The sequence below is a fragment of the Martinezella sp. CNPSo 3732 genome, assembly GCF_057784515.1.
Genome location: NZ_JBXSOO010000024.1, coordinates 1 through 56,633, shown reverse-complemented (window position 1 = coordinate 56,633; position 56,633 = coordinate 1). Strand labels below are relative to the sequence as shown.

The 56,633-nt window shown below is 61.2% G+C and carries 55 protein-coding genes and 1 tRNA gene (1 of these 56 running past the window's edge); 36 read left to right on the top strand and 20 right to left on the bottom strand.

The window, feature by feature from the left end:
* A protein-coding gene (locus AC13RM_RS27980) for an MOSC domain-containing protein (protein ID WP_374822498.1) crosses the window boundary here: on the bottom strand, positions 1-598 show its 5' portion. 26 nt of this gene lie to the left of the window's left edge; 598 of the gene's 624 nt are visible here — the first part of the coding sequence; it begins with the start codon at positions 596-598; its stop codon lies beyond the left edge, outside the window.
* 57 nt (positions 599-655) lie between these two features.
* On the opposite strand from AC13RM_RS27980, the gene recR reads away from it, so the two are divergent.
* The 12 genes from recR to AC13RM_RS27920 all read left to right on the top strand — a co-directional run bounded on the left by recR (position 656) and on the right by AC13RM_RS27920 (position 15,406).
* Positions 656-1,261, top strand: coding sequence for a recombination mediator RecR (gene recR, locus AC13RM_RS27975; RefSeq protein WP_285176141.1), 606 nt, complete (start codon positions 656-658; stop codon positions 1,259-1,261).
* A gap of 83 nt (positions 1,262-1,344) precedes the next feature.
* Positions 1,345-2,727, top strand: a complete 1,383-nt coding sequence (locus AC13RM_RS27970; protein ID WP_488555928.1) for a lytic murein transglycosylase — start codon at positions 1,345-1,347, stop codon at positions 2,725-2,727.
* Positions 2,728-2,885: 158 nt separating this feature from the next.
* Positions 2,886-3,491, top strand: coding sequence for a ribosome maturation factor RimP (rimP, locus tag AC13RM_RS27965; protein WP_374822491.1), 606 nt, complete (start codon positions 2,886-2,888; stop codon positions 3,489-3,491).
* A 63-nt stretch (positions 3,492-3,554) separates the two neighbouring features.
* Complete coding sequence (nusA, locus tag AC13RM_RS27960) at positions 3,555-5,165, top strand: transcription termination factor NusA (RefSeq protein WP_113232693.1); 1,611 nt, start codon at positions 3,555-3,557, stop codon at positions 5,163-5,165.
* Positions 5,162-5,854, top strand: coding sequence for an RNA-binding protein (locus tag AC13RM_RS27955; RefSeq protein WP_113232692.1), 693 nt, complete (start codon positions 5,162-5,164; stop codon positions 5,852-5,854). Before nusA ends, AC13RM_RS27955 begins: the two co-directional genes overlap by 4 nt.
* 101 nt (positions 5,855-5,955) lie before the next feature.
* Positions 5,956-8,697, top strand: coding sequence for a translation initiation factor IF-2 (gene infB, locus AC13RM_RS27950; protein WP_113232691.1), 2,742 nt, complete (start codon positions 5,956-5,958; stop codon positions 8,695-8,697).
* Positions 8,698-8,897: 200 nt separating this feature from the next.
* The gene (gene rbfA / locus AC13RM_RS27945; protein WP_069613592.1) at positions 8,898-9,305 is read left to right on the top strand and encodes a 30S ribosome-binding factor RbfA; all 408 of its coding nucleotides are present in this window, start codon (positions 8,898-8,900) and stop codon (positions 9,303-9,305) included.
* 12 nt (positions 9,306-9,317) lie between these two features.
* On the top strand, positions 9,318-10,250 hold the full coding sequence (gene truB, locus AC13RM_RS27940) for a tRNA pseudouridine(55) synthase TruB (RefSeq protein WP_374822486.1): 933 nt from the start codon (positions 9,318-9,320) through the stop codon (positions 10,248-10,250).
* Positions 10,251-10,343: 93 nt separating this feature from the next.
* Entirely contained in the window at positions 10,344-11,195 is an 852-nt protein-coding gene (locus AC13RM_RS27935) for an alpha/beta fold hydrolase (RefSeq protein ID WP_374822483.1), read from the top strand.
* A 152-nt stretch (positions 11,196-11,347) separates the two neighbouring features.
* Positions 11,348-11,617, top strand: a complete 270-nt coding sequence (gene rpsO / locus AC13RM_RS27930; RefSeq protein ID WP_069613589.1) for a 30S ribosomal protein S15 — start codon at positions 11,348-11,350, stop codon at positions 11,615-11,617.
* Positions 11,618-11,942: 325 nt separating this feature from the next.
* The gene (gene pnp, locus AC13RM_RS27925; protein ID WP_112398691.1) at positions 11,943-14,081 is read left to right on the top strand and encodes a polyribonucleotide nucleotidyltransferase; all 2,139 of its coding nucleotides are present in this window, start codon (positions 11,943-11,945) and stop codon (positions 14,079-14,081) included.
* Positions 14,082-14,389: 308 nt separating this feature from the next.
* Positions 14,390-15,406, top strand: coding sequence for a class I SAM-dependent methyltransferase (locus tag AC13RM_RS27920; RefSeq protein WP_488555927.1), 1,017 nt, complete (start codon positions 14,390-14,392; stop codon positions 15,404-15,406).
* A gap of 160 nt (positions 15,407-15,566) precedes the next feature.
* Here the strand turns inward: AC13RM_RS27920 and AC13RM_RS27915 are convergent, their stop codons facing one another.
* The 4 genes from AC13RM_RS27915 to fabA form a co-directional block, all read right to left on the bottom strand.
* Positions 15,567-16,142, bottom strand: a complete 576-nt coding sequence (locus AC13RM_RS27915) for a GNAT family N-acetyltransferase (RefSeq protein ID WP_440478928.1) — start codon at positions 16,140-16,142, stop codon at positions 15,567-15,569.
* Positions 16,143-16,217: 75 nt separating this feature from the next.
* On the bottom strand, positions 16,218-17,024 hold the full coding sequence (fabI, locus tag AC13RM_RS27910; protein WP_374822472.1) for an enoyl-ACP reductase FabI: 807 nt from the start codon (positions 17,022-17,024) through the stop codon (positions 16,218-16,220).
* A 4-nt stretch (positions 17,025-17,028) separates the two neighbouring features.
* Positions 17,029-18,252 carry a beta-ketoacyl-ACP synthase I gene (gene fabB / locus AC13RM_RS27905; RefSeq protein WP_374822469.1) on the bottom strand — a complete coding sequence of 408 codons (1,224 nt, stop codon included), beginning with the start codon at positions 18,250-18,252 and terminating at the stop codon, positions 17,029-17,031.
* Positions 18,253-18,305: 53 nt separating this feature from the next.
* Positions 18,306-18,821, bottom strand: coding sequence for a 3-hydroxyacyl-[acyl-carrier-protein] dehydratase FabA (gene fabA, locus AC13RM_RS27900; RefSeq protein WP_015338264.1), 516 nt, complete (start codon positions 18,819-18,821; stop codon positions 18,306-18,308).
* A 297-nt stretch (positions 18,822-19,118) separates the two neighbouring features.
* On the opposite strand from fabA, the gene irrA reads away from it, so the two are divergent.
* Positions 19,119-19,541 carry an iron response transcriptional regulator IrrA gene (gene irrA, locus AC13RM_RS27895; protein WP_113232685.1) on the top strand — a complete coding sequence of 141 codons (423 nt, stop codon included), beginning with the start codon at positions 19,119-19,121 and terminating at the stop codon, positions 19,539-19,541.
* A 90-nt stretch (positions 19,542-19,631) separates the two neighbouring features.
* Here the strand turns inward: irrA and AC13RM_RS27890 are convergent, their stop codons facing one another.
* Positions 19,632-20,267 carry a trimeric intracellular cation channel family protein gene (locus AC13RM_RS27890; protein WP_112338929.1) on the bottom strand — a complete coding sequence of 212 codons (636 nt, stop codon included), beginning with the start codon at positions 20,265-20,267 and terminating at the stop codon, positions 19,632-19,634.
* A gap of 140 nt (positions 20,268-20,407) precedes the next feature.
* Here AC13RM_RS27890 and AC13RM_RS27885 point away from each other — a divergent pair, with 140 nt between their 5' ends.
* Complete coding sequence (locus AC13RM_RS27885; RefSeq protein ID WP_113232684.1) at positions 20,408-20,887, top strand: hypothetical protein; 480 nt, start codon at positions 20,408-20,410, stop codon at positions 20,885-20,887.
* Positions 20,888-20,947: 60 nt separating this feature from the next.
* On the opposite strand, the gene AC13RM_RS27880 is transcribed toward AC13RM_RS27885, so the two are convergent.
* From AC13RM_RS27880 to AC13RM_RS27860, 5 genes are all read right to left on the bottom strand, one after another.
* The gene (locus tag AC13RM_RS27880; protein WP_488555926.1) at positions 20,948-21,739 is read right to left on the bottom strand and encodes a YdcF family protein; all 792 of its coding nucleotides are present in this window, start codon (positions 21,737-21,739) and stop codon (positions 20,948-20,950) included.
* Positions 21,740-21,810: 71 nt separating this feature from the next.
* Positions 21,811-22,533, bottom strand: coding sequence for a YoaK family protein (locus AC13RM_RS27875; RefSeq protein WP_488555925.1), 723 nt, complete (start codon positions 22,531-22,533; stop codon positions 21,811-21,813).
* 103 nt (positions 22,534-22,636) lie between these two features.
* Positions 22,637-22,879 carry a GIY-YIG nuclease family protein gene (locus tag AC13RM_RS27870; protein ID WP_488555924.1) on the bottom strand — a complete coding sequence of 81 codons (243 nt, stop codon included), beginning with the start codon at positions 22,877-22,879 and terminating at the stop codon, positions 22,637-22,639.
* Between the two features lie 188 nt (positions 22,880-23,067).
* Positions 23,068-23,143 (bottom strand) — tRNA-Ala (locus AC13RM_RS27865).
* A 150-nt stretch (positions 23,144-23,293) separates the two neighbouring features.
* Positions 23,294-23,674 carry a TIGR02300 family protein gene (locus AC13RM_RS27860; protein WP_113232731.1) on the bottom strand — a complete coding sequence of 127 codons (381 nt, stop codon included), beginning with the start codon at positions 23,672-23,674 and terminating at the stop codon, positions 23,294-23,296.
* A 273-nt stretch (positions 23,675-23,947) separates the two neighbouring features.
* Between AC13RM_RS27860 and aroA the strand changes: the two genes are divergently transcribed.
* The 4 genes from aroA to rpsA all read left to right on the top strand — a co-directional run bounded on the left by aroA (position 23,948) and on the right by rpsA (position 28,574).
* Complete coding sequence (aroA, locus tag AC13RM_RS27855) at positions 23,948-25,297, top strand: 3-phosphoshikimate 1-carboxyvinyltransferase (protein WP_488555923.1); 1,350 nt, start codon at positions 23,948-23,950, stop codon at positions 25,295-25,297.
* A 95-nt stretch (positions 25,298-25,392) separates the two neighbouring features.
* Positions 25,393-26,028, top strand: coding sequence for an FMN-binding negative transcriptional regulator (locus tag AC13RM_RS27850; RefSeq protein WP_113232680.1), 636 nt, complete (start codon positions 25,393-25,395; stop codon positions 26,026-26,028).
* 29 nt (positions 26,029-26,057) lie between these two features.
* Entirely contained in the window at positions 26,058-26,690 is a 633-nt protein-coding gene (cmk, locus tag AC13RM_RS27845; RefSeq protein WP_488555922.1) for a (d)CMP kinase, read from the top strand.
* A 180-nt stretch (positions 26,691-26,870) separates the two neighbouring features.
* Positions 26,871-28,574, top strand: a complete 1,704-nt coding sequence (gene rpsA, locus AC13RM_RS27840; RefSeq protein ID WP_092720370.1) for a 30S ribosomal protein S1 — start codon at positions 26,871-26,873, stop codon at positions 28,572-28,574.
* 101 nt (positions 28,575-28,675) lie between these two features.
* On the opposite strand, the gene AC13RM_RS27835 is transcribed toward rpsA, so the two are convergent.
* The 3 genes from AC13RM_RS27835 to AC13RM_RS27825 form a co-directional block, all read right to left on the bottom strand.
* On the bottom strand, positions 28,676-30,364 hold the full coding sequence (locus AC13RM_RS27835; RefSeq protein ID WP_488555921.1) for a hypothetical protein: 1,689 nt from the start codon (positions 30,362-30,364) through the stop codon (positions 28,676-28,678).
* Positions 30,365-30,601: 237 nt separating this feature from the next.
* Positions 30,602-31,228, bottom strand: a complete 627-nt coding sequence (locus tag AC13RM_RS27830) for a ribonuclease D (RefSeq protein WP_374822447.1) — start codon at positions 31,226-31,228, stop codon at positions 30,602-30,604.
* An 82-nt stretch (positions 31,229-31,310) separates the two neighbouring features.
* On the bottom strand, positions 31,311-32,141 hold the full coding sequence (locus AC13RM_RS27825) for a MerR family transcriptional regulator (RefSeq protein ID WP_113232676.1): 831 nt from the start codon (positions 32,139-32,141) through the stop codon (positions 31,311-31,313).
* A gap of 221 nt (positions 32,142-32,362) precedes the next feature.
* On the opposite strand from AC13RM_RS27825, the gene AC13RM_RS27820 reads away from it, so the two are divergent.
* Positions 32,363-33,634, top strand: coding sequence for a 4-aminobutyrate--2-oxoglutarate transaminase (locus AC13RM_RS27820; RefSeq protein ID WP_374822444.1), 1,272 nt, complete (start codon positions 32,363-32,365; stop codon positions 33,632-33,634).
* Positions 33,635-33,844: 210 nt separating this feature from the next.
* Positions 33,845-35,326 (top strand): NAD-dependent succinate-semialdehyde dehydrogenase, encoded by a 1,482-nt coding sequence (locus tag AC13RM_RS27815; RefSeq protein WP_374822442.1) that lies wholly within the window; start codon positions 33,845-33,847, stop codon positions 35,324-35,326.
* Between the two features lie 7 nt (positions 35,327-35,333).
* Here the strand turns inward: AC13RM_RS27815 and AC13RM_RS27810 are convergent, their stop codons facing one another.
* The gene (locus tag AC13RM_RS27810) at positions 35,334-36,107 is read right to left on the bottom strand and encodes a metallophosphoesterase (protein WP_113232673.1); all 774 of its coding nucleotides are present in this window, start codon (positions 36,105-36,107) and stop codon (positions 35,334-35,336) included.
* Between AC13RM_RS27810 and AC13RM_RS27805 the strand changes: the two genes are divergently transcribed.
* Together AC13RM_RS27805 and copD are read left to right on the top strand one after the other, a co-directional pair.
* On the top strand, positions 36,106-36,468 hold the full coding sequence (locus AC13RM_RS27805) for a hypothetical protein (RefSeq protein WP_374822439.1): 363 nt from the start codon (positions 36,106-36,108) through the stop codon (positions 36,466-36,468). The genes AC13RM_RS27810 and AC13RM_RS27805 overlap by 2 nt on opposite strands.
* Positions 36,469-36,486: 18 nt before the next feature.
* A complete protein-coding gene (gene copD, locus AC13RM_RS27800) occupies positions 36,487-37,371 on the top strand; it encodes a copper homeostasis membrane protein CopD (RefSeq protein ID WP_374822436.1) in 885 nt (294 codons plus the stop codon).
* Positions 37,372-37,469: 98 nt separating this feature from the next.
* On the opposite strand, the gene AC13RM_RS27795 is transcribed toward copD, so the two are convergent.
* Positions 37,470-38,240, bottom strand: a complete 771-nt coding sequence (locus AC13RM_RS27795; RefSeq protein ID WP_374822433.1) for a TIM barrel protein — start codon at positions 38,238-38,240, stop codon at positions 37,470-37,472.
* A gap of 62 nt (positions 38,241-38,302) precedes the next feature.
* Entirely contained in the window at positions 38,303-39,253 is a 951-nt protein-coding gene (locus AC13RM_RS27790) for a helix-turn-helix domain-containing protein (protein WP_374822553.1), read from the bottom strand.
* An 86-nt stretch (positions 39,254-39,339) separates the two neighbouring features.
* Here AC13RM_RS27790 and AC13RM_RS27785 point away from each other — a divergent pair, with 86 nt between their 5' ends.
* The 5 genes from AC13RM_RS27785 (at position 39,340) to AC13RM_RS27765 (ending at position 45,650) form a co-directional block, all read left to right on the top strand.
* On the top strand, positions 39,340-40,614 hold the full coding sequence (locus tag AC13RM_RS27785) for an ABC transporter substrate-binding protein (RefSeq protein WP_113232669.1): 1,275 nt from the start codon (positions 39,340-39,342) through the stop codon (positions 40,612-40,614).
* Between the two features lie 183 nt (positions 40,615-40,797).
* Positions 40,798-41,658 carry a carbohydrate ABC transporter permease gene (locus AC13RM_RS27780; RefSeq protein WP_112338865.1) on the top strand — a complete coding sequence of 287 codons (861 nt, stop codon included), beginning with the start codon at positions 40,798-40,800 and terminating at the stop codon, positions 41,656-41,658.
* Positions 41,655-42,491 (top strand): carbohydrate ABC transporter permease, encoded by an 837-nt coding sequence (locus AC13RM_RS27775; protein ID WP_374822429.1) that lies wholly within the window; start codon positions 41,655-41,657, stop codon positions 42,489-42,491. Before AC13RM_RS27780 ends, AC13RM_RS27775 begins: the two co-directional genes overlap by 4 nt.
* Before the next feature lie 15 nt (positions 42,492-42,506).
* Entirely contained in the window at positions 42,507-43,595 is a 1,089-nt protein-coding gene (locus tag AC13RM_RS27770; RefSeq protein ID WP_374822426.1) for an ABC transporter ATP-binding protein, read from the top strand.
* A 51-nt stretch (positions 43,596-43,646) separates the two neighbouring features.
* Positions 43,647-45,650 carry an aldo/keto reductase gene (locus AC13RM_RS27765; protein WP_374822423.1) on the top strand — a complete coding sequence of 668 codons (2,004 nt, stop codon included), beginning with the start codon at positions 43,647-43,649 and terminating at the stop codon, positions 45,648-45,650.
* Positions 45,651-45,902: 252 nt separating this feature from the next.
* Here AC13RM_RS27765 and AC13RM_RS27760 read toward each other — a convergent pair whose 3' ends face one another.
* Positions 45,903-46,436: a methylated-DNA--[protein]-cysteine S-methyltransferase gene (locus tag AC13RM_RS27760; RefSeq protein ID WP_440479986.1), complete on the bottom strand. Its 534-nt coding sequence runs from the start codon at positions 46,434-46,436 to the stop codon at positions 45,903-45,905.
* 254 nt (positions 46,437-46,690) lie between these two features.
* On the opposite strand from AC13RM_RS27760, the gene AC13RM_RS27755 reads away from it, so the two are divergent.
* A complete protein-coding gene (locus tag AC13RM_RS27755; RefSeq protein WP_374822416.1) occupies positions 46,691-47,026 on the top strand; it encodes a DUF6665 family protein in 336 nt (111 codons plus the stop codon).
* Positions 47,027-47,029: 3 nt separating this feature from the next.
* On the opposite strand, the gene AC13RM_RS27750 is transcribed toward AC13RM_RS27755, so the two are convergent.
* The gene (locus AC13RM_RS27750) at positions 47,030-48,232 is read right to left on the bottom strand and encodes an ROK family transcriptional regulator (protein ID WP_374822413.1); all 1,203 of its coding nucleotides are present in this window, start codon (positions 48,230-48,232) and stop codon (positions 47,030-47,032) included.
* A gap of 227 nt (positions 48,233-48,459) precedes the next feature.
* On the opposite strand from AC13RM_RS27750, the gene AC13RM_RS27745 reads away from it, so the two are divergent.
* The 8 genes from AC13RM_RS27745 (at position 48,460) to AC13RM_RS27710 (ending at position 55,790) form a co-directional block, all read left to right on the top strand.
* The gene (locus tag AC13RM_RS27745) at positions 48,460-49,698 is read left to right on the top strand and encodes an extracellular solute-binding protein (RefSeq protein WP_440479987.1); all 1,239 of its coding nucleotides are present in this window, start codon (positions 48,460-48,462) and stop codon (positions 49,696-49,698) included.
* Positions 49,699-49,769: 71 nt separating this feature from the next.
* Positions 49,770-50,654, top strand: a complete 885-nt coding sequence (locus AC13RM_RS27740; RefSeq protein ID WP_440479988.1) for a carbohydrate ABC transporter permease — start codon at positions 49,770-49,772, stop codon at positions 50,652-50,654.
* Complete coding sequence (locus tag AC13RM_RS27735) at positions 50,654-51,499, top strand: carbohydrate ABC transporter permease (RefSeq protein WP_440479989.1); 846 nt, start codon at positions 50,654-50,656, stop codon at positions 51,497-51,499. The genes AC13RM_RS27740 and AC13RM_RS27735 overlap by 1 nt, the downstream gene beginning before the upstream one ends.
* The gene (locus AC13RM_RS27730) at positions 51,496-52,518 is read left to right on the top strand and encodes an SIS domain-containing protein (protein ID WP_440479990.1); all 1,023 of its coding nucleotides are present in this window, start codon (positions 51,496-51,498) and stop codon (positions 52,516-52,518) included. The genes AC13RM_RS27735 and AC13RM_RS27730 overlap by 4 nt, the downstream gene beginning before the upstream one ends.
* The gene (locus AC13RM_RS27725) at positions 52,519-53,448 is read left to right on the top strand and encodes a PfkB family carbohydrate kinase (RefSeq protein WP_374822398.1); all 930 of its coding nucleotides are present in this window, start codon (positions 52,519-52,521) and stop codon (positions 53,446-53,448) included.
* Positions 53,445-54,509, top strand: a complete 1,065-nt coding sequence (locus AC13RM_RS27720; RefSeq protein ID WP_374822395.1) for an ABC transporter ATP-binding protein — start codon at positions 53,445-53,447, stop codon at positions 54,507-54,509. The genes AC13RM_RS27725 and AC13RM_RS27720 overlap by 4 nt, the downstream gene beginning before the upstream one ends.
* Before the next feature lie 157 nt (positions 54,510-54,666).
* Positions 54,667-54,801: a hypothetical protein gene (locus AC13RM_RS27715; RefSeq protein ID WP_374822392.1), complete on the top strand. Its 135-nt coding sequence runs from the start codon at positions 54,667-54,669 to the stop codon at positions 54,799-54,801.
* A gap of 359 nt (positions 54,802-55,160) precedes the next feature.
* The gene (locus AC13RM_RS27710) at positions 55,161-55,790 is read left to right on the top strand and encodes an outer membrane protein (protein ID WP_374822388.1); all 630 of its coding nucleotides are present in this window, start codon (positions 55,161-55,163) and stop codon (positions 55,788-55,790) included.
* A gap of 547 nt (positions 55,791-56,337) precedes the next feature.
* On the opposite strand, the gene AC13RM_RS27705 is transcribed toward AC13RM_RS27710, so the two are convergent.
* The gene (locus AC13RM_RS27705) at positions 56,338-56,568 is read right to left on the bottom strand and encodes a hypothetical protein (RefSeq protein WP_374822566.1); all 231 of its coding nucleotides are present in this window, start codon (positions 56,566-56,568) and stop codon (positions 56,338-56,340) included.
* Between the last annotated feature and the right edge of the window lie 65 nt (positions 56,569-56,633).

Below are 56,633 nucleotides of genomic sequence, written 5' to 3'. Positions count from 1 at the left end.
ACGCACGCAGCTTATAATGGATGGGCGCCGCCAGATAACGCGCCCGATCCTGCGGTGACAATCGCCTGCCGAAGGTCGTCATCATTTCCAGCATAGTGACCCTCGCGCCGGCATAAGGTAGATAGGTGACCGGCATGTCAGCGCTCACCGTGCCGCCCGCAAGAACGCGGCAATAGATGCCGGGCCGTCCGGCCCGGATATAGCGCTTGACGAATTGTGGATCCCCCATCTTCGCTGCGAAGGTGGAACAGGGGATACGCGCCGAGGTCACCTCCAGAACAAGATCGCCGGCTATGAATTGATCGCCGACAGCGATCTTGCAATTGTCCAGGCCTTCGATGATGAGATTTTCACCGAAGGTGCCCGGCTCCAGCGATCGTCCAAGCTCGTTTGCCCACCAGTCCAGCGTCAGCGAACCCTCGACATAAACGGCCTGATCGCGGCCGCCATGATGCTTGCGATTGCAGATGGCATCGCCGAGCAGCCCCAGCTCGTCAATCATGACGGCACCGTAAACGGCATGCTTGTTGATACCGGTCTTCGCTTTTTTGCCCGGCAGCGTTTCAGGAACACCACGGCACACGGCGAGAATTTTCATCGGTCAACCATCCCTTCCGCGATTCCGTTCCTTGAGCATATGAGCTAAAAGCCTCCCATGGCAAAGCGAGTCACCGGCCCCGAAATCGAAAAACTCATCCAGCTCCTGGCGAAAGTGCCGGGCCTAGGGCCGCGCTCGGCGCGCCGCGCGGCACTGCATCTCATCAAGAAGAAGGACCAGCTGCTCGGGCCACTGTCGCACGCCATGGGCGATGCCTATGACAAGGTGAAGATCTGCTCGCGCTGCGGCAATGTCGATACCGTCGACCCCTGCACCGTCTGCACCGACGATCGTCGCGATCAGTCCGTCATCATCGTCGTCGAAGATGTGTCCGACCTCTGGGCGCTGGAACGATCAGGCGCGATGAACGCCGCCTACCATGTTCTCGGCGGCGTGCTGTCGCCGCTCGATGGTATCGGACCTGACGATCTCAACATTCGCGGACTGATCGCTCGCGTCAGCGAAGGCGGCATCCGCGAGATCATCATCGCCGTCAACGCGACGGTCGAGGGACAAACCACAGCACACTATATAACAGATCAGCTCGATGGCCTCGAGGTCAAGATCACCCGCCTTGCCCATGGCGTGCCTGTCGGCGGCGAGCTCGATTATCTCGACGAGGGCACGCTTGCGGCGGCGCTGAGGGCGCGGACGGTGATTTGAGAGCTGCAATAAGGGACAGGTTCATGAGGAGAGTGCGCACCCCCCTCTGTCACTTCGTGACATCTCCCCCACACGGGGGGAGATTGGCCGCTTGCGGCACCGTCTTCGCCAAACCATCTGCCACCGTAATCGCAGAGACTTCGAACCTTCGATATGCCGCGAAGCCCGCCGCCCACAATCTCCCCCCTTGTGGGGGAGATGTCCCGAAAGGGACAGAGGGGGGTATCTTCCGGCGCATTCTACCGCTGCTCATCCTCCTCCTCGCCCTCCTTCCCCTCCCCGCTCTCGCCGCCTCGAAAGCCGATGTCGAAGCGCAGTTTCAAACCTGGATTCAAAAGGATCTCTGGCCGGAAGCGCGAAAGGCAGGGATTTCGGAAAAGACCTTCCAGGCCGCTTTTGCCGGCGTGACGCTGAACTGGGATCTGCCCGATCTCGAGCCGCCGGGCTTCCCGAAGCCGAAACAACAGGCGCAGAGCCAGGCCGAATTCTCCTCTCCCGCCCCCTATTTCAATGAGGGACGGTTACAGAAACTGGCTGTAACCGGGCGGAGCCTCGCCTCGCAATATGGGCCGGTGCTGCGGCGGATCGAGAAGACCTACGGCGTACCCGGACCGATCCTGCTGGCGATCTGGGGCCGAGAGACCGGCTTCGGCATCGCCAAACTGCCGAATTCGGCGATGCAGGTTCTGGCGACCAAAGCTTTCATGTCGACGCGCAAGGATATGTTCCGTAACGAGCTGATCGCCGGGCTGCGCATCCTCGAACATGGCGATGTCACGCCGGATCAGTTCAAGGGCTCCTGGGCCGGAGCGCTCGGCCAGCCGCAATTCATGCCGACCAACTACCTGAAATATGCCGTCGATTTCGATGGCGACGGCCATCGCAACATCTGGACTTCCGTGCCGGATACGCTGGCATCCATCGCCAACTATATGGTTCAGAAGGGCTGGCAGCGCGGCCGGAGTTGGGGATACGAAGTGACCATCCCGCAGAACGTGTCCTGCGCGCAGGAAGGGCCTGATCTTGCCAAGCCGATTTCGCAATGGGCTTCGCTCGGGATCAAGCCGGTTTCTGGCAAGGACCTTCCGGCGGACGAAATGCGCGCCAGCGGCATGATGCTGGTGCCGGCCGGCCGCGATGGGCCGGAATTCATCGTCACGCCGAATTTCTACGTTATCAAGGAATACAACAATTCCGACCTCTACGGCCTCTATATCGGCAATCTCGCCGATCGCATTGCCAATGGCAGCGGCGCTTTCCAGGAAAAATGGGGCGATGTCGGCAAGATGCTGCGCTCCGACGTCGCCAACATGCAGAAGGCCCTCGAGCGCAAGGGCTATGACGTGGGCGGCACGGACGGCCTGCCGGGCTACAAGACTAGGCGCTCGATCGGCCAGTGGCAGGAAAAGAGCGGCATGAAGCCCACCTGCTATCCGGACAGTTCGATGCTGGGCGTGCTGAAATAGCTGCGAAAAGGCTTTCGGCGCGAATGCCTTGCAATTTGCCTGAAAGAGGCTTATATCCGCATCAAATTCTTGATCGTGTGATGAAGAGTGGGCCGCAAGGACCCGCTCTTTTTTATTAGCGCGATCTCCCAATGCATGAACAATGCAGGAGTGAATGCTTGTCGGACGTGACAAACGCAGACAATACCAATGAACCCCGGCTGATCGTCGAAACCGGCCTTGACCAGCGCGTCGCCGCCATCATCGAGCCCGTCCTTGTGGGCATGGGCTTCCGCCTGGTGCGCGTGCGCCTCCTCAATCTGAACGGCCTGACGCTGCAGGTCATGACCGAGCGCAACGACGGCACCATGACCGTCGAGGACTGCGAAGAGGTCTCCACGGCCATTTCTCCGGTCCTGGATGTGGAAGATCCGATCGATAAGGCGTATCATCTCGAAGTGTCGTCGCCCGGCATCGACCGCCCGATGGTGCGAAAGTCGGATTTTCAGCGCTGGATCGGCCATATCGTCAAGTGCGAAACGTCGATCCTCGTCGATAACCGCAAGCGTTTCCGCGGCAAGATCGCCGCCGTCGACAATGACGGTTTCACGATCGAACGCGACCAGGTCGCCTATGGCGAGGAGCCCAAGGTGACCATTCCGTTCAGCACGCTGGCCGAAGCCAAGCTGATCCTGACGGACGATCTCATCCGCGACGCGCTGCGCGCCGACAAGCTGGCGAAAGCCGAGGCAGCGAACCAGAACGAAGCGGACGACCAGGAATAACCGATCAACGAACCGCCTGACGGAACGGGAAACCAGAAGGCAGGAAGACGGAGACTAAAGACAATGGCAGTCAGTGCGAACCGGCTAGAACTTCTGCAGATCGCAGATGCAGTGGCGCGCGAAAAGGTCATCGACCGCGAGATCGTGCTTGCCGCAATGGCGGATGCGATCCAGAAGGCCGCGCGCTCGCGTTACGGCACGGAATCGAACATCCGCGCCGATATCAACCCGAAGACGGGTGAAATCCGCCTGCAGCGTCTGCTCGAAGTGGTCGAAAAGGCAGAGGACTATTCCACGCAGATCCCGCTGGAACTGGCCCGCGACCGCAATCCGGACGCAGCCCTCGGCGATTTCATCGCCGATCCGCTGCCGCCGATGGATTTCGGCCGCATCGCCGCCCAGTCGGCAAAGCAGGTCATCGTGCAGAAGGTGCGCGAAGCCGAGCGTGACCGCCAGTTCGACGAATTCAAGGATCGTGTCGGCGAAATCGTCAACGGCACCGTCAAGCGCGTCGAATACGGCAACGTCATCGTCGACCTCGGCCGTGGCGAAGGCATTATCCGCCGCGACGAAATGATCCCCCGCGAAAACTTCCGCTACGGCGACCGCGTCCGCGCCTATGTCTACGACGTCCGTCGCGAACAGCGCGGCCCGCAGATCTTCCTGTCGCGCACGCATCCGCAATTCATGGTCAAGCTCTTCACCATGGAAGTGCCCGAAATCTACGACGGCATCATCCAGGTGAAGTCGGTTGCCCGCGATCCGGGTTCCCGCGCCAAGATCGCCGTCATTTCGAACGACTCGTCGATCGATCCGGTCGGCGCCTGCGTCGGTATGCGCGGTTCGCGCGTCCAGGCCGTCGTCGGCGAGCTGCAGGGCGAAAAGATCGACATCATTCCCTGGTCCAGCGAGCCGGCGAACTTCGTCGTCAACGCGTTGCAGCCGGCCGAAGTCGCCAAGGTCGTTCTCGATGAGGACGCCGAGCGCATCGAAGTCGTGGTTCCGGACGAGCAGCTTTCGCTCGCCATCGGCCGCCGCGGCCAGAACGTCCGCCTCGCTTCGCAGCTGACCGGCTGGGATATCGACATCATGACGGAAGCCGAGGAATCGGAACGCCGTCAGAAGGAATTCAACGAACGTACGAACCTGTTCATGGACGCGCTCGACGTCGATGAAATGGTCGGCCAGGTTCTGGCCTCCGAAGGCTTTGCCGCCGTCGAGGAACTGGCTTACGTCGATCTCGACGAAATCTCCTCGATCGACGGTTTCGACGAAGATACCGCCCAGGAAATCCAGACCCGTGCCCGCGAATATCTCGAGAAGCTCGAGGCGGAGATGGACGAGAAGCGCAAGGCTCTCGGCGTTTCCGACGAGCTGCGTGAGATCAACGGCATGACGGCGCAGATGATGGTTGCCCTCGGCGAGGACGGCATCAAGACGATCGAGGACTTCGCCGGCTGCGCCGCCGACGATCTCGTTGGCTGGTCCGAGCGCAAGAACGGCGAAACGAAGAAGTTCGAAGGCCTGTTTTCGAAGCTCGAAGTCTCGCGCGTAGAAGCTGAGCAGATGGTCGTGCAGGCCCGCCTGCTGGCCGGCTGGATCACCGAAGCCGATCTCGCTACCGAAGCCGAAGAGGTATCGGAAGGTGAAGGCGAGGCCGAGCAGGAAGCATGATGAGCGCAGAGGGGCCGAAGGCCGTACCCGAGGACGACGATCTTGCGGGTGACGGCGCAAATGGCCGTATGTGCATCGTAACACGCGAAAGCGGATCGCCGGATGAGCTGATCCGCTTCGTCGCCGCTCCGGACGGAACCGTCGTTCCGGATCTGAAGCGGCAGCTGCCGGGACGCGGATGCTGGGTCAAGGTCGACCGGGCGCTCGTAGACAAGGCAGTGGCAAAGAAGTTGTTCTCCCGCGCCCTGAAGGCGGAGGTGACCGCGCCGAGCGATCTCGGCGCTATCGTCGACCGCCTTCTTGCGGCGCAACTGGCCGGGATGATGAACATGGCACGCAAGGCGGGCCAGTTCGTATCCGGCTCGTCGAAAGTGGATGGCGCCGTTCGCAACGGCTCGGCACGTGCCGTGTTCCATGCGATAAACGCCGCTGCCGATGGCGTGCGCAAGATCGATCAGGCAAGGAAGGCCTGGCATCTCGGCATGGAGACAGAAGCGGAAATACCGTCCTTCCGTGTCTTTACGGAGGCGGAAATGGACGAACTGATGGGCCAGAATGCTTTTATCCATGCCGCAGCGCTTGCAGGGCAGGCGGGTGAGGGTGTAGTGAAGCGCGCAAACCTGCTCGAACGGTACCGCAACGGCGGTCAGTCCCGGGCAACGGGCGGCGCTGGCCGGCGAAAACAATGACGCGGTCACCGGCCTTTGCCGGACGCCTCATTAAGGTACATGCATTGAACGACAGGGTCTAACGGACGTTTCCGAGCCCTGTCCGAAGGAACAGGAACGGAATGACCGACAATCAAGACGACAAGACGCTGAGTGTTTCGGGTAAGAAGACCCTCACCTTGAAGCCTTCAGGCGTAAACCAGGGCACCGTGCGCCAGGACATGGGCCGCGGTCGCACCAAGGCGGTCGTGGTTGAGACCCGTAAGCGCCGCCCGCTACGTCCTGAAGACGAAAAGCCAATCACGCCGACGACAGCGCCATCAGTGACGCGCGTCGCAGAACCGACGCCGCAGCCGCCGCGCCCCCCGCAGCCGGCTCCGCGCATTCATCAGCCGGGCGGCCAGCAGCAACGGCCGCAGCAGTCCAGCCAGAACAACCAGCAGCGCCCGCAGCAGGAGCGTTCGTCGCGACCGGTGGTCTTGAATCATCTGTCGGCCGGCGAAATGGATGCTCGACGCCGTGCGCTCGCCGAAGCCCAGGTTCGCGACGCCGCCGATGCCGTGCGTCGTGCCGAGGAAGAAGCGCGACGCCGCCAAGAAGAAGAAGCTCGCCGCGTTGCCGAACAGGCCGAAGCCGCTCGCCGTGCCGCCGAAGAGGTTGCTCAGGCCGCGGAAGCAGCCAAGGTCGCCGACCAGGCTCCGGCCGCTCCCGTCGAGGCGAAGGTTGAAGCTCCGAAGCCGGCTGCACAGCCAGCTCCGTCGCCGGCCGTTGCGCGCCGCCCGGATGCTTCTGCTCCTCAGTCCGCCCGCCCCGGCGCAGCCGCCGCGGAAGCGCCGGCCAATCGCCGTCGCCCGGGCAATGAGGAAGAGGAAAGCCGTGGCCCGTCGCGCGGTGCTCCGATCCGTGGCAAGGTTACCCGGCCCGAACCGGCAAAGCCTGTCACCACGCGTCCGAAGACAGACGAAGAGCGCCGCCGCGGCAAGCTGACGGTCACCACCGCCGATGTCGACGAAGATGGCAACGCACGCGGCCGTTCGCTTTCGGCCATGCGCCGCCGTCAGGAAAAGTTCCGCCGCAGCCAGATGCAAGAAACGCGCGAGAAGATCTCGCGTGAAGTCGTGCTGCCCGAGACCATCACCATTCAGGAACTGTCGCAGCGCATGTCCGAACGCGCCGTCGACGTCATCAAGTACCTGATGAAGGAAGGTCAGATGATGAAGCCCGGCGACGTCATCGACGCCGATCTGGCCGAACTCATCGCCGGCGAATTCGGCCACACGGTCAAGCGCGTTTCGGAATCCGACGTCGAACAGGGCATCTTCAACGTTGCCGACGAGGAAGGCGAACTGGTTTCGCGTCCGCCCGTCGTCACCATCATGGGCCACGTCGACCACGGCAAGACCTCGCTGCTCGACGCCATCCGCCATGCGAATGTGGTCGCCGGCGAAGCCGGTGGCATCACCCAGCATATCGGTGCCTATCAGGTCGAGCAGAACGGTCAGAAGATCACCTTCATCGACACCCCCGGCCACGCCGCCTTCACGGCGATGCGTGCTCGCGGTGCCCAGGCGACCGATATCGCGATCCTGGTCGTTGCGGCCGACGACAGCGTGATGCCGCAAACGATCGAATCGATCAACCACGCCAAGGCGGCGGGTGTTCCGATCATCGTGGCGATCAACAAGATCGACAAGCACGAAGCCAACCCGCAGAAGGTCCGCACGGAACTGCTGCAGCACGAAGTCTTCGTCGAATCGATGGGCGGTGAAGTGCTCGACGTGGAAGTCTCCGCGAAGAACCGCACCAACCTCGACAAGCTGCTCGAAGCCATCCTGCTGCAGGCGGAAATCCTTGACCTCAAGGCCAATCCGAACCGCACGGCCGAAGGCACCGTCATCGAAGCCCAGCTCGACCGCGGCCGCGGCTCCGTCGCCACCGTGCTCGTGCAGAAGGGTACGCTGCGTCCCGGCCAGATCGTCGTTGCCGGCGATCAGTGGGGCCGTGTCCGCGCGCTCGTCAACGACAAGGGTGAGCATGTGAAGGAAGCAGGCCCGGCCATGCCGGTCGAACTGCTCGGCCTTTCCGGCGCACCGCAGGCCGGCGACAAGTTCGCCGTCGTCGAAAGCGAGAGCCGCGCCCGCGAGATCTCGGAATATCGCCAGCGCCTCACCCGCGACAAGGCGGCTGCCCGCCTGTCCGGCCAGCGCGGTTCGCTCGAGCAGATGATGACCCAGCTTCAGACTGTCGGCGTGAAGGAATTCCCGCTGGTCATCAAGGGCGACGTGCAGGGCTCGATCGAAGCCATTGCCGGCGCTCTCGACAAGCTCGGCACCGACGAAGTTCGTGCCCGCATCGTCCATTCGGGCGCAGGCGGCATCACCGAGTCGGACGTCTCGCTGGCGGAAGCCTCCAATGCAGCGATCATCGGCTTCAACGTCCGCGCCAACGCGCAGGCACGTCAGTTCGCCGAGCGTCAAGGCATCGAGATCCGCTACTACAACATCATCTACGACCTGGTGGATGACGTGAAGGCGGCGATGTCGGGCCTGCTCTCTCCGGAGCGCCGCGAAACCTTCCTCGGCAATGCCGAGATCCTCGAGGTGTTCAACATCACGAAGGTCGGCAAGGTTGCGGGTTGCCGCGTCACCGAAGGCAAGGTCGAGCGTGGCGTCGGCGTCCGCCTGGTGCGCGACAACGTCGTCATCCACGAAGGCAAGCTCAAGACCCTCAAGCGCTTCAAGGACGAAGTGTCGGAAGTCAATGTCGGCCAGGAATGCGGCATGGCCTTCGAGAACTACGAAGACATCCGCGCCGGCGACACGATCGAGTGCTTCCGCGTCGAGCATATCACCCGTACGCTGTAAGCAATCTTCGATTTGCTAGATATCAAAACCGCCGGCCAAAACCGGCGGTTTTTTCTTGCGCATTATGAGCAGGACACGGCTTTCGCAAGGATTCTGGGCTTCTGGCGGGCCGCAAACCCTGTCCAGCCTTGACCTTTGAGCCGGATCGAGTCATTTGACCCGCTTTATCGCGTCCAAAGGACGCTGCTAACGGAACAACCATGACCAGACCAACTTCTTCCGCGCCTTCGCAGCGCATGCTTCGCGTCGGCGAGCAGGTGCGCTCAGCGATCACGCAGGTTCTGCAGCGCGGCGAAGTGCGCGACGACCTGATCGAGCGCACCGTGATCTCCATTTCCGAAGTGCGCATGTCACCCGATCTGAAGATCGCCACCGCCTTCGTGACGCCGCTCGGCGTTTCCGACCACGGCGCCGTCATCGAAGCGCTGAACCGCCATGCGAAATACATCCGCGGCCGCCTCGGCCCGCAGCTTCGCCAGATGAAGTACATGCCGGAAGTGCGCTTCCGCGACGATACGAGCTTCGACAATTACAAGAAGATCGACGCGCTTCTGCGCTCGCCCGAGGTCAGCCGCGACCTCGACGACGACAACGACCAAGATCAATAACAGAGACAGAGAATGTCCAAGCCACGCAAGCCCAAGGGCCGTCCGATTTCGGGCTGGCTCATCCTCGACAAGCCGATCGACTTCGGCTCGACCGAAGCCGTTTCCAAGATCAAGTGGCTGTTCAAGGCCCAGAAGGCCGGCCATGCCGGCACGCTCGATCCGCTCGCCTCCGGCATGCTGCCGATCGCGCTCGGCGACGCCACAAAGACGGTTCCCTACGTCATGGACGGCCGCAAGATCTATGAATTCACCGTGACCTGGGGCGAAGAACGCGCTTCCGACGACCTCGAGGGCGCGGTAACCGCCACCTCCGACAAGCGTCCGAGCGAAGAGGATATTCGCGCACTGCTGCCGAACTATACCGGCGTCATCAACCAGATCCCGCCGCAGTTCTCGGCCATCAAGATCGCTGGCGAGCGCGCCTATGACCTTGCCCGCGAAGGCGAGACGGTCGAGATCCCCTCGCGCGAAGTCGAGATTTTCCGCCTGACGCTGCTCGCCTGCCCTGATGCCAACACGGCACATTTCGAAGTGGAATGCGGCAAGGGTACCTATGTGCGTGCGCTTGCCCGCGATTTCGGCCGCGATCTCGGCTGCTACGGCCATATTTCCGGTCTGCGCCGCAGCTTCGTTGCCCCCTTCGCCGAAGAAGCGATGGTGCCGCTTGCCGATCTCGTGGCGCTGGAAGAGATCGAGGATACGGACGAGCGGCTTGCAGCCCTCGACGCACTGCTGATCGACACGGCGGAAGCGCTGTCTTCGTTGCCGCATCTCGTCATCAGCGACGACCAGGCACACCGCCTGAAGATGGGCAACCCGATCCTGGTGCGCGGCCGCGATGCGCCGGTTGCCGAGACGGAGGCCTATGCCACGGCCCGCGGCAAGCTGATCGCGATCGGCGAGATCGGTCAGGGCGAATTTCGTCCGAAGCGTGTCTTCGTCTGACCTTCAACCAGCCGGAAAGCCGGCTATTGCCGAGCAACGGCAACGCGATATGTTTCCCGACGGGCCATCATGGCCCGTTCAAAGGGGGCAAACATGCGCAGAGTTGCATTCGGAATAGTTGCATTCCTTTCCCTGTTCCTGACAGTTACGAATACCCAATCCGCCGAGCGGTGGGCCGGGCTACCGCCATTTCCGCCAATGCCGCAGCCGAAAACAAGCGGCATGGCCGATGTCAACGACATCAAGATGTATTATGCCGAATATGGCGCGGGTGACCCGATCCTCTTCATTCATGGCGGTCTCGGGAATGCCGACGTCTGGGGCGCTCAGGTCGCCGATTTCGCGAGAGATCATCTCGTCATCGTCGCCGACAGCCGCGGGCACGGCCGCTCGACGCGCAGCGAGAAACCCTTCGGCTACGATCTGATGACTTCGGACTACGTTGCGCTGCTCGACTATCTGAAGGTCGGCAAGGTGACGCTGGTCGGATGGTCTGACGGCGGCATCATCGGCATCGACATGGCGATGAAACATCCCGAAAAGCTGACCCGCGTGATCGCGCAAGCCGCCAATGTCACGACAGACGGCGTGAAGCCCGACGTCATGAGCAACAAGACTTTCAACGACTACATCAACGTCGCCGGCGAGTATTACAAGAAACTGTCGCCGACCCCGAACGAATATGAGGCCTTCGTCAACCAGATCTCGCAGATGTGGGCGACGCAGCCGGCATGGACGGCAGCCGACCTCGGCAAGATCACGGTGCCGGTGACGCTCGCCATCGGCGACCATGATGAGGCGGTGAAGCTTGATCATACCGAGATGATGGCGAAGGAGATCCCGGGCGCCAAGCTCGTCATCCTGAAGGACGCCAGCCATTTCGCCATGCTGCAGGATCCGGAAGGCTACGATGCCATGATCCGGGACGCCATGGCGGGGCGCTGAAAGGCGCCCAGGGAGAACCCTCTTTCAATTGGCGCTCATTTGGTTTATAGGCAGCGCCAGCATCAGGCATGCCTGATTGCATTCGCGGCCAATGCTGGACGACATCCCGGCGTTTGGCGACTTCAATCTCCTCTCATAGAAAGGACCATCCGATGTCGATCACTGCTGAGCGCAAGGCTGCGCTGATCAAGGAATACGCTACCGCCGAAGGCGACACCGGTTCTCCGGAAGTCCAGGTTGCGATCCTGACCGAGCGCATCAACAACCTCACGGAACACTTCAAGGACCACAAGAAGGACAACCACTCCCGTCGTGGCCTCCTGACGATGGTTTCCAGCCGGCGCTCGCTTCTTGACTACCTCAAGAAGAAGGACGAAGGCCGTTATACCAAGCTGATCACCAGCCTCGGTATCCGCCGCTAACGGAATCTCCGGCGGGCGTTCACCTGAACGTCCGCCGGATGCTTATGAAGGGTATGAACCCTTGAGACCAGTTTCCCTCGCGCCTTATGCCGGTGCGATGCGAGACCGACGGCAGGCCGGATGGGCCGGTGCTGCCAACAACAACCGTTGACCTGTCATGGGGCAGGATTGCCGGATGCTTTCAGCCGAAGCCTAGCGCTTCGGCCGATCTTCGAAAGCCTCTCGTTGTCTTGCCCGTGATGCGTCACACTTCGTGCGGTCGAAGATGTGCCCTGCCGAATTCGTCGGCGACGGCGCCTTTTCCCGCATCATGCAAGGACAAGATATGTTCGATATCCATACCGTCGAAATCGAGTGGGCAGGCCGCCCGCTAAAGCTCGAAACCGGCAAGATCGCCCGTCAGGCTGACGGCGCCGTTGTCGCCACCTACGGCGAGACCGTGGTGCTTGCGACCGTCGTTTCCGCCAAGGCGCCGAAGCCGGGCCAGGACTTCTTCCCGCTCACCGTCAACTACCAGGAAAAGACCTACGCAGCCGGCAAGATCCCCGGCGGCTACTTCAAGCGTGAGGGTCGTCCGAGCGAAAACGAAACCCTCGTTTCGCGCCTGATCGACCGCCCGATCCGCCCGCTCTTCCCGGAAGGCTACAAGAACGACACCCAGGTTGTCGTCACGGTCATCCAGCATGACCTCGAAAACAATCCCGACATCCTGTCGATGGTCGCAACCTCGGCTGCCCTGACGCTCTCGGGCGTTCCCTTCATGGGCCCGGTCGGCGGCGCTCGCGTCGGCTACATCAACGGCGAATACGTGCTCAACCCGCATCTCGACGAGATGGACGAATCGAGCCTCGACCTGGTCGTTGCCGGGACGCAGGACGCCGTTCTGATGGTTGAATCCGAAGCCAAGGAACTGCCTGAAGACGTCATGCTCGGCGCCGTCATGTTCGGTCATCGCGGCTTCCAGCCTGTCATCGATGCGATCATCAAGCTCGCCGAAGTCGCTGCCAAGGAACCGCGCGACTTCCAACCGGAAGATTATTCCGAGCTCGAGAAGGAAATGCTCGGCCTCGCCGAAGCCGAACTGCGCGACGCCTACAAGATCACGCAGAAGGCCGATCGCTACGCTGCCGTCGACGCCGTCAAGGCGAAGGTGAAGGCACACTTCCTGCCGGAAGAAGGCGAAGCCAAGTACACGGCCGAAGAAGTCGGCGCCATCTTCAAGCACCTGCAGGCGAAGATCGTTCGCTGGAACATCCTCGACACGTCCAGCCGCATCGACGGCCGCGACCTGTCGACCGTTCGCCCGATCGTTTCAGAAGTCGGCCTGCTGCCGCGCACGCACGGTTCGGCGCTGTTTACCCGCGGTGAAACGCAGGCAATCGTCGTCGCCACACTCGGCACCGGCGAAGACGAACAGTATGTCGACAGCCTGACCGGCATGTACAAGGAGCGTTTCCTGCTCCATTACAACTTCCCTCCCTACTCGGTTGGCGAAACCGGCCGCATGGGTTCTCCGGGTCGTCGCGAAATCGGTCACGGCAAGCTCGCATGGCGCGCTATCCGCCCGATGCTGCCGTCGGCGGAACAGTTCCCCTATACGCTGCGCGTCGTTTCCGAGATCACCGAGTCCAACGGCTCATCCTCGATGGCAACGGTTTGCGGCACCTCGCTCGCCCTGATGGACGCCGGCGTGCCGCTGGCAAAGCCGGTTGCCGGCATTGCCATGGGTCTGATCCTGGAGGGCGATCGCTTCGCGGTTCTCTCCGACATTCTCGGTGACGAAGACCACCTCGGCGACATGGACTTCAAGGTCGCCGGCACTGCCGACGGCATCACCTCGCTGCAGATGGACATCAAGATCGCCGGCATCACCGAAGAGATCATGAAGGTCGCTCTTGGCCAGGCACAGGGCGGTCGTGCCCACATCCTCGGCGAAATGTCCAAGGCTATCACCGAGAGCCGCGGTCAGCTCGGCGAATTCGCTCCGCGCATCGAAGTCATGAACATCCCGGTCGACAAGATCCGCGAAGTCATCGGCTCCGGCGGCAAGGTCATCCGCGAAATCGTCGAAAAGACCGGCGCGAAGATCAACATCGAGGACGACGGCACCGTCAAGATCGCCTCCTCTTCCGGCAAGGAAATCGAAGCGGCCCGCAAGTGGATCCACTCGATCGTTGCCGAGCCGGAAGTTGGCCAGATCTACGAAGGTACTGTTGTCAAGACCGCCGACTTCGGCGCCTTCGTCAACTTCTTCGGCGCTCGCGACGGCCTCGTCCACATCTCTCAGCTCGCTTCCGAGCGCGTTGCCAAGACGCAGGACGTCGTCAAGGAAGGCGACAAGGTCTGGGTCAAGCTGCTCGGCTTCGACGAGCGCGGCAAGGTTCGCCTGTCCATGAAGGTTGTCGATCAGGCGACCGGCCAGGAAATCGCGGCCGACAAGAAGAAGGACGACGCGGCCGAGTAAGCTGCGCCTTCATCCAAGTTCCGGGGCGCGGGGTCTTTTCCGCGCCCTTTTTATATGATGGCTGTCGGCTGCTTTCGCTGAAACTGCATGCCCGGCCCCTCACCCTATCCCTCTCCCCGCCGTGCGGGGAGAGGGGATGCGACTGTGCTCGATTATCGCCTTCCTCCAAACTGAGGCACGCTGTCTTGCTCTGTCGTCCCCTCTCCCGTTTCAACGGGGAGAGGGCTAGGGTGAGGGGCAAGCACAGCATACGACTGCGGCACGCACATACGACAATCGAAACTCATTCCCACGACGAGACCACGCCCATGAGCCGCGATGCCCTGAAGACCCTGTTCCACCCCTTTGCCTCCGGCACAGTCGAAGCGCCCGGCGAGGGTCAGCGTATCCTGTTTCTCGGCGCCGAGGCCGGTTTTGCGCTGCCGGAGGGATTTGCTGCCGAGCTTTCGGCGGTCCAGGGCTTCCGCCCCTTCTATCGCCAGCTGCAGGCGCAGCGGATCAACGTGACGCCGGAAATCGAAGGCGAAGGCTATGACGGAGCGCTGGTGCTCTGCGGCAAGCACAAGGGCGAGAATGAGGATCATATCGCCGAAGCGCTGGCGCGCGTCAGGGAAGGCGGCCTTATCGTCGTTGCCGGCGGCAAGGAAGACGGCATCCAGCCGCTGCGCAAGCGCGTCGAGGCCTTCGGGCTCGAAATCGAGCACATGCCGAAATATCACGGCGTCGCCTTCTGGTTTGCGCGGCCTGCCGATATCAAGCTTTTGACGGCGCAGCTCGCGAAGCCGGCGACGCTGGTCGACGACACCTTCACCACGGCGCCCGGCATGTTCTCCCATGACCGTGTCGATGCTGGCTCCGAACTTCTCGCCTCGCGCCTGCCAACCGATTTTGCCGGCGATGCCGCCGATTTCGGCGCCGGCTGGGGCTATCTCTCCGTCGAGCTGGCAATGAAGTCGCCGAGGATCGAACGTATCGACCTCTACGAGGCCCATTACGGCTCCCTGGAGGCCGCACGCGCCAATCTGCTGTCGCACTGCCCGAAGGTCGCCCAGCGCTTCTTCTGGCACGATCTGGCAAGCGAGCCGGTCAAGGACAAGTACGACCTGATCATCATGAACCCGCCCTTCCATGAGGGTCATGCCGCCGAACCTTCGCTCGGCCAGGCGATGATCAAGACCGCCGCTTCGGCACTGCGCGGCGGCGGACGGCTGATGCTGGTCGCCAATCGCGGCCTGCCCTATGAGCCGGTGCTGGCGGAGAATTTCAAAGAATTCGGCGAGACCTGCCGCAATGCCCGCTACAAGGTGCTCTGGGCCAAGAAGTAAGCGACAAAGGCGGCCAATCGCCCGCCTTTCTTATACGAGAGTCAGCCCGCGCTGCCTGGCGCCACAGAGTCCCCGAGGCTCTTCCTCCGCTATCTCTACCGTCATCCTCGGGCTTGACCCGAGGATGACGAAGTATGGGTACGCTGGGGTGGCAAACAGATCACGCCTCACGCGGTGCTCCTGCGGCCCATTCGCGGTTCAGCACGGCGTAGACGCATTCGTCGCCCCATATACCGTTGAAGCGATCGTTCTCGATCAAAAGCGCCTCACGGCGCAGGCCGAGCCGTTCGACGACGCCGACCGAGCCGGCATTTTTCGCGTCCAGCCGTGCAAAAATCCGGTGAAAGCCGAACCTTTCGAAGCCGAGGGTAATCATGGCTTGCGCCGCCTCGGTGGCATAGCCCTTCCTGGCATAGGCTGGGTTGGAGGTATAGCCGAGCTCGGCTTGAAGTGCCGCCTTGTTTGCGAATGTCAGGCTGACATCACCGACCAAAGCGCCATCCTCCCGCCGAATGACGGCGCATAGCAGCGTATCCCCATCTTCGGAGAAAGGGGAATTCAGGCGGATATCGAAACGCTCCCTCATCACTTCGGGCGAGGGAGGATCGCGGTAGAGAAAACGATAGATCTCCGGCAGGGAGCGATAGGCGCTGTAGGCGACAAAATCCTCCGGCACAAAGCGGCGGAGGATAAGACGGTCGGTCGATGCCAAAGGTTCTGCGTCGTTGGACGTCATCGGGAATCCTCTGGAAGGATATCCGGAAATTCGATCCTCCCGGCCAAAACCGGGAGGACGACTGAGATCGGGAGCTTACTCCGTATCTGCGCTCGACAGCGTTTCCAGCGTCGGCATCGAGGTGATGTTATAGCCGGCATCGACGAAGTGGATTTCGCCGGTCACGCCAGCCGAGAGATCCGACAGGAGATAGAGCGACGACGAGCCGACCTGGTCGATGGTGACGGACTTGCGCAGCGGCGCGTTGCGCTGGTTCCACGACAGGATGGCGCGGGCATCGGAAATGCCGGCACCGGCGAGTGTGCGGATCGGACCGGCGGAGACGGCGTTGACGCGAATGCCGCGCGGGCCGTAATCCGCAGCGAGATAGCGAACGGAGGCCTCGAGGGCCGCCTTGGCGACGCCCATGACGTTGTAGTTCGGGATCACGCGCGTCGAACCGTTATAGGTCAGCGTCAACATGCTGCCACCCTCGGTCATCAGATCGGCGGCGCGCTTGGCGATCTCGGTGAAGGAAAAGCAGGAAATCACCATGGTGCGGGTGAAATTTTCCCGCGTGGTGTTGGCATAGAGCCCCTTCAGCTCGTTCTTGTCGGAAAAGCCGATGGCGTGAACGATGAAGTCCAGCTTGCCCCAGCGCTCCTTGATCGCCGCGAAAACGGCATCGACCGAAGCGAGATCCTCGACATCGCAAGGCAGAAGGAAATCCGAGCTGACTTCGGCTGCCAGCGGCTTGACGCGCTTGCCGAGCGCTTCGCCCTGAAAGGTGAAAGCCAGTTCCGCGCCTTCGGCTGCCAGCGCCTTTGAAATACCCCAGGCAATCGAGTGATTGTTTGCGACGCCCATGATGAGGCCGCGCTTACCCTGCATAATTCCCGTCATTGCCTTATCCGTTGTAGCGCTGGAATACGAGCGTGGCGTTGGTGCCGCCGAAGCCGAAGGAGTTCGAAAGGGCGATATCGAACTTGGCATTGTCGATACGCTTGCGCACGATCGGCACGCCTTCGAATTCCGGGTCGAGTTCGGTGATATGAGCGCTTTCGCCGATGAAACGCTCCTGCATCATCAAGATCGAGTAGATCGATTCCTGAACGCCCGCTGCGCCGAGCGAATGGCCCGTCAGCGACTTGGTCGACTGGATCGGCGGGATCTTGGCGCCGAAGACTTCGCGGATCGCGCCGATTTCCTTGCTGTCGCCCACCGGCGTCGAGGTGCCGTGGGTGTTGATGTAGTCGATATCGCCCTTCACCGTGGCAAGCGCCTGGCGCATGCAGCGCACGGCACCCTCGCCCGATGGCGCCACCATGTCGTAACCATCCGAGGTGGCGCCGTAGCCGATGATCTCAGCATAGATCTTGGCGCCGCGGGCCTTGGCATGCTCAAGCTCTTCCAGAACCAGCACGCCGGCGCCACCGGCGATGACGAAGCCGTCACGCTTGGCGTCATAAGCGCGCGAGGCGGTTTCCGGATGGTTCTCGTTGAAGTCTGACGACATGGCGCCCATGGCGTCGAAGAGGTTCGACATGGTCCAGTCGAGATCCTCGTGGCCGCCGGCGAACATGACGTCCTGCTTGCCCCACTGGATCATTTCGGCGGCATTGCCGATGCAGTGCGCCGAGGTCGAGCATGCGGACGAGATGGAGTAGTTGACGCCGTGGATCTTGAACCATGTCGCAAGCGTGGCCGAGGCCGTCGACGACATCGACTTCGGCACCGCGAAGGGGCCGATGCGCTTCGGGCTGTTGTTCTTGCGGGTGATGTCGGCCGCTTCGATCAGCGTGCGGGTCGACGGGCCGCCGGAGCCCATGATGATGCCGGTGCGCTCGTTGGTGATATCGCCTTCCTCAAGGCCGCTATCGGCGATCGCCTGCTTCATGGCGACATGGTTCCAGGCACCGCCTTGCGACAGGAAGCGCATGGCGCGGCGATCCACCAGGTCGGTCGTATCGATCTTCGGCGCGCCCCAGACCTGGCACTTGAAGCCGTGCTCGGCGAAATCGGGGGAGAAGGAAATGCCGGATTTGGCGTCGCGCAGCGAGGCGGTCACTTCTTGCGCATTGTTTCCAATCGAAGAGACAATACCCAGACCCGTAACAACTACCCGTCTCATGTCGATGACCTTTTCTAAAACATCTGTCTTGGTGGAGGCGGCGATGCCGCGGTTCAGGCAACCTTGTCCTTGGACAGGCCCACGCGCAGGTCCGTCGCCTGATAGATGGTCTCGCCATCGGCCTTCAGCCAGCCGTCGGCGGTGCCAAGGACGAGGCGACCGCGCATGACGCGCTTGAAGTCGATGCCGTATTCGAGAAGCTTCGTGTCCGGACGAACCATGCCCTTGAACTTCACTTCGCCCGTGGAAAGCGCCATGCCGCGTCCGGGTTCGCCGAGCCAGCCAAGGAAGAAGCCGGTCAGCTGCCACATGCCGTCGAGGCCGAGGCAGCCCGGCATGATGGGATTGCCGGCGAAATGGCAGGGGAAGTACCAATCATCGGGGCGCACGTCGTATTCGGCGCGAATATAGCCCTTGTCGAAGGCTCCGCCCGTTTCGGAAATATCCGTAATGCGATGGACCATCAGCATCGGTGGCAGGGGAAGCTGTGCGTTGCCCGGGCCGAACAGCTCGCCGCGGCCACAGGACAGGATTTCCTCGTAATTGAAGCTGGATTGTCTCGTCGTCATAAAAATTCCGTTTCCCCCGCATGAATGCCGATGGATGTGAAGCTTTAGTGCAAGATCGACAGAAAATGAAGCGTAACCATCACACTCTCATTCAGCCGTTCGATCGAACGCAGTAGCTCTTATGTGGTGGTCGCATACAGGAACGCCAGAGCCGCTACCAGTGCCAAATGCGGCAAAAGCCCGATTTTTCCGGCTTTTGAGCGCCTTCCCACCCCATGGAAACTATTGAAAGCAATCAAGGCAAAAGTTATATGGCTTAGTAAAGAATTATAGAGATCAGGAATCCGGAGTCCCTGAATGGCAGAACATGCCGAAATCGCGATCGAAACCAGGCTGCGCAATGTGGGCCTAAGGCCGACTAGGCAGCGGATCGCACTGGGAGACCTCCTTTTCGCCAAGGGCGACCGCCACCTGACTGTAGAAGAGCTTCACGAGGAAGCGGTTGCCGCAGGCGTGCCCGTCTCGCTCGCAACCGTCTACAACACGCTGCATCAATTTACCGAGGCAGGCCTGATCCGTGTGCTCGCTGTCGAAAGCACCAAAACCTATTTCGACACCAACGTCTCCGATCACCATCACTTTTTCGTGGAAGGCCACAACGAGGTGCTGGATATTCCGATCAGCAATCTGACGATCGACAATCTGCCCGAGCCGCCGCAGGGCATGGAAATCGCCCATGTCGATGTGGTGATCCGTCTGCGGCGCAAGAGTAGGCAGTAGGCAGTAGGCAGTAGGCAGTAGGCAGTAGGCAGTAGAATTGTCTGCCAGCCGACCGCTATTGCCTAATGCCTATTCCCCACTGCCTCCAGATTACATCACATCGTCCGGATGCCGGCCTGGCTTGTGGTGATAGGTCGGAAAGGTCCAGCCGAACCAGAGCGCGCCGCCGCGCACCGCGAAGGCCGCGATTACGCCCAATCCCGCAGAGGCATAAAGCGGCAGCATCGTTGCATTGGCGGCGGTAAAGACGCTGGCGCCGACGAGCGAAGCGGTCACGTAGATTTCCGGACGCAGCAGCACCGAAGGTTCGTTTGCCAAGAGATCACGTAAAATGCCGCCGAAGGTCGCCGTCAGCGCGCCGGTGACGATGGCAACGGTGGGTGAGCCCGTCGCGGCCATGCCCTTGGCCGCCCCCATCACGCAGTAGGCCGACAATCCCACCGCATCGAGCCAGATGAGCAGCCGATAGCGCGATTCGAAGAGATGCGCGGTGAAGAAGACCAGGACGCCAACCACGGCGCAGATGATGATATAGGTCGGGTTCAGTACCCAGAAGACCGGCACCCGGCCGAGAACGATATCGCGCAGCGTGCCGCCGCCAATGCCGGTGACGGCCGCCAGGAACAGGAAGCCGATCAGATCGAGCTGCTTGCGCGAGGCCGCGAGCGCGCCGGTTGCGGCAAAAAGGGCGACGCCGGCATAATCAAGAAACGAGAGAAGCGACATCGAAAACTCCAGCGGAACGCCCGCGATTTTTCCGAAATGAATCACGACGGCAAGGGCCGCGCAAGCAGGCGCGTGCAAAGATGTCGCAGCGGCTGCGGCTGTTATCGTGGCCGTAACGGCGCTTCGAAAAGGAATCCCCCGTGAAATCCCTGCTGATCGTAATCCTCAACCTCTTCGCTCTCGTGATCATGCCTGCCGTGGCCGAGGCGCAGCAATCGATCCTGCAGGACCCCGTGGCCTTCGAGAAGGATCATTTCACCAAGAGCTGCGACGGCCAGGTGAGCTTCGGCGACAAGTTCGCCACCCAGCAGGACATCAACAACGACAAGCTGATGGATATCGTCATCAATGAAGGCGAGATCACCTGCAAGGGCGAAAAGGGACCCTACTGCACGGACGAAGGCTGCCCCTACAATTTCTATGTCCAGGTGGCCGAAGGCGGCTACCTGATGATCGCCACGGCGAAGATCTACGGCTATGATTTCATCCAGCGTTTCGGCAACATGGTTCTGGTCATGAAGATGCATCCGCGCTTCTGCGACCGCAAGGATGGCGAGGCCGCCTGCGAAATCACCGTCAGGGTCCGCGGCGTCAAATTCGTCACAATCTCAAAGAAATAGGTTTACGGCGCGCGCGCATCGTTAGGGCCTGGGCACGTGGTTACGGCCCCGGGCACGTGGTTACGGCCCCGGGTAGAGCGCCGAAGTGCGCCGGACGGCGTAATAGCCGACCAAGCCGACCCATTCGCGCAGGCCGGTTGCCAGCAGTTGCGCGTTGCGCGAGGGCTGGGTGAAATCGAGGCCGAGGCTTTCCTTGCCGGTGCTGCGATAATCGACCGGCCAGGGCACGACATTGATGCCCTGCTTGCGGAAAATGCCCATCGAGCGCGGCATGTGGAAGCCCGAAGTGATGAGCAAGCAATCCGAAAGACCGTTCTGCGCCAGCAGCTCCTTGGTGTTGACGGCATTCTCGAAGGTCGTGCGCGAGGTCTTGTCCTCGACCAAGCGGCTTGTGGGAATGCCGAGCGCGGTGAAGAAGCGCTCGGAGATGACGGCATCGCCCTCATAGGTGCCGCCGATCGAGCCATCGCCGCCCGAGATCACGATGCGTGACTGCGGATATTTCTGTGCCAGTCGCAGCGATTCAATCAGACGATCGCCGGCCGAATCAAGCTCGTAACCGCCGCGCGCCGTTGTCACCTCATTCTGCGTGGCGCCGCCGAGAACGATCATGCATTTCAGATCGGCGGGATCGGCAGCGGGATGCGGAAAGCGCTCCTCCAGCCCCTGAACGACATAAGCGCCGGCCGTCGTATAGAGCGAGACGAACAGGATCAGCGCCGACAAGAGCGTCGAGGTGATGACGGTTGCTCGCCAGCGCAGAAGAGCGGCGATGAAAGCCAGCAGTACGAAGAGAAACGCCAGCGACAGCGGCTGACCGAAGATCCAGACCAGTTTCGAAAAAACGAACACGGCACATCCTTGAGCTTGTCGGCAAACGATTCGTTTTTCTCCCTAGCAGATTTTTGTGCACTGCAATGTGGCTATTTCGTCCGCCGCACCGTGGACGCCGAAATAACGAAGCGCTGATTGAAGCGGCGCTGCAGCGGGCGAGGGATGAAAAGCGTCGACAGTGCCAGGACGAGGGCGACCATCGACACCAGCCAGAGCGCGTGCGGGCCAAAGGCGCCGGCCAGAAGTGCGCCGATGATGGCGCCCGAGATCATGCCGCTCCAGGGCACGATTTGCACCGTCCAGAGAAAATCGCGATCCCCCAGCAGGAAACGGCCCAGACCGCGTCCGAAGCGCGACAGCGCCCCGGTAACATAGGTGAGGCCGATCGGCAGGCCTTCGATATGCTCGACCGTGGCATTGACCATGCCCATGGCAAGCACCACGAGATAGAACTGTACCAGAAGCAGCGACGGCTCCGCAAAGCCCGCTGCAGCGGCCAGAAGGATGCTGACGCAGGCAAGCACCACGAAAGCTCGTCGATCCGCCGCATGGGCGACAACGATCCCAAGCGCGTTGCCGATGATGAATGTCAGGATGGCCGAGAAAAGCACCGCCGCATGACCGAACTCGCCCATTCCGAGGGCAATCGCCGCCCGGGTCGTATTGCCGGTCATGAAGGACACGAAATTGCCCGTCAGCACCAGCCCGACGGCATCGGTCATTCCAGCCAGAAAGGCGATCGAGGCAACAAGCAGAAACCCCGTCACGGTACGGCGGGTCTTGATGAGACGACGGCGGCGCTGTCTGGTCATGGGCGATTCGGGGCGGGTTAAGGAGGATTGGAGGCTAGCATGAAGTTGGCGGGATGCGGAGGACGGATTAAATTATCGATATGCTAAAAATAGGCAGGCTTATTTAGAGCAGTCTCTTCTTTGCAAATGTTCTGCCGGAATGGGATTTCAGATAGGTCTCAAATTCCAACGCACGATATTTATCCGGAAATGCTGAATACCAGAGGAGAACCCATGGTGCGAATTTCGCGGTATGGGTCGATTTACCGGCATTGTGGTCGGCAAACCGCCGCTTAAGGTTCGAAGTCGATCCGGTATATTGCTGGTCAGGAAAATTCGCGCTTTGGAGGATGTAAACGTACCACATCCGCCCCTCGATCAATTGGCATCCGGTGATTCGAACGCAAATTCTATATGCAATCGAGCTTGTCGTCGTATCTGAAAATGTCGGGGGGGAGATTTCAGCCCGTCGTCGCCCTGCGGGCTTTGCCGGGCACTGCTTCGGCCTAACGGTTTCCCGCGGCTGCGCTACGCGAAGCCCGTAAGGGCGAAGCGTGGTGGAGCTAAGCGGGATCGAACCGCTGACCTCTTGCATGCCATGCAAGCGCTCTCCCAGCTGAGCTATAGCCCCATCAAGATGGTGCCGTTTGACCGGCCCTGGGTCCCTTGCGAGCGCTTCGCCCGTCGGGGTGGCGGCTTATTACTTGTGGTTTTCACAGATAGCAAGCCGAAAAATTCGGCCCGGGAAATTTTTCTTTCACCGGGCCGATTGTCTTTCAGATCAGACGTCGTCTTCGTCGCCGGTGACGCCGATGATGTCGCTCATGTCGTCATCGTCTTCATCTTCGTCGGCTTCGAGGAAGGTATCGTCGTCATCGTCACCGATTTCGACATCGTCATCGCCGATATCCGGAATGTCGTCGCCGCCCGCCGCTTCGTCGGCATCCTCGAGCGAGACCAGTTCGACTTCCGTGTTTTCGGTATCGACTTCAGCCACTTCGTCTTCTTCCGGAACTTCCTTGGAAGCGGAGGTTTCCTCGAAGAAGGACAAGGGCCAGGACTTGCCGGTATAGGGCGAGACCACCGGATCCCGGTTCAGGTCATAGAACTTCTTGCCGGTATCGGGGTCGGTACGTTTTGTTCCAAGTTCCGCTTTCGCCACTGTCAAAGCCTCATGAATGGCCGAATGAAAATTCGGCAATGCCGGGGAAGCCGGCGTTTTAAGGGAAATATCAGCCGGTCCCCTTAATCGTTGCGGCCGTTTCTGTCAAAGCTAAAGTTCAAGCCGCCTCGCACGTGCTTTTTGCGCATGGCGGGATGACTGGGGAACGGGCCTGTGCTAACCAGTTGGCGTGAACCGCAGAACATCTGGCGCAAGAGCAACGCAGCCAGCACAGAATGCGGATGGAATACCGGCATCGCACAGGAATTGCCCATGCCGCACGATACCCTTCCCCAACCAGCCGTGGCACGCCGCTCGGCCGGCCTTTCCGGCACGATCCGCATTCCCGGCGACAAATCCATTTCCCATCGCTCCCTCATGTTCGGCGGCCTTGCCGCGGGCGAAACCCGCATCACCGGCCTGCTCGAGGGTGAGGACGTTCTCAACACGGGCAGGGCCATGCAGGCGCTCGGTGCTGCGATCCGCAAGGATGGCGACGTTTGGATCGTCGGCGGCGCCGGCAATGGCGGGCTGCTGGCGCCGGAGGCACCGCTCGATTTCGGCAATGCCGGCACCGGCTCCCGCCTGACCATGGGCCTGGTCGGCGCTTACGATTTCGAGACCACCCTCATCGGCGATGCCTCGCTTTCGAAGCGGCCGATGGGGCGCATCCTCCATCCGCTGCGCCTCATGGGAACACAGGTCAGAGCGGCCGAGGGCGACAAGCTGCCGGTCACCCTGCGCGGCCCGGGAGTGGCAAGCCCGCTGACCTATCGCGTGCCGATGGCTTCGGCGCAGGTCAAATCGGCGGTGCTGCTGGCGGGCCTCAATGCACCCGGCATCACAACGGTGATCGAGCCCGTCATGACCCGCGACCATACCGAACGGATGCTTGCCGGTTTCGGCGCGGCACTTTCGGTCGAGACCGATGCGGCGGGCGTCCGCACCATTCGCCTTGAGGGCCAAGGCAAGCTCACCGGCCAGACGATCGATGTCCCCGGCGATCCCTCTTCCGCCGCATTCCCGCTGGTGGCGGCATTGATCGCGCCCGGCTGCGACATCACCATCCGCAATGTGCTGATGAACCCGACGCGCACAGGCCTCATCCTGACGCTGCAGGAGATGGGCGCGGATATCGAGGTCCTCGACCGGCGCATGACGGGCGGCGAGGATGTCGCCGATCTCCGCGTGCGCTCCTCTGCGCTCAAGGGCGTCACCGTGCCGGCCGAGCGGGCGCCGTCGATGATCGACGAATACCCGGTGCTGGCCGTCGCGGCTGCTTTTGCAGAGGGCACAACCATCATGCAGGGGCTGGAGGAGCTGCGGGTGAAGGAATCCGACCGGCTCTCGGCCGTCGCCGATGGGTTGAAGCTCAACGGTGTCGACTGCAGCGAGGGCAAGGATTCGCTGATCGTTCGCGGCAGGCCTGACGGCAAGGGCCTGGGCAATGCCGTTGGCCGCAAAGTGAGCACCCATCTCGATCACCGCATCGCCATGAGCTTTCTCGTCATGGGGCTTGCCGCCGAGCATCCTGTCACGATCGACGATTCGGCCATGATCGCCACCAGCTTTCCGGAATTTTTTGCTATGATGACAAGATTGGGCGCGACGATCGAAACTTAAGCCTGATAGACCGCGCCATTGGCCATCCGAAGCCTTATCGCACAAGGTTTCCCGGCAAGGCTCCCTGGGAATGGCACAGCAAACGGACCGAAGCCATGTATCAGCCGCCCCATCACCGCGAAGACGATCTCGGTACGCAGCACCAGCTGATCCGCGCGCATCCGCTGGGAATGCTCATCACGGCTGGTGACGGCGGGCTGATCGCCAATGCAGTGCCGTTCCACCTGAATGCGGAGCTTTCGCCGAAAGGGACGCTGCAGGCGCATGTGGCCAGGGCGAACGGCCAATGGAAGGAGATTGCGGCCGGCGCGCCCGTACTCGTCGTCTTCCAGGGCGCCGATACCTATATCACGCCCTCCTGGTATGCGACGAAGCGGGAGACCGGCAAAGTGGTGCCGACCTGGAACTACGCGATCGTACAGGTGCGCGGGAAGGCGCGAACGATCGAGGACCCCACCTGGCTGCGCGCGCAGATCGGCGCGCTGACGCGCGAGAACGAGAGCGATCGCGCCCAGCCTTGGGCGGTGGAGGATGCGCCGCCGGAGTTCATTGCCGCCCAGCTGAAAGGCATCATCGGCATCGAAATCGACATTGAGACGATTGACGGAAAATGGAAGGTGAGCCAGAACCGGCCGCTGGCTGACCGACAGGGCGTGGCGGGAGGTCTTGGCGCAATCGATCGAACGGACGCCGCCGAGATGGCCGATCTGGTGCGTCGCTACAGCAAATAACGAGATATCGGGTAGGGACGGAAGAAGACATGATCATCGCCATCGACGGACCAGCGGCTGCCGGCAAGGGAACTCTGGCGCGCCGGATCGCTGAAGCCTATGGTTATCATCATCTCGATACCGGCCTCACCTACCGCGCCACCGCCAAGGCCCTGCTCGACGCCGGCCAGCCGCTTGACGACGAGACCATAGCCGAAGACATGGCGCGCAAGGTCGATCTCGCCGGGCTCGACCGCGCCGTTCTCTCCCGGCACGAGATCGGCGAGGCCGCCTCGAAGATCGCAGTCATGCCGGCCGTGCGCCGCGCTCTGGTCGAAGCGCAGCGTCGTTTTGCGCAGAAGGAGCCGGGCGCCGTGCTCGACGGCCGTGATATCGGCACCGTGGTCTGCCCGGATGCGCCGGTAAAACTCTATGTGACGGCTTCGGTCGAAGTCCGGGCGAAACGGCGCTACGAAGAAATCATCGAAGCCGGTGGCAGCGCCGATTACGACGCCATTTTCGAGGATGTGAAGCGCCGCGACGAACGCGATATGGGCCGCACCGACAGCCCTTTGAAACCAGCTGAAGAGGCATACTTGCTAGATACCTCAGAAATGAGTATAGAAGCGGCGTTTCAGACGGCAAAGTCGATCATCGACGCCGCTCTGAGCCGAAATGCCTGAAAATTTGAGCGGCCTTCGCGCGCCTCGCGCCGGAAACCGCCGATTTCAAGATAGCCTGACATTCCGTCCAAGCGCCGGATAGCTTCCCGAAGGGAGGCGGACTGGGGTCAGGCCTGTTCAACGCGAACCACCGGCGCATCAGTGTCCAGATTGCATGATCGGGACACGCCAGGAGATTTTATGTCTGTAACTTCCCCCTCTCGCGAAGATTTCGCGGCCCTTCTCGAAGAATCCTTTGCCAAGAACGATCTGGCTGAAGGCTATGTCACCAAGGGCATCATCACCGCCATCGAAAAGGATGTCGCCGTTGTAGACGTCGGCCTCAAGGTCGAAGGCCGCATCGCGCTGAAGGAATTCGGTGCACGCGCCAAGGACGGCACGCTCAAGGTTGGCGATGAAGTCGAAGTCTATGTCGAGCGTATCGAAAACGCGCTTGGCGAAGCTGTTCTTTCGCGCGAAAAGGCTCGCCGCGAAGAAAGCTGGATCAAGCTCGAAGCCAAGTTCGAAGCTGGCGAGCGCGTTGAAGGCGTTATCTTCAACCAGGTCAAGGGCGGCTTCACCGTCGATCTCGACGGCGCTATCGCCTTCCTGCCGCGTTCGCAGGTCGACATCCGTCCGATCCGCGACGTGACCCCGCTGATGCACAACCCGCAGCCCTTCGAAATCCTCAAGATGGACAAGCGCCGCGGCAACATCGTCGTTTCGCGTCGTACGGTTCTGGAAGAGTCCCGTGCCGAGCAGCGTTCTGAAATCGTTCAGAACCTCGAAGAAGGCCAGGTTGTTGACGGCGTCGTCAAGAACATCACCGATTACGGTGCGTTCGTTGACCTCGGCGGCATCGACGGCCTGCTGCACGTCACCGACATGGCATGGCGCCGTGTGAACCATCCGTCGGAAATCCTGTCCATCGGCCAGCAGGTCAAGGTACAGATCATCCGCATCAACCAGGAAACCCACCGCATCTCGCTCGGCATGAAGCAGCTCGAGAGCGATCCGTGGGACGGCATCCAGGCCAAGTATCCGGAAGGCAAGAAGATCTCCGGTACGGTTACGAACATCACCGACTACGGTGCGTTCGTCGAGCTGGAGCCGGGCATCGAAGGCCTCATCCACATCTCGGAAATGTCCTGGACCAAGAAGAACGTTCACCCCGGCAAGATCCTGTCCACGAGCCAGGAAGTCGAAGTGGTCGTTCTCGAAGTGGATCCGACCAAGCGTCGTATCTCGCTCGGCCTGAAGCAGACGCTGGAAAACCCGTGGGCAGCATTCGCCCGCAACCATCCGGCTGGCACCGAAGTCGAAGGCGAAGTCAAGAACAAGACCGAATTCGGCCTGTTCATCGGCCTCGACGGCGATGTGGACGGCATGGTTCACCTCTCCGACCTCGACTGGAACCGTCCGGGCGAGCAGGTCATCGAAGAGTACAACAAGGGTGACGTCGTCAAGGCTGTCGTTCTCGACGTCGACGTCGAGAAGGAACGCATCTCGCTCGGCATCAAGCAGCTCGGCAAGGACGCAGTCGGCGAAGCAGCAGCTTCCGGCGACCTGCGCAAGAATGCAGTCGTTTCCTGCGAAGTCATCGCAGTCAACGACGGCGGCATCGAAGTGAAGCTCGTCAACCACGAAGACATCACCTCGTTCATCCGCCGCGCCGATCTGTCGCGTGACCGTGACGAACAGCGTCCGGAGCGTTTCTCGGTTGGTCAGGTTGTCGACGCTCGCGTCACCAACTTCTCCAAGAAGGACCGCAAGATCATGCTGTCGATCAAGGCTCTGGAAATCGCAGAAGAGAAGGAAGCCGTTGCTCAGTTCGGTTCGTCCGACTCGGGCGCTTCGCTCGGCGACATCCTGGGTGCGGCTCTGAAGAACCGCAACGCCGAGTAATCCTCGGTAGAAGCCTGGAAACAAAAGACCCGCCGGAGCGATCCGGCGGGTTTTTCTTTGTCTGGAGTGTCATGCCTATGTCTGCTGCCTCTTCGGGCAGTCTATTCCCAGGCCACCATGCGCCGGTAGAAATCGAAGGCGTGGTCGTGCAGAGGGTCGCGCAGAGGCTGCGGCAAGGCAACGAGCTCCGGCCTGACGTTATCGTCCACCGCGGAGGCCGGGCCAGCTTCCGCTTCGTCGGATGCCTCGCCCTCTGCTTGTGCCGATAATTCCTCGGCATGGGCCTCCTCTTCATCCTGGCCTTGCGGGGTCTCCTCATCCTGACCCTGCCCGCCCTCCTCATCGCCGACGGGGTCAACGCGATTGAGCAGCTTCGATTCGTCATTCTTAATCGGGGTATCGACCGGCAGATAATTCGCCACGACGAAGGGAACGCCGAGCGGTGGCAATGCCTGCATTCCCGCCTGTTCCGCGGCCTCATAGGCTACCATCGGCACGGCGGATGATGTTTGCAGCGATGGTTTGCCGGAAGCTGCGGGAAGAACGTCGGGTGTTTCGGGTCCTTCCGCCAATGACACCGGCATGGCCGCCGCTGCGACCGGGCTCTTGGCACCTTCATTGACGGCCGGCGGCTGCGTGGACGATGCCTGCGCCGCGGTATTGCCGGTCAGCGCCTGGGCGATGATCTTCTCTGCGGAAGAGGAGGGATTGTTGATGATCTGAAGAAGATCGGAACCGGTCGCCATCGCGGGCGGACTGATGATGACCTGCAGGCCCTGTTTGATGTCGGCTTCTATCTGCTGGATATCGCGCGGCACCGGTGGCGGCGTCAGCGGCGACCGGATCAATGCGACTTCTGTCGGGAGTTCGGCCTCGGCGGCGATCGCCGTCAGCAGTACGCTCGCGGTCAAATCATCGACGAGAGACGCGAGCGCGGAAGGCTGGACCGTGGCAGTTGCGGCGGCACCACTGCCGGCAAGCGCGGCTTGCGGGGTCGCGGCGATACCGTTTTGCGCGACCGTCTGCGCTTGAGTCGTCTGGGCAGCAGCCGGCGCCGATTGAGATTGGACGGGAATGCCAGATTGCAGCGTCGGCTGCGCCGCAGGTGCCGGCTGGGCGGCAGGCTGAGCCGTCGCTGGTGTGGCCGCGGTCGTAGACGCAGGTGTCGACATGGCGGAAGCCGGTTCTTCTGCGGCAGCGGCAAGCGCCGTTGCCAGGGTGGCCAGATCGGCCGCCTTCTGCAGCGGGGCTGAAACAGGTGCCTGGGAGGCTGGCGTTTCCGCTTCGCCGGCATTCTGCCCATAGGAATTGACGACCGCCTTCAGGACAGCGTCCGGCTCGGTGACCGACGCCTGCTCCAGGCTGAGAGCCAGCTGTACCGCCTGCGGGCTTTCCGGATTCTCCAATGCCGCTGTCAGAAGCGGCAGTGGCACTGGCGTCCTCATCTGCATATCCATTCGCTGCTGCGCGGCGGCGAGCTGCGGTGGCGTCAGGCTGCGGATTGCGGCGGCAACACGCTGCGCATAGGCAGTATTGCTTTCACCCGGCTCACGGGAAACATTCACCACCTTGCTGGCGGCATCGATCGCGGAAAGCAGACTGTCGAGCATGCGTTCGCGGGCCGCGACCAGCAGCATGTTCAGCTTGCCCTCGACGTTGGCATTGACGGTGCTCGACAGGACGGCGAGCGGCGTTGCCGTCGTCTGAAGCCCGGAGGTCTCGGCCGTTGCGGCGATCGGCTTCTCAATGGACACACCCACAGCGGACACGGCACCAACGGGAAGCAACATGACATGCTCCTTTGTCTGGCAAGGCGACGATGGAAGCGGGAAGCAGGTTCAATCGAGGTCCGCTCATGCGGCCTATGGATTTCCTAGCGCCGGATAACCGAATTGGCGAGGCGCGAACGCGCAGAACTGGAAATCATCCGCAAAATAGCAGTCTAGTCCTTAACAGATCACTAAATAAAAGGGCCGATGCCACTTCCGCGACGCCGGCCCCTGGATTTCGCCCTGCAAGCGAAGCAATCAGCTGTGCGCGAAGATATCCGCCTCTTCCCAGCCGAGAAGGTCGAGCTTGGCGCGCGTCGGCAGGAAGGCGAAGCAATCATCCGCATAGTCCATGCGGCCATCGCGCAGCAGGCGTTGCGTCAGCTTTTCCCGTAGCGCATGCAGATAAAGTACGTCGGAGGCGGCATATTCGAGCTGCGCCGGCGACAGCGTTTCCGCCGCCCAGTCTGACGATTGCTGCGCCTTGGAAATATCGACGTCCAACATCTCCTTGAGATTGTCCTTCAGGCCGTGACGGTCGGTATAGGTGCGGCAGAGGCGCGAGGCGATCTTGGTGCAGAAGACAGGCGTGGTGGTGACGCCGAACGTATGGAACAGCACGGCGATATCGAAGCGGCCATAATGAAAGATCTTCTGGTGCGTCGGATCGGCGAGCATGGCGACGAGATTGGGGGCCTGCTTCTGGCCAGCCGCGATGCGGATGATGTCAGCAGTGCCATCGCCCGGCGAAAGCTGCACGAGGCAAAGCCGGTCGCGTCGCGGAACGAGGCCGAGGGTTTCGGTGTCGATGGCAATGGCGCCGGTATAGCGGGCGGCATCCTCAGCGGAAATATCGCCTTCATGATAACGGATGGTGGCAGCCATGAGATTCTCCCGGCTCTGTCGTTCTGAATTCGCTTTTGTCCGTTCTACAGAATAGACGGGATGAGAACCATACCGGCGCCCGTCAAAAAGTCGGCGGCGTATTGATCCAGAGCAATATGGTCTCACCGTCATGGCGATTGCGCCAGGAATGATAACGGCGGCTTTCGAAATAAAGGGAATCACCCGGCAGGAGATCGAAGAACTGATCGCTGTCGAGCACCAGTTCCAGGTGACCGGCAACGACATGGATGAACTCCTCGCCTTCGTGGCGATAGGCACCCTCGCTCGTCGCACCAGGGGCTAGCACGAAGCGATGGCAGTCCATCATCGTCCTGCCCTCGGCGAGCAGTTGGACGGTGACGCCCGGCGTCGTTGCCGGCCAGGCACGCCATTCGCCGGATCGGACAAGCGCGGAAGCATCCTCCCGCTCCTCGCCCGACAGGCGCGATACCGTCGTGCCATAATAATCCGCAAGGTCATGCAGGGTCTTGAAGCTGACGCCTTGTGAGGTGCGTTCCAGCGTCGACAGCGTCGAGGAAGTCATGCCCATGTCGGCGGCGACCTGCTCCAGCGTCTTGCCGGCGGCATGGCGCAGTGACCGGAGCCTGCGGCCGATATCGGAGGAGGCCGGTTGCTCGCCATTCTCAAGGCTGGCCGCGCCACCCTCTTCCATCTCCAGCGCCTCCCGAATCGCAGCCGGATTGAGACCGCGCTCCGCCCGAAACCATGCAATGCGTTTCAGCCGCGCCACGTCCTCGGCGCTGTACTGGCGGTGCCCGGTCTCGGAGCGGGAGGGAACGACCAGCCCCTGGCTTTCCCATAGCCGCAGCGTGGAGGCCGATACGCCGGCAAGACGCGCCGCTTCCGCCACCTTGTAGCGCACCGGGTGTCGCTCCGGCTCGATGCTGCTCATTTGCCAAGATTCCTGATTTTCGTTTTCGATCCGTTTAGCACGGATGATGCGACTTAGCGCGCCTTAAAAGCCGCGCGGCACTCTATGTGAGTCTTTCGCGCATTCTTGTCACCCGCACAAAATCTCGCTTGAAATCTTGCAGGAAAAATGTAGGATTTTTCTAAATAATTTGCAGAACTTCTGCAAGATAATTCGGAAACGCCTTCCTGGGAGCCACTGCAATGACTTTGACCGAGCGGAAGAACGCCGCCATTTCCCGCGGCGTCGGCATGACGACGCAGATCTACGCCGATCGCGCCGAAAATGCCGAAATCTGGGACAAGGAAGGCAATCGCTATATCGATTTCGCTTCCGGCATTGCTGTGGTGAATACCGGCCATCGCCACCCTCGCGTCATAGCCGCCGTCAAGAAACAGCTCGACCGCTTCACTCATACCTGCCATCAGGTCGTGCCCTATGAGAGCTATGTGCATCTGGCCGAACGGCTGAACGCGATCGTCCCCGGCGATTTCGCCAAGAAGACGATCTTCGTGACGACGGGCGCGGAAGCGGTCGAAAACGCCGTGAAGATCGCTCGCGCCGCCACCGGCCGCGCCGCCATCATCGCCTTCGGCGGCGGCTTCCATGGCCGCACCTTCATGGGCATGGCGCTGACGGGCAAGGTTGCGCCCTATAAGATCGGCTTCGGCCCGATGCCGGGCGACGTTTTCCATGCGCCCTTCCCGGTGCCGCTGCACGGTATCAGCGTCGAGCAGTCGCTGGCGGCGCTGAAGAAGCTCTTTGCCGCCGACGTCGATCCGCAGCGAGTGGCCGCAATCATTCTCGAACCTGTTCAGGGCGAAGGCGGCTTCTATCCCGCGCCCGCTGCCTTCATGAAGGCGCTGCGCGAAATCTGCGACCAGCACGGCATTCTCCTGATCGCTGACGAAGTTCAGACCGGCTTTGCGCGCACCGGCAAGATGTTTGCAATGGATCACCATGAGGTGGCGGCCGATCTCGTCACCATGGCGAAGAGCCTTGCCGGCGGCTTTCCGCTCGCCGCTATCACCGGCCGCGCCGAAATCATGGATGCACCCGCTCCAGGGGGCCTCGGCGGCACCTATGGCGGCAATCCGCTCGGGATCGCCGCTGCCCATGCCGTGCTCGACGTCATCGCCGACGAGGGTCTGTGCGATCGCGCTAATCAGCTCGGCTCACGCCTGAAACAACGTCTGGAATCGCTGCGCGACAAAGTGCCTGAGATTGCTGATATCCGCGGTCCCGGCTTCATGAACGCGGTGGAATTCAATGATGCGGCGACAAAGCTGCCGAGCGCGGATTTCGCCAACAAGGTGCGACTGGCCGCGCTCGACAGGGGGCTGATCCTGTTAACCTGCGGTGTCTACGGCAACGTCATCCGCTTCCTGTCGCCGATCACCATTCAGGACGGCGTGTTCAGCGAAGCGCTCGACATTCTTGAGGCATCGCTAATCGAGGCGAGCGCCGCCCGCTGACGGCGAGGGCAATCGCATATGAAATGAGGTCGCTGCCGCGCGTCCCCTTCTCCCCTCGGGGAGAAGGTGCCGTCAGGCGGATGAGGGGGTGCCAAGCGCACCAAAATTCACGCATCCGAGCCGGTCGGCGCCCTCATCCGACCCTTCGGGCCACCTTCTCCCCACGGGGAGAAGGAACTGGCGGCACCAAACAATATCGGAGTGCATAGCATGTCCTTTACAACGGCAATGACCAAGCATGTTCCCTTCTCCTCACGCCTCCTGCGCGCCGCCGGCTATATCAACGGCGCCTGGACCGGCGGCGGGGCGACGAAGACTTTCGATGTCATCAACCCCGCGTCAGGCGAAGTGCTGGCTTCGCTGCCGGATATGGGTGCTGCCGAAACGACGGCCGCCATCGACGCAGCCTATATAGCCCAGACCGCCTGGGCCGCCCGCCCGGCCAAGGAACGGGCGACAATCTTACGGAAATGGTTCGATCTGATGATCGTCAATACCGGTGAGCTGGCGGCAATCCTGACCGCCGAAATGGGCAAGCCGCTTCCTGAAGCCAGAGGCGAAATCCTCTACGCCGCTTCCTATGTCGAATGGTATGCGGAAGAGGCAAAGCGCATCTATGGCGAAACCATTCCAGCGCCCTCGAACGACAAGCGCATGGTCGTCATCAAGCAGCCGGTTGGCGTCGTCGGCACGATCACGCCCTGGAACTTCCCGGCGGCGATGATTGCCCGCAAGATCGCACCGGCGCTTGCCGTCGGCTGCACCGTGGTTTCGAAACCCGCCGAACAGACGCCGCTGACGGCGATCGCGCTTGCCGTGCTTGCCGAAGAAGCGGGCATTCCCCCCGGCGTGCTCAATATCATCGTCGGCATCGACGGCCCCGCCATCGGCCGCGAGCTTTGCGGCAATCCGAAGGTGCGCAAGATCAGCTTCACCGGCTCGACGGAAGTCGGCCGCATCCTGATGCGCCAGTGCGCCGACCAGATCAAGAAGGTCAGCCTCGAGCTCGGCGGCAATGCGCCTTTCATCGTTTTTGACGACGCCGATCTCGACGCCGCCGTCGAAGGCGCCATGGCTTCGAAATACCGCAATGCCGGCCAGACCTGCGTCTGCGCCAACCGCATCTATGTGCAATCCAATGTCTATGACGCCTTTGCCGCCAAGCTTGCCGCGAAGGTGAGCGAGCTTTCCGTGGGTGACGGCTTCAAGCCAGGCGTAACGGTTGGACCGCTGATCGACGAACAGGGTGTCGCAAAGGCCGAAGACCATGTTCGGGATGCAGTTTCGAAGGGAGCACGCGTCGTCCTCGGCGGCAAGCGCATTGAGGGTGTCGGCACCTTCTTTGCACCGACCATCCTGACTGGCGTCGACCGAAGCATGAAGGTCGCCCGCGAGGAAACCTTCGGCCCGGTGGCACCGCTCTTCCGCTTCGATACCGTCGAGGATGTCATCACCCAGGCGAACGACACCGAATTCGGCCTTGCTGCCTATTTCTTCGCCGGCGACCTCAAGAAGGTCTGGCGCGTGGCCGAGGCACTGGAATACGGCATGGTCGGCATCAATACCGGCCTGATGTCATCGGAGACGGCGCCGTTCGGCGGCATCAAGCAATCCGGGCTCGGCCGCGAAGGCTCGCGCCACGGCGCCGACGACTATCTGGAAATGAAGTATCTCTGCATCGGCAATCTATAGCCAGCTATTAAGTTGACGTAATGTGAATGCGGCCCTGCCATAGCCGGGCCGCGCTTAAACGGTCGGTGTAAAAAGCGCCGGTATCGAGATTGAGCCTGAGGCCATTGACTTCGGCCCGCTGGACTGGTGTGTGTCCGTGGATAATCAGCTTCGGCAGCGGCTGTGCGCTGTCGTAGAAGCGCGAGCGGATGAAGATGAGGTCGTCATCTTGCTGATGGGCAATCGACCGATCAGGATCGATGCCGGCATGGACGAATAGGACCTCTGGCGTATCCAGCATAATAGGCATTCGGCGCAGGAAATTGACGTGATCGTCGGGCAGCCAGGTGCGAATGAAAGTATCGAGCTTCTTCTGCTTGGGATATAGCTGCTGCAGACGAGGGATATCCACGCCATAGGAGGCGAGCGTCGCATCTCCACCCAGCGCCACCCAATCCTCGAGCGATATCTCGCCGTCGACATAGGACAGCATCGCCATCTCATGATTGCCGGTGAGACATATGCGGTCGAAGCCGTTCGGCGGCGGCGCCATCAGGCGGCCGACGACCTGGGCAGAGGCGGGGCCGCGATCGATGTAATCTCCGAGCATGATGATGAGTTTGCGGCCCGGCAGGTCGGCGGCATCGGCGAAGATCTTGCGCTCCAGCGCGCTCAACAGATCGTAACGGCCATGAACGTCACCGATGACGTAGGTGGGCATGTCGAGATGTTCGAGCCATTCCCGGCGTCGACGATGGCCGAAGCCATTGACCATTTTTTCGCGTATTCTGGACGCCGCCATGAACCTGCCTTTCGAGCGCACACCCCGGAACGCCTCAACCGTGTCTGCAAAAAGGACTCAAAAGCGACGATTCTTTGCCAGAAAGGCGGATATCATCGCTTATGACGGTTCTGCCAGCAGCAGCGAACCTGCGGCACCGGCCCGCCTTGCGGCAAAGCGTCCTGAACGGCGCCTTTATGCATGGAGAAAGTTGACAGTGCGTATCCGCAATCTTATCGCGCCAACCACACTGGCGCGAGAAATTCCCGCCGTTCAACCCAAGAAAACATGCGTACCGGACAGCTTCGGTATATTGGCTGCCGGATTGCCGCCGCAAACAACATGCCTCAAACTGGGAACGTTCCATTCATGGCGACTGTAAACTTATCGTGAAGTCCTGATGGATACAACGACAGCGCTCCAACTCTGCCGCTTTCTGCATGACGCATCCCTGATGTTTCTATGGGGCGCCTGCGCCTATCTTTCGTTCCTCGTACCAAGAGCGCTTGCCGACACCGTTTGGCACAGGGTTGCAAAACCGTTTGTGCTGGTTGTCGCGATTGTGGTTTTAACGGCACTGGCCGCACTGCCTGTGACGACGGCGACTATCGGCAATGGCTGGAGCGATACGCTCGATGTCGGCATGCTCCATGATGTGATTTTCGAAACCACGGTCGGGATTGCGTGGCAGGCACAAGTGCTGGCAGCCATCGTGATGATTTGCGCTTTGTTTCTGCCGCCGAACTGGCGCCGCCACGGGCTGGCCTTGGGCGCCGGCCTCGGCCTTGCCTCTCTGTCATGGACCGGGCACGCCTCGATGCTGGAAGGTTGGCTCAAGCAGGCGCACCGGGCCAACGATATCTTGCATATGCTTGCCGGCGGCGGCTGGGTGGGGGCGCTGGTGCCGCTGCTCCCTATCCTCAAGCTTCTCGGCCGGCCGGAATGCCGGGCAGAAGCGCAAATGGCGTTGCGCCGGTTCTCCAATGCAGGTCACGTTGCAGTCGCGCTCGTCATTTTCTCCGGCATCGTCAACACGCTGCTGATCCTGAAACGCCTGCCGACGGACTGGTCTTCACCGTATCAGAAGCTGCTTGCCATCAAGATCGCGCTGGTGGCCGTCATGGCAGTGCTGGCCATCATCAACCGCTACGTCTTCGTTCCCTGGATCGGCCGCAAGCCGACCCGCGCGTTGCTAGCCCTCCGGCTTGGAAGCATCGCCGAGATCGGCATCGGCATTGTCGTCATCGGGCTCGTTGCCGTCTTCGGCATGATGGAGCCGGTCTAGGGCCGTTTCGCTTTTCTTTGAATTGCAAAAATCCTCTATCTCTTTGTTTTTACTTAATTCCTGACGGAAAACAGCTACGCACTTTTCCTGGAATTGCTCTAACCGCCGAGCGATTTCACGACAGCGCGAACGGCCGCCGGATCTTGCGTCGTCGGCTTGTATTCCAGACCCACCCCGCCGCGATAGTCTTGGCCGTACAGCCAATCCAGGCGCTCCGCCAGATCGACATGGCCGGTGCCGGGATCGTTGCGGCCGGGATGATCGGCAACATGGAGATGGGCGATGCGATCGACGCGATCGCCGATCACCTGCTGCGTATCTTCGCCCATGACGGCCGAATGATAGAGATCGTAGACGATGCCGATTTCCGGGCGGCCGACCTCATCGACGATATCGAGGCCCTCCACTGTCGAGGACAGATAGTAACCGACATGGTCTATCTTCGTGTTCAGCGGCTCGAGGCCGACCCGGACGCCGGACCCTTCGAGAATATCGGCACCGGCGCTGAGGGCAGCGACGATGGCTACGCGCTGCTCGGCACGGGAAAACTCCGCCAGATCATTGCCGGCCTGCGCGATCAGAACTGGCGCGCCAAGGCGCTGGGCGACAGCAACGGACTCCCGCAGCCCCTTCAGCCACGTCTCTTTGTTTGCCGGATTCGTCAGCGCGATCATGGGCTCGGCTACGATGCCGGACACCGCAATGCCGGTCTCGGCGACGACTGCTGCGATCGCGTCCAGATCCTTGTTCGTCCAGTGCCAGAATTCGACCGCATCGAGCCCAGCCGAATGTGCTAGCCGGACCCGATCGGCAAAGGCATCGCCATCGCGCGCAAATAACCACTCGATACAAGCCGAAAACTGCCGCATGAGATTCTCCTCCCTCATTAGTCAGGAGCAATGCGCGAGATCGCCCATGACTGCAAGCCTCGCTAGCGATGATATTGCTGCGACGGCCGCGGCATCGAAGATTTGATGGCCTCTACCTTCACTGCAGAGAGCACGCGCATGTCGCGACGGAAATCGGAAGGCGACATCCCGGCAATATGGCGGAAGGATTTGTTGAAGGCGCTGATCGAGCCAAAGCCGCTGTCCATGGCGACCTGCAGAACATTGGCGCCGTCGCGCATCAGCATCGCCTGGGCGCGCGAAAGGCGCAGCAGGCTCACATATTTCGCCAACGTCATGCCTGTCGATTTCTTGAAAAGGTTCATCGCGTATTTCGGATGGAGATTCGCTGCCTTGGCGATGTCAACCGTATCGATGTCATGCAGGAAATTATCGGCGATGAAATCGCACATGCGCGCTAGGCTGCGTGAAGATTGCGGATGAGCCTGGTCATTGGCCGCATTCCCGGTCTTTTCCGGCACCATGCGATATGGCTCGAAAGCGATGCGCTCCAAACGCAGCAGGAGTTCCGCCACGGCGTGTTCCGCCTTGGCGCCGTCGCCGGACATGACATAGCGGTGCCATCGGGCGAAGTTCTCGTCATCGGCGGCATCGGTCGCCGAGCTTATCAATGCCTGTCCGCGAATGAGGCGGCCGGAGATGTCGAGCGGCAGACGCAGGCGGAAAAAATGCACGAGCGGCAGATGCGCGCCCGCATAGATCGAATCGTCGGACAGCTCGTCCAGCTGATGCGGCTGACCGCCCCAGAAAAGGCAGATCTCACCGGCTCGCAAAGTAAGCTCGTGATCGCCTATGCGGTAGTGCACGGTCCCGCGGACAATGTAATTGACTTCCACCTGCGCGTGCCAATGCGGCTTTGCCATCGGCAACGGCTGGTTATGAAACATCTGCAGGACGTTTGGGAGCCCTTCGACACTGCTCGCACCCGGCTGATAAACTGCCCGTTGACCTACCTTACTTTTCGCCAAGTCGATGTTCCCTTTTTAGGAGACAGAAGCGTACCGGCGGATAGTTTAAGCGTGTTCTACTGAGGACGGCAATTGAAAAGGGAGGATTTTCAATGCGTTTAAAACTTGCTGGAGCGACGGCACTTGCTGCCCTGCTTGCTTCCGGTTCTGCCTTTGCTGAGCAAACCACCATCACTGTTTGGAGCTGGAACATCGCCGCGTCGGCGCTGAAGTCGACGGTCGAGGGATTCAATAAGAAAAATCCCGACATCAAGGTCGAGGTTCAAGACATCGGCAACCCACAGGTCTTCGACAAGATGCTGGCTGCCTGCGCTGCCGGTGGGGATGGCCTGCCTGATGTCATGTCGATCGAAAACCACAAGGCTTCGATCTTCTGGAACCGCTTTCCGGACTGCCTGACCGATCTCACGAAGCTTGGCTACAACGACGAACTGAAGAAGCAGTTTCCGGATTTCAAGCGCGCCGAGCTTGAAGTCGGCGATGCCGCCTACGCGATGCCGTGGGATTCCGGCCCGGTCACCATGTTCTATCGCCGTGACCTCTATGAAAAAGCAGGCGTCGATCCGGCAACGATCAAGACCTGGGACGATTTCATCGCCGCCGGCAAGAAGATCTCCGCCGCCAATCCCGGTGTCGTCATGACGCAGGCCGATCTCAACGGCGATAGCGAATGGTTCCGCATGCTCGCCAACGAACAGGGCTGTGGTTATTTTTCGAGTGACAGCCAGAGCATCACCGTCAACCAGCCCGGCTGCGTCAAAGCGCTGGACAAGGTGAAGGAGATCAAGGACGCGGGCCTGATGACCGCGGCGAACTGGAACGAGAAAATTCAGGCGAACACTGCAAGCAAAGTGGCATCGCAGCTGTATGGCGGCTGGTATGAAGGCACCGTCCGCTCCACCTCGCCGGATCTCGCCGGCAAATGGGGCGTCTACCCGATGCCGAGCATGACGGCCGACGGCCCGCATGCAGCCAATCTCGGCGGTTCGTCGCTCGCAATCGCCAGCGGCTCCAAGCATAAGGAAGCCGCCTGGAAATTTCTCGAATACACGCTTGGTACCAACGAGGGCCAGGTGACCATGCTGAAATCCTTCGGTCTCGTGCCGTCGCTGTTGACGGCGGTGAAGGATCCCTTCGTCAACGAACCGCAGCCCTATTGGGGTGGGCAAAAGGTCTGGGCCGATATTCTCGCCACCCTGCCGAAAATCCACCCGAGCCCGGGCACCCAGTATTTCAGTGACGCCGACGAGGTCATAAAGGCTGTCCAGACGAAATATCTCGCTGGCGGCTATCCGAACGGCAAGGCCGCGCTCGACGATGCGGCTCAGCAGATCGCTTCGGCAACAGGTCTGCCGCTCGCGAAATGAGTGACACTGCCGGGCGTGCCTCCCAAGCCGCGCCCGGCACCCCCGCCGCCCTCCGACTCTAAAATCAAAGAAGTAGAGCGTGACGTCGTCCGAAAACCGCCTACACTTTTCGGCGTCACGCTCCAGGGGCGGCGGGGGTGTGATGTCACGCGTGATTTCACTGCGCTAAAGGAGAAGGCTTTCATGCGGTTGCGAAACCGGAGCGCCTATGCGTTCCTTGCACCCTATCTTCTGGTATTCGCCGCTTTCTGGGTCTGGCCGATCATCGATTCGTTCCTGATATCGTTCCAGAATACCCGCGTTAATCCGTGGACCTTCAATCTATCGCTCAATTGGGGGCGGCTGTTCGGCGATCCGGCATTCTACAACGCGCTTGAAAATACGCTGATCATCCTGATCGTTCAGGTGCCCGTCATGATCACGCTCGCCACTGTCATGGCGGTGCTGCTGAATTCACCGCTGTTGAAGGCACGTGGCATTTTTCGCTTTGCCTTCTTCGCGCCCGTCGTTGTCGGAGAAGTGGCCTATGCCGCCGTCTTCCGCCTCATGTTCAACGTCGATTTCGGTATCATCAACAAGCTGCTCGGCGGCGTGGGCATCGCGCCGGTGTCGTGGTTCGCCGACTCGCACGCCGCAATGGTGCTTATCGTTATCGCCGTCACCTGGCGCTGGGCGGGTTACAACGCCATCATCATCCTTTCCGGGCTGCAATCGATCCCGGAGGATGTCTATGAGGCCGCAACCCTTGACCGCGTCAGCCGCTTCAAGCAGTTCATCCACATCACCCTGCCGCTCCTGAAGCCGATCATTCTGTTCTGCGTGGTCCTGTCCGTCATCGGCACGATGCAGCTCTTCACCGAACCATATCTGATCACCAATAGAGGAGGCCCCGGCGGCGGGACGGAAACGCTCGGCCTGCTGCTGTATCGCCAGGCTTTCCAATCGACCAACTTCGGCTATGCCTCCGCGATCGCCTATACGATGGCGGCGCTTGCGGTAGCCATCTCTCTTCTCAATCTCTGGGTGGGGCGCGAACCGAAATGAAATCAAAGTCCAAATCCACTCTGATCCGCTCGATCGCCTTGCACGGCCTGCTGGCGCCGCTCGCCATCATCTGGCTGTTTCCGCTCTGGATGATGTTTGTCTTCTCGACCATGCCCGATTACGGCATTTTCAGCCCCGGCATCATCCTGACACCGTCGACTGGTTTCATGGACAACTTCCGGAACCTGCAGGCCGACACCAACTTCGTCGGCGCGATGACGATCTCCATCGTCGTTGCGGTCACCTATACCTTCCTGTCGGTGCTGCTGACGTCGATGGCCGGATGGGCGCTGGCGCGCTACCAGTTCGCCGGCCGTTCGGGCGTCATCGGCATCATCCTCGGCACGATCACGCTGCCCTACTCCGTCGTCGTCATCCCGCAATTCATCATGGTGGCGCGCGACTTCGGACTGGCCAACTCATGGGTCGCGCTGATCGTACCGCCGCTCTTCAATTCGCTCGGCGTGCTCTTCATGCGCCAGGCTTTCTCGATGATGCCGGGTGAACTCTTTGATGCCGCCCGCGTCGAAGGCGTCAAGGAATGGCACATCTTCCTGCGCATCGCCCTGCCGCTTGCAAGGCCGACGATGGCGGCGCTTGCCATCATCCTGTTCCTGGCCTCCTGGAACAACTACCTCTGGCCGCTGCTCATCAATTCCCGGCCGGGAATGATGACGGCACCCGTCGCGCTCGGAACGCTGATCGGCCTCACCAGGGTCTCCTGGGGCGGCATCATGGCCGGTGCCGTGATGCTGACGGCGCCAATCCTCATCATCTTCGTTCTCCTGCAACGCCACTTCATCGCCGGCATTGCCGCCGGCGCAATCAAATAATTCCGGGAGACCCGTATGGCTGAACTGTCTCTTACCAATATCGTCAAACGCTACGGTTCGCTGGAAATCATCCACGGCGCCAATCTCGAGGTGAAGGATGGCGAGTTCGTCGTCTTCGTCGGGCCGTCCGGATGCGGCAAGTCCACACTGCTACGCATGATCGCCGGGCTGGAGGATATTTCCGGCGGCGAACTCAAGATCGGCGGCCGCGTCGTCAACGACGTGGAACCGGCCGATCGCGGCATTGCCATGGTCTTCCAGTCCTATGCCCTCTACCCGCACCTGACCGTGGAGCAGAACCTCAATTTCGGGCTGCGGATGAACGGCAATCCGAAGGCCGATACCGACCGTCGCGTCAAGCAGGCGGCTGAGATCCTGCAGATCACCGAGCTGATGCAGCGCCGGCCGAAACAGCTCTCCGGCGGCCAGCGCCAGCGCGTCGCCATCGGCCGCGCCATCGTGCGCGAACCGCAGATCTTCCTGTTCGACGAGCCGCTCTCGAACCTTGACGCCGAACTGCGCGTGCAGATGCGCGTCGAAATCTCGCGCCTTCACAAGAAGCTCGGCACGACGATGATCTATGTCACGCACGACCAGACCGAGGCGATGACGCTCGCCGACAAGATCGTCGTGCTGCGCGGCGGCAATATCGAGCAAGTCGGCGCACCGCTCGACCTCTATGACGATCCGGCCAACCAGTTCGTCGCAGGCTTCGTCGGCTCGCCGAAAATGAACTTCCTGCAGGCAGAGGTCGCGGACAATCAGCAGGGCCGCATCGCCACCGTGCTCAAGGGCCAGCGCAATATCCGTCTGACTTTGCCGATCACGTCCGCCAAAGTTGAGGTCGGCCAGCCGGTGACGCTCGGCGTTCGCCCGGAACATTTCCTCGAGGCCGGACGCGGTGATGTGGACATGACCGTTGACGTCGACGTCGCGGAGCATCTCGGCAATACCAGCTACATCTACGCCAATGTCGAAGGCGGCGAGCAGATCGTCATCGAGCGCGAGGAGTCCCGCAACACGGGCAATCGCGACAAGCTCACCGTGGCTCTCTCGGCTGCCAAGACATTCCTGTTCGACAGCGCCGGCAACCGATTGCGGTAGGCGCTGCCTATTCTCCCAAGACAGCATGCAGATTTAGGAAAGGATCGTTCCATGACTACTGAGACACCAATCCGCTGGGGCATCATCGGCCCCGGCAGGATCGCACAGACTTTTGCCGATGGTATCGCCCATTCCCGCAGCGGCAAGCTGGTGGCGATCGCCAGCCGCAACCCGGACAAGCCGGGTCTCCGCGACGGTTTCCCGGGTGCGCGCATTGTCAACGGCTACGAAGCCCTGCTCGCCGACAAGGAGATCGACGCTGTCTATATCGCCACCCCGCACACCGGCCATGCCGAATGGGCGATCAAGGCGATCCGCGCCGGCAAGCATGTGCTCGTCGAAAAGCCGATCGCGCTTTCGGCCTTTGATGCGGAAGCCATCTATTACGAGGCCAAGAAAGCCGGCGTCTTCGCCGGCGAAGCCTTCATGTATCGCGTCCATCCGCAGACGGCTAAGCTGATCGAGCTCGTCAAGAGCGGCGTGATCGGCGATCTGCGCATCATCCGCACCTCCTTCGGCTTCAACATGGGCAAAGTAAATCCGGAACACCGGCTGTTTGCCAATGACATGGCCGGCGGCGGCATTCTCGATGTCGGCGGCTATCCTGTGTCGATGGCCCGCCTGATCGCCGGCGCGGTCGACGGCAAGCCGTTCCTCGATCCAGAAAAGGTATCGGGCGTTGGCCATCTCGGCCAGACAGGCGTCGACGAATGGGCTTCCGCCGTCCTGAAATTCCCGAATAACGTCATTGCCGAAGTGTCCTGCTCGATCATGGCGAACCAGGACAACACGCTGCGCATCATCGGCTCCGAAGGCCGCATCGAGGTTGCCGACTTCTGGTTCGCATCCGGCCATAAGGGCGGCGTCGGCAAGATCAACGTCATCAAGGGCGGCGAAACCCAGACGATCGAGGTCAAGGAAGATCGCTGGCTCTATTCCTTCGAAGTCGATGCGGCCGGCGATGCCATCCGTGCTGGACAAAAAGAATTCGCCTATCCCGGCATCAGTTGGGCCGATTCGATCGGAAACCTCAAGGTGCTCGACCAATGGCGTGCTTCGATCGGCCTGGAATATAGCGTCGAGAAGGCGGCGAAGCGGACGAAGAACATTGCAGGCGCGACCGTCACCAAGGGCAACAGCATTCCGAGGCGCAGCATTCCCGGCATTTCCAAGCCGGCATCGCTCGTCACGCTCGGCTTCGAGTTCTTCCCGAATTTCGCAGCCGCTTCGCTGACGCTCGACGCCTTCTATGAAGCCGGCGGCAATGCCTTCGACACGGCCTATGTCTATGGCGGCGGCAAGACGGAGAGTATTTTCGGCGACTGGCACACCAGCCGCAACGTGCCGCGCGAAGAGATCGTGCTGATCGGCAAGGGTGCGCATTCGCCGCTCTGCTATCCGGATGTGATCGCCAAGCAGCTCGACCAATCCCTCAACCGCCTGAAGACCGACTATGTCGACATCTACTTCATGCATCGCGACAATACCGACGTTCCGGTCGGCGAGTTCGTCGATGCCATGGATGCCGAGGTGAAGGCTGGACGCATTCGCGGCATCTTCGGCGGTTCGAACTGGACGCGCGCCCGCTTCGACGAGGCGATCGCCTATGCCGAGAAGAACGGCAAGGCGGCACCGGCGGCGCTTTCCAACAACTTCTCGCTGGCGGAAATGCTCGACCCGATTTGGGCCGGATGCGTTGCCGCCTCCGACGACGAGTGGAAGGCGTGGCTGAATGCGAAGCAGATCCCGAACTTTGCCTGGTCGAGCCAGGGCCGCGGCTTCTTTACCGACCGCGCCGGCCGCGACAAGCGAGACGATGAGGAACTGGTTCGCGTCTGGTATTCCGACCGCAACTTCGGCCGCCGCGACAGGGCGATCGAACTGGCGCAGAAGCTCGGTCGCAACCCGATCCACATTGCGCTCGCCTATGTCGTCGCACAGCCCTTCCCGGTGATCCCGCTGATCGGCCCGCGCACGGTCGCCGAACTGGAGGACAGCCTTTCGGCGCTTGACATCAAGCTGACGCCGGAACAGGTGAAGTGGCTCGAAGGCTGAGATAAGACAGTCGGCCGGCGGGGCTCGAGAAATGAAAGCAGCCCATCCGGGAAACCGGATGGGCTGCTTTCACATGGGAAGAGATCGCTGTTACCCCTTCTCCCGTCGGGGAGAGGTGCCGGCAGGCGGATGAGGGGGATTCGCCAAGAGCATGAAAACCAATTAAATCAGCGCAGTTAACCCCCTCATCCGACCCTTCGGGCCACCTTCTCCCCAAGGGGAGAAGGAGTTTACAGTGCCAAGCATGAGAGATCACGCGGCGAAATCGAATGTCTTCGCATCAGCCCCTTCGAGGCGCAGCAGATAGGCCTTGCGCTCGAGACCGCCGGCGAAGCCACGCAGATCGCCGGCCGATCCCACTACGCGGTGGCAGGGCGCGATGATCGAGATCGGGTTACGGCCATTGGCGGCGCCGACGGCACGGATCGCCTTTGCCGAGCCAATCTCGGTCGCGATCTGCCGGTAGCTGCGCGTCTCGCCGAAGGGGATGGCGAGCAGCGCCTGCCATACCTTCTGCTGGAACTCTGTTCCGGCAAAATCGAGTGGCAGATCGAAAGCCTGTCGTTCGCCGGCGAAGTATTCGCGGAGTTGCCGCTCTGTCTCCAGCAGCACGGGATGGCTGTCGTCTTCCGCCACAATCAGCAAGGGCACGCGGCCGGGCCGGTCGTTATCCCAGAGGATCGCAGCAAGGCCATCATCGCTGCCGACGAGCTTCAAGGCGCCGACGGGCGAACCGATGATCCGATAGACATACTGCTTTTCCGCATTTTTCAGGGCTTTGGTCATGCCGATATCCTTCCTTTGAATTGCGCTCGTGGCATCGGGCGAGATTGCCTCTGATGGAGCACTTATGTCCCCATTGGACCTTAAATGAGCGCTCGCAACCACCCGAAAACGGAGGGCGGGCAAGAAAATCTCGGCATTTCCCGATCCCTGTGCTCAGCTGCAAGATGACGCAGCCTCCGTGCGCCCGCTTGGGGAATGGGCTGGAATTGTGTAGAATCCCGACAAGCCAGATCGTCAAGCATGCGGAGCTCGATATGACAGTTCGCCCGCCACGCAACTTCAATTCATCGCAAACCAAAGAAACCGGGCTCGGCGTTCTCGAATATGAGATGATGTCGGAACGCGCCAGCACGCTCGGCCATCATGGCATGAAGGTGGAAGCGGCGCTTGCAGCCTTGCAGGAGGGCGAAGCCAAGGGCAAGGAGGGCGTCGAGCACGAGCGGCTGGTGGATACCGCGGCGCAAGCCGTCTGGGCCATGTTCATTCATCGCGAGATCTGCGGCCTGCGCAACGGCCGCGATGTCATCCAGCGCTATGGCATTCCGAACAAGGTGCTCGCGCGGCTCGGCGCCAGCCCGAGACATCCCTGAATATTAAGATTTCAAGATCGCCTGGAAACGCGGGTCGAAGGCGTGGCCGATCGGCTCTGCCGCCGCACCGCGCGCCACCGCCCAGGGATCGGTCATGCCGAGCTGCAGACGCGGCAACAATCGATTCGGGCGATCGGCATTGGAGGGCAGGAGCGGCTGCATGGCGGCGATCAGCCGTGTTGCCAACGCGACGGGGGCACCGCCGCACAGAATCACCGTTTGCGGATCGAAGACGGTTTCGATGAGCTGGACACTCCAGCGCAGATCGATCGCCGCCATTTCGATCCAGGCGAGAATATCCGGATCGTCGGCGGCAGCTCGATCATTGATCAGCGAGTAAATATCAGGCGCCATCGGATCGACGCCGAGGTGATCGTAGAGCGAAGCCAGCGACGCGCGATGCTCAAGCTGGGTTTGTTTTCCGCCTGATGTCAGCAGCGCCATGCCGATTTCGCCGGCATTGCCATGGGCACCGCTATAGAGCTCGCCGCCGAGGATGAGCCCCGCACCGATACCGTAGCCAACATAAAGGCAGACGGCATGGTCGAGCCCATGTGCGGCACCGACCATGCGCTCGGCGGTCGCGCAGGCCGCGGCGTCGTTCTGCAGGGTCACATTGAGCCCCGTTCCGGCCGACAGCGTTTCCAGCAGCGGAAAACGTTGCCAGGCGCCCATCATCCAGGGATTGTCGGCATCGTCCTGCTCGATGCCGAACGGGCCAGGCATCGCCGCACCGAGGCCGACGAGGCGTTTCTCCGCCTGCGCGACACGCTGCCGGAGCTCGATGCGCGCATCCTCCACCAGCTGCAGGACGACGGGCGTGCCCGTCGTCGGTCCACCGACCGGCAGGTTCGCTTCCTTGCGTATCAGCACATTACCGACAAGATCGACGGCGATAGCGCGGGTGATATGGCGGTCGATCTGCAGGCCAATGGCGAAGGCGCCCTCGGGCACGAGACCATAGGGCGTGGAAGGCTGGCCGCGGCCGCGGCGCACCGTTTCCCTTGATGTGACGAGCCCGTCGTTTTCCAGCTCCTCCATGATGTTGGAGACCGTCTGTTTCGTCAGGCGCGTGGCGCGCGCAAGGTCGGCGCGGGAGAGCGCTCCGTTCAGCCTGAGGGCATCGATGATTACCCGCCGGTTATGGGCGCTGGTGCCCTCGTGGTTCGTTCCGCTCGTAGCCCTGATCGGGCGAATATCGTTCATCTGTTTTTGCCTCTTGACACCACTAGAATATTGAAGAACAAATTAGTCAAGACAATTGACTTAAAAGAAACCACAGAGTTTCACGGGAACATTGGAAGCCGTAAGGCTCCGAAGACGCGCCGTTCCACATTCGGCGACCAGCCCGGCCAATTGCCTGCTCGACGACCATGGCGACGCTCGGCCGCCATCGGAAAAATCGCGTAAGTGTCAAAAAACTGGAGGTTGGAATGTTGAAATCATTGAACAAGACATTGCTCGGCGCAGCGTTGATCGGCGTATCCTTCGCCTCGCATGCCTTTGCCGAAACCACGATCAATGCTCTCTTCATGGCGCAGGCTGCCTATAGCGAAGCCGACGTGCGCGCCATGACGGATGCCTTCTCCAAGGCCAATCCGGACATCAAGGTCAATCTCGAATTCGTTCCTTACGAAGGCCTGCACGACAAGACTGTGCTCGCTCAAGGTTCCGGCGGCGGCTATGACGTCGTGCTCTTCGACGTGATCTGGCCGGCCGAATACGCGACCAACAAGGTTCTGGTCGATGTCTCCTCGCGCATCTCGGACGATACGAAGAAGAGCGTGCTGCCGGGCGCCTGGACGACGGTTCAGTATGACGGCAAGTATTACGGCATGCCGTGGATCCTCGATACCAAATACCTGTTCTATAACAAGGAAATCCTGGAAAAGGCCGGCATCAAGACGCCGCCGAAGACCTGGGACGAGCTGAACGAGCAGGCGAAGGCCATCAAGGACAAGGGTCTTCTCGCCACCCCGATCGCCTGGAGCTGGTCACAGGCCGAAGCCGCGATCTGCGACTACGCCACGCTCGTCAGCGCCTATAAGGGCGACTTCATCAAGGATGGCAAGCCGGACTTCCAGACCGGCGGCGGCCTCGATGCCCTGAAATACATGGTTACTAGCTACAAGTCCGGCCTCACCAATCCGAACTCCAAGGAATTCCTCGAAGAGGATGTCCGTAAGGTCTTCGAAAACGGCGATGCCGCCTTCGCGCTGAACTGGACCTACATGTACAACATGGCGAACGACCCGAAGGACAGCAAGGTCGCGGGCAAGGTCGGCGTCGTGCCGGCACCGGGCGTTGCCGGCAAGAGCGAGGCGTCTGCCGTCAACGGCTCGATGGGCCTCGGCATCACCTCGGCCAGCAAACATCCGGACGAAGCCTGGAAATACATCACCTTCATGACCTCGCAGGCGACGCAGAACCAGTATGCCAAGCTCAGCCTGCCGATCTGGGCATCGTCCTATAGCGATCCGGCCGTGACCAAGGGCCAGGAAGAACTGATCGCGGCCGCAAAGATTGGCCTCGCAGCCATGTATCCGCGTCCGACGACACCGAAATATCAGGAACTGTCGACCGCACTGCAGCAGGCGATCCAGGAATCGCTGCTCGGCCAGTCTTCTCCGGAAGATGCGCTGAAGTCGGCTGCCTCCAACAGCGGTCTCTGATAGTCTCAACGGGCGGTACTAGTTGCCGCCCGCCTCTTGATCCCCATGAAGAATGAAAGAAGGGGCTTGCCATGTCCGGCACCTCTATGACAACTCGCGCCTGGCTTTTGATGCTGCCGCTGCTTGTGGTGATGATCGCTGTCATCGGCTGGCCTCTCGTCGACACGGTCGGCCTTTCTTTCACCGATGCCAAGCTTGTGGGAACCGGCGGCAATTTCGTCGGCATCGACAACTACGCGAAGATGCTGGCGAACTCCAATTTCCAGCGCACCCTGATCACAACTGCCTGGTTCGCAATCGTCTCCGTTGCCGCCGAAATGGTGCTCGGCGTGCTGGCCGCGCTGCTGCTGAACCAGAATTTTAGGGGTCGCGGCGTGCTGCGCGCGCTGATGATCCTGCCCTGGGCGCTGCCGACCGTCGTCAATGCGACGCTCTGGCGCCTGATCTATAATCCCGAATATGGCGCGCTGAACGCAGCACTCACCCAACTCGGCCTGCTCGACGCCTACCGCTCCTGGCTTGGCGAGCCGGGCACGGCGCTGACGGCTTTGATCGTTGCCGACTGCTGGAAGAATTTTCCGCTGGTGGCGCTGATTGCGCTCGCCGCCCTGCAGGCCGTGCCGCGTGATATCATCGCCGCCTCGCTGGTCGATGGTGCCGGCCCCTTCAAGCGTTTCCGTTTCGTGATCCTCCCCTATTTGGTCGGGCCATTGATGGTCGCATTGGTGCTGCGCACGATCGAGGCTTTCAAGGTCTTCGACATCATCTGGGTGATGACGCGCGGCGGCCCGGCAAACAGCACGCGCACGCTCTCCATCCTCGTCTATCAGGAAGCCTTCTCCTTCCAGCGGGCGGGATCTGGCGCATCGCTTGCCTTGATCGTCACGCTGCTGGTCACGATGCTTGCCGCCGCCTATGCCGCCCTTGTCCGCAAGACCGCAGGGAGTGCCACCTGATGGAACGCAAGAACCCGCTCTTCACCTGCTTCATCTACATCTGCGCCATCCTGCTCGCCGTCGTCATCCTGGCGCCGATCGCCTGGCTCTTCATCATGAGCATTTCGCCGGCTGCCGATCTTGCCGGCAAGCCGCTGCGCTGGTGGCCGCAGACGGCCGACTTCTCGCGCTACAAGGTGCTGCTGTCGACGCTGGAAAACAGCGAGGGCGCCGCCTTCACCTCGTCGCTGCGCAACAGTATCGAAGTCGCCGGCATGGCGACCATAGCCGCCATCGCGCTTGCCATCCCCGCCGGCTGGGCCGTGTCGCGCACGCCGTCTGTCGGGTGGTCGCTTTCCATGGTCATCGCCACCTATATGCTGCCGCCGGTGGCGCTCGCCGTACCGCTCTATATGGGGCTTGCCCATCTCGGCCTGCTCAACAACGTGTTCGGCCTGGCGCTCGTCTATCTGACGATTCTTGCGCCGTTTACGACATGGCTGATGAAATCCGGCTTCGATTCCATTCCGAAGGAGATCGAGGCTGCTGCGATGATCGATGGCGCCGGGTTGTTCCAGACCCTGAAGATCATCACGCTGCCGCTTGCCATGCCTGTCATGGCGACCTCGGCGCTCTTCGCCTTCCTGCTTGCCTGGGATGAATTCTTCTATGCGCTGCTCTTTACCTCGGACCAGCGCGCAAAAACCCTCACCGTCGCCATAGCGGATCTCGCCGGCGGCCGTGTCTCGGATTACGGACTGATCGCGACTGCCGGTGTGCTGGCCGCCCTGCCCCCGGTGCTGATCGGCCTTGTCATGCAACGTGCCCTGATCTCTGGGCTGACCAATGGCGGCGTCAAGGGATGACCATGACCCAAGAGAAAACACGCCCCGCCGGCCTTGCCGCGATCGACCGTGAAATGGCCCGCCAGCATGCCGATGCGCTCGCCTCGTTCGAGGCCGCAAGCGATATGGCCACCAACGCCGCAGCCTCGCTGAAGCGCACCGGCAAGCTTTTGCTGCTCGGTATGGGCGGCTCGCATGCCGTCAACCGCGCCGTCGAGCCGCTCTATCGTGCAGCGGGCATCGATGCGATCGCCTTGCCGCTTTCCGAACAGCTCGGCCAGCCCCTGTCGCCGGAGGGCCGCACGATCTTCATGACCTCGCAATCCGGCGAGAGCGCAGAGGTCGTGCGCTGGTTCAACGAGACGGGCGGCACTGCCGAGACCTTCGGCCTAACGCTGGAAGGCAGCTCCTTCCTTGCAAAAACCGCGCCTTCTCTCGTCGGCGCCGGCGGCACCGAGCTTGCCTTTGCGGCAACCCGCAGCCTCACCGTCAGCTTTGCGCTGCATCTGGCGATCTTCGCCGCGCTGGGGCAGGATCCGGCTCGAGCGCTCGCCGTGCTTCGTGCGCCCGAAGCGCTCGATATCAAGCCGGCACTTGCGGCCCTCGCCAATGTCGCGACGGTCGTCACCTCGGGCCGCCGTCTGCAGGGCGTTGCCGAGGCCTTGGCGCTCGGTCTCACCGAACTTTCCCGTCGTCCCTGCTTTTCGCTTGAAGGCGGGCAGCTGCGCCATGGTCCGATGGAAATGCTCGGGCCCTCGGTTGGCGTCATCCTCTTCCGCGGCAATGATGCAACGGCGAACCTCGTAACCGCCATGGCCATTTCCGCCATCGAGACGGGTGCGCCGGTCATCGTCTTTGATGGTTCCGAAGAAGAGCCGGTACCTGGCTGCGTCACGCTGCGCTTCAGGCCGGAAACCGGCCTTGCCGCCATCTTCCAGATGCTGCCCGTCGCCCAGTCGCTGATGATCGCCTTTGCCGACGAGCGGGTGGAGAATGCGGGCACGCCGATGCGCTCGACCAAGATTACCCGGAGCGAATGAATGAAGCCGCTTGCAGTCATCGGCAACGTCAATATCGACCTGATCCTCGGGCCGGCGACACCATGGCCGAAAGCCGGCACCGAGATCATCGTCGATCACGACGAGCTGCGCGTCGGCGGCCAAGCGGGCAACAGCGCGCTTGCCTGGGAAGGTCTTGGCGTCGATTACGAAATCGCGGCCAATGTCGGCAGAGACCAGTTTGGACGCTGGCTCAGCGAAGCGTTTGGCGCGCGCAGCAGCAAATGGCCGGTGCGTCCTGAGGGCACGACGCTCTCGGTCGGCATCACCCATCCCGATGGCGAGCGCACCTTCTTCACGACGCGCGGTCACCTGCCGCGCTTCAATCTCGCTGACGTGCATGCGGTGCTCGATGGTAACAGGCTCAGCGACGGCTATGTGCTGCTGTGCGGCGCCTTTCTTACCGAGGACCTCACCCGGGATTACGACGTCCTGTTCGACTGGGCCGACAAGCATGGAATCACCGTCGCCCTCGATACCGGTTGGCCGCTCGACGGCTGGACTAAGGAAAATTGCGATGCCACGCGACGCTGGCTTTCCCGCTGCGGCGTGGCACTCATGAACGAGGTCGAGACGACGACCTTAGCCGGCATGGACGATCCGGCCGAAGCCGCGCGCGCGCTCCATGCGCAGATGCCCGAAGGCGCCATCTTCGTCGTGAAGCGCGGTCCGGATGGTGCGGTCGCCATCGATGCCGATGGCAAGCTCGTTTCGGCTACAGCGCCAAAAGTCACGGTGGTCGATACGATCGGCGCCGGCGATGTCTTCAATGCTGGCTTTCTGGCCGCCCTTGCCCGCGGCGAGCCGCCTGCGGCCTGCCTTTCGGCGGGGATCGCGGTTGCTTCCCGCGCCATTTCCACTCTGCCGCGCAACTATGGCCCGGCCCAAGCATCCGAGGAGGCCGTTCAATGAGCGCGCTCGAAATCCAGAAAATCCGCAAGAGCTACGGCGAAGTGGAGACGCTGAAAGGCATAGATATTTCGCTTGAAAGCGGCGAATTCCTGGTGCTGCTCGGCTCGTCAGGCTGCGGCAAGTCCACGCTGCTCAACATCATCGCCGGGCTTGCCGAGGCAACCAGCGGCGATATCCGTATCGGCGATCGTTCCGTGCTTGGCGTGCATCCGAAGGACCGCGACATCGCCATGGTGTTCCAGTCCTACGCGCTCTATCCGAACCTCTCTGTTCACCGCAACATCGGCTTCGGCTTGGAGATGCGCAAGGTGCCTGCCGCCGAGCGCGACAAGGCGGTGCGAGAAGCGGCGAAGCTTTTGCAGATCGAAGCACTGCTGGAGCGCAAGCCGAGTCAGCTTTCCGGCGGCCAGCGTCAGCGGGTAGCGATCGGCCGGGCGCTGGTGCGCAAGCCGGAGGTGTTCCTGTTCGACGAGCCGCTTTCCAACCTTGATGCCAAATTGCGCATGGAGATGCGCACCGAGCTGAAGCGCCTGCACCAGATGCTGAAGACCACGGTCGTCTATGTGACGCACGATCAGATCGAGGCGATGACGCTCGCGACCCGGATCGCCGTGATGCGCGACGGCCGGATCGAACAGCTCGGCACGCCGGACGAGATCTACAATCATCCGGCAACACTCTATGTCGCGACCTTCGTCGGCGCACCGCCGATGAACCTTTTGAACGCGACTGCCGATCAGGGTTCGCTGCGCATCGACGGCACCTCGATCATTCTGCCAATGCCGGCAACGAAAGCAGAGATCGCCCAAGGACAGCAGCTTGTGGTCGGTATCCGGCCGGAAACCCTGCGTCTCGATGAGCACGGCACGCTTGAGGCGATCTGCGAAGTGGCGGAACTGACCGGCCCCGAGTTGATCGTCACCGGAAAGGCAGGTTCGCAGCGGCTGATGGCCTGCTTGCCGCCGCGCACCGCGATTGCCGAAGGGCAGAGCCTCAAGCTCGGCTTCGACGCCAGCGCGTTGCATCTCTTCGATCGTGCCACCGGTCAGCGCTGCGAATAGGCCTTTCAACCCAGACATATGATCGCCTTGATCCTCAATGGGCCGGCGACCATCGCCACCGAAGCGAAGGCGCCGGAAATTGCACGTCTTTCGAAGCTGTCTTCGGCCGCCACCATTCCCTATTCGGTCGTTTTTGCTGTTTCTGTCGCTGGAATACATGCCGACGGATGTCGCGATCGGCCTGACCTCGTTCCGCACCACCAGTATCCTCCTGGTCTTCCTGCTGTCGCCGGCGGCCGTCATCGCCGCGGCCTGGCTGGAATGCATCCAGAATGACCGTCGAAATCAGTAGGCGAAGGATTGAGGATGCCGCAGAGTTCGGTTGCGCAGGATTGATGCGATGATGTCGATCGGCGTGCCTTCTACAATACCATTGCGATCGACGGCCAAGCCTGCTTATGCTCTTTCTTAAAATATAGTTAAATAAATCCATTCGATTATCTAAAATTACTTGATAATTTTTTGATATTTCAAAACCCTGCAATGTACCCGCAATTCTCACCGGCAAAATGACCTCCATCTCCTGAAGACAACCCGCTCCACAAGACGGTAGGTCCCGGAGAGCAGCAGGAACCGATGTCCGGTTCTCCAACGCAACAGAGACCTTGCGAGCGCCGAGGGATGGCGCATGGGTTTCGTATGGAGTTAGCAATGTCACTCAGCGCAAAATCGATTCTGCTCGCGGCTCTGGCCATGGCGGCCGCGACCAATGCCTCAGCCGCCGATCTCACCACCTACAAGGCCCCGGATTCCGCCCATGACAGCCCGCCGGCCTTCCACTGGAGCGGCGCCTATTTCGGCGCCCATGGCGGTATCGCCTCATCGAAGTTCAACCCTTTCGCCAGCGGCAAGGGCCTGACCGGAGGCGTGCAAGCCGGCTACAATTTCCAGGTGGGGCCAGGCATCGTCGGCGCCGAACTGGAAGGCTCCTATCTCGGAAACAACGAGCTGCGCGTACCGAACGGCAGGGTGGAAGAACGCTTCCGCGGCGCCGCCAAGGCCAAGGCCGGCCTGACCTTCGACCGTACGCTCGTCTATGGCACGGCCGGTCTGACGATGACGAAGTTCGAAGGCGGCAAGGGCGTCTCCACCTCCGGCGGCTGGAAACGGGGCTACCTTGTCGGCGGTGGCGTCGAACAGGGCTTCGGCGGCGGCCTGTCGGCCAAGATCGAATACAACTACGTCATGACCAACGACGTCTCCACGACGACATCGAGCGGCAAGTCGAAGACCGATCTGCGCGATCACGTCATCAAGGCCGGCCTGAATTATCGCTTCTGATCGCCGATTTGCAGAGGTCGGCACGCCTTTTCAAGCCAGGCGTGCCCGACGGAGAGCGGCGGAGGATGGCTTTGAAACCCCGCCTCCATCCTCCGCCGCTCTCGCTCATGAAATGAAAGCATAATGTTGGGTGCTGTGATAAGCCGTGTTTCGAAGATAACGGTCGCCTTCGTGCTGGCGGCGCTGGGAATTGCAGGCGTGGTGATATGGCACCGGCCCGCAATGATCCGCTGAATGTCGACCAGATGGCCAGCATCAAGGTGAAGACAGTCGAAGTCGCTCCCAAGTGACGCGGGTGCATCGCGGACCTACCGGCGGGAAATCCGCATCAACGGTTTTATTCAGCCAACTCGTCGACGCTCAGCATAGGACCGTCGAAGACCGCTGCCTCCAAGTTCGGGTTGCGAGGGCTGTCGACAACTGAGATGAGACCGGCGCGCCGTGATCCAATTTTCTATGCATTCAAATGGGATGTCATGGGACGATAGGCCCGCAAAAGCGGCCATAGTCGCGAAACTGCGCTCCACATCCTCCGTCGCCGAAGAGATCATTCGCATTCAAGCGAAGGCTGACGGAAGCTCGTCACATACCGATCGGAACCGACGCCGCGAGTGTAGAAGGTGTAGAAGCATTCCGTATGCTCGACGTAGCCAGGCGTTTCGATGACGTCATAATGCGAGACGGCGGCCGGCGCTATCGTCGCCAATGGCCCCTTGTCGGAGCCGATGGCTGGCGGAAGCAGCGCGGTGCTGGTGCCGGTACCGGAGCAATGCTGCATTCTGGAACCCGAAGGGTGATAGGCGCTGCTCTAGCATCGCCATCGAAGAAGAAGTCTTCGCGCCC

Coding starts and splice junctions, on each gene's coding strand:
- recR (WP_285176141.1), top strand. CDS start 656: ATGGCAAAGCGAGTCACCGGCCCCGAAATCGAAAAACTCATCCAGCTC.
- nusA (WP_113232693.1), top strand. CDS start 3,555: ATGGCAGTCAGTGCGAACCGGCTAGAACTTCTGCAGATCGCAGATGCA.
- AC13RM_RS27955 (WP_113232692.1), top strand. CDS start 5,162: ATGATGAGCGCAGAGGGGCCGAAGGCCGTACCCGAGGACGACGATCTT.
- infB (WP_113232691.1), top strand. CDS start 5,956: ATGACCGACAATCAAGACGACAAGACGCTGAGTGTTTCGGGTAAGAAG.
- rbfA (WP_069613592.1), top strand. CDS start 8,898: ATGACCAGACCAACTTCTTCCGCGCCTTCGCAGCGCATGCTTCGCGTC.
- truB (WP_374822486.1), top strand. CDS start 9,318: ATGTCCAAGCCACGCAAGCCCAAGGGCCGTCCGATTTCGGGCTGGCTC.
- AC13RM_RS27935 (WP_374822483.1), top strand. CDS start 10,344: ATGCGCAGAGTTGCATTCGGAATAGTTGCATTCCTTTCCCTGTTCCTG.
- rpsO (WP_069613589.1), top strand. CDS start 11,348: ATGTCGATCACTGCTGAGCGCAAGGCTGCGCTGATCAAGGAATACGCT.
- pnp (WP_112398691.1), top strand. CDS start 11,943: ATGTTCGATATCCATACCGTCGAAATCGAGTGGGCAGGCCGCCCGCTA.
- AC13RM_RS27920 (WP_488555927.1), top strand. CDS start 14,390: ATGAGCCGCGATGCCCTGAAGACCCTGTTCCACCCCTTTGCCTCCGGC.
- AC13RM_RS27915 (WP_440478928.1), bottom strand. CDS start 16,142: ATGACGTCCAACGACGCAGAACCTTTGGCATCGACCGACCGTCTTATC.
- fabI (WP_374822472.1), bottom strand. CDS start 17,024: ATGACGGGAATTATGCAGGGTAAGCGCGGCCTCATCATGGGCGTCGCA.
- fabB (WP_374822469.1), bottom strand. CDS start 18,252: ATGAGACGGGTAGTTGTTACGGGTCTGGGTATTGTCTCTTCGATTGGA.
- fabA (WP_015338264.1), bottom strand. CDS start 18,821: ATGACGACGAGACAATCCAGCTTCAATTACGAGGAAATCCTGTCCTGT.
- irrA (WP_113232685.1), top strand. CDS start 19,119: ATGGCAGAACATGCCGAAATCGCGATCGAAACCAGGCTGCGCAATGTG.
- AC13RM_RS27890 (WP_112338929.1), bottom strand. CDS start 20,267: ATGTCGCTTCTCTCGTTTCTTGATTATGCCGGCGTCGCCCTTTTTGCC.
- AC13RM_RS27875 (WP_488555925.1), bottom strand. CDS start 22,533: ATGACCAGACAGCGCCGCCGTCGTCTCATCAAGACCCGCCGTACCGTG.
- AC13RM_RS27870 (WP_488555924.1), bottom strand. CDS start 22,879: ATGTGGTACGTTTACATCCTCCAAAGCGCGAATTTTCCTGACCAGCAA.
- aroA (WP_488555923.1), top strand. CDS start 23,948: ATGCCGCACGATACCCTTCCCCAACCAGCCGTGGCACGCCGCTCGGCC.
- AC13RM_RS27850 (WP_113232680.1), top strand. CDS start 25,393: ATGTATCAGCCGCCCCATCACCGCGAAGACGATCTCGGTACGCAGCAC.
- cmk (WP_488555922.1), top strand. CDS start 26,058: ATGATCATCGCCATCGACGGACCAGCGGCTGCCGGCAAGGGAACTCTG.
- rpsA (WP_092720370.1), top strand. CDS start 26,871: ATGTCTGTAACTTCCCCCTCTCGCGAAGATTTCGCGGCCCTTCTCGAA.
- AC13RM_RS27835 (WP_488555921.1), bottom strand. CDS start 30,364: ATGTTGCTTCCCGTTGGTGCCGTGTCCGCTGTGGGTGTGTCCATTGAG.
- AC13RM_RS27830 (WP_374822447.1), bottom strand. CDS start 31,228: ATGGCTGCCACCATCCGTTATCATGAAGGCGATATTTCCGCTGAGGAT.
- AC13RM_RS27825 (WP_113232676.1), bottom strand. CDS start 32,141: ATGAGCAGCATCGAGCCGGAGCGACACCCGGTGCGCTACAAGGTGGCG.
- AC13RM_RS27820 (WP_374822444.1), top strand. CDS start 32,363: ATGACTTTGACCGAGCGGAAGAACGCCGCCATTTCCCGCGGCGTCGGC.
- AC13RM_RS27815 (WP_374822442.1), top strand. CDS start 33,845: ATGTCCTTTACAACGGCAATGACCAAGCATGTTCCCTTCTCCTCACGC.
- AC13RM_RS27805 (WP_374822439.1), top strand. CDS start 36,106: ATGAACCTGCCTTTCGAGCGCACACCCCGGAACGCCTCAACCGTGTCT.
- AC13RM_RS27810 (WP_113232673.1), bottom strand. CDS start 36,107: ATGGCGGCGTCCAGAATACGCGAAAAAATGGTCAATGGCTTCGGCCAT.
- copD (WP_374822436.1), top strand. CDS start 36,487: ATGGATACAACGACAGCGCTCCAACTCTGCCGCTTTCTGCATGACGCA.
- AC13RM_RS27795 (WP_374822433.1), bottom strand. CDS start 38,240: ATGCGGCAGTTTTCGGCTTGTATCGAGTGGTTATTTGCGCGCGATGGC.
- AC13RM_RS27785 (WP_113232669.1), top strand. CDS start 39,340: ATGCGTTTAAAACTTGCTGGAGCGACGGCACTTGCTGCCCTGCTTGCT.
- AC13RM_RS27780 (WP_112338865.1), top strand. CDS start 40,798: ATGCGGTTGCGAAACCGGAGCGCCTATGCGTTCCTTGCACCCTATCTT.
- AC13RM_RS27775 (WP_374822429.1), top strand. CDS start 41,655: ATGAAATCAAAGTCCAAATCCACTCTGATCCGCTCGATCGCCTTGCAC.
- AC13RM_RS27770 (WP_374822426.1), top strand. CDS start 42,507: ATGGCTGAACTGTCTCTTACCAATATCGTCAAACGCTACGGTTCGCTG.
- AC13RM_RS27765 (WP_374822423.1), top strand. CDS start 43,647: ATGACTACTGAGACACCAATCCGCTGGGGCATCATCGGCCCCGGCAGG.
- AC13RM_RS27760 (WP_440479986.1), bottom strand. CDS start 46,436: ATGACCAAAGCCCTGAAAAATGCGGAAAAGCAGTATGTCTATCGGATC.
- AC13RM_RS27755 (WP_374822416.1), top strand. CDS start 46,691: ATGACAGTTCGCCCGCCACGCAACTTCAATTCATCGCAAACCAAAGAA.
- AC13RM_RS27750 (WP_374822413.1), bottom strand. CDS start 48,232: ATGAACGATATTCGCCCGATCAGGGCTACGAGCGGAACGAACCACGAG.
- AC13RM_RS27745 (WP_440479987.1), top strand. CDS start 48,460: ATGTTGAAATCATTGAACAAGACATTGCTCGGCGCAGCGTTGATCGGC.
- AC13RM_RS27740 (WP_440479988.1), top strand. CDS start 49,770: ATGTCCGGCACCTCTATGACAACTCGCGCCTGGCTTTTGATGCTGCCG.
- AC13RM_RS27735 (WP_440479989.1), top strand. CDS start 50,654: ATGGAACGCAAGAACCCGCTCTTCACCTGCTTCATCTACATCTGCGCC.
- AC13RM_RS27730 (WP_440479990.1), top strand. CDS start 51,496: ATGACCATGACCCAAGAGAAAACACGCCCCGCCGGCCTTGCCGCGATC.
- AC13RM_RS27725 (WP_374822398.1), top strand. CDS start 52,519: ATGAAGCCGCTTGCAGTCATCGGCAACGTCAATATCGACCTGATCCTC.
- AC13RM_RS27720 (WP_374822395.1), top strand. CDS start 53,445: ATGAGCGCGCTCGAAATCCAGAAAATCCGCAAGAGCTACGGCGAAGTG.
- AC13RM_RS27715 (WP_374822392.1), top strand. CDS start 54,667: ATGCCGACGGATGTCGCGATCGGCCTGACCTCGTTCCGCACCACCAGT.
- AC13RM_RS27710 (WP_374822388.1), top strand. CDS start 55,161: ATGTCACTCAGCGCAAAATCGATTCTGCTCGCGGCTCTGGCCATGGCG.
- AC13RM_RS27705 (WP_374822566.1), bottom strand. CDS start 56,568: ATGCAGCATTGCTCCGGTACCGGCACCAGCACCGCGCTGCTTCCGCCA.